This is a genomic window from Tepidiphilus sp. J10 (genome assembly GCF_006980785.1).
GTDB lineage: Bacteria > Pseudomonadota > Gammaproteobacteria > Burkholderiales > Rhodocyclaceae > Tepidiphilus > Tepidiphilus olei.
In genome coordinates, this window is sequence record NZ_SBHP01000005.1 from 54,750 (window position 1) to 107,720 (window position 52,971).

The following is a 52,971-nucleotide window of genomic DNA, read 5'->3' on the forward strand; positions in this document are numbered from 1 at the left end:
CCTTGGGCGGTGGCCACACCCGTCTTGAAGCCCTGCTCGTCTTGGGTCACCACGACGCGGTCGCCCCGGATTTCCAGCGTGCCCTGCTTCATGAGCACGTTGCCCTCGAAAATATGGATTTTTTGCCGGTCGTCGACGTGGATGCGGTCGGCGTCGATTTCGATGGGTTTTTGTTTGTCGGCCTTTTCCGCATACGCGGGCGCGGCGGCCAAGGCGAGCCACAAGGGCAATAGCAGGGCGCCTAGAAAAACCGTCGTGAGCGGCCGCCGCCCTAGGCGTGAGGCGCTTGGGGTGGGAGTCTCATGAACGTGGGTGTGCTTCAGGGCAGCGCGTAACGCTGCCATGCAGCCGCGCAGCAGCTTGATCGAGGTCTCCGGCTGAAGGATAGGGATCATCGTGATGGACTCCGTCGGGGAGCGGGAGACGCCAGCGGCGGCGATGCGGCGTTCTTGGAGGTGGTCGTGGGGGGTGGTGGCCAGAACACGTGGGCGTTGCCGATGAGCGTGATCTTCGCGAGGTGGTCTTCCGCTTCCATCCGGTCGCCGCTGGCGCGACGCGCACCGCGCGTGATCACGACGGGCAGGTCGGAGCGGGCGCGTCCCTCTTCTGGCCACCAGATGAGCATTTGTCCTTGGTAACGGGTTTCCTCTCCGTCGAGCACTCGGGTGACGAGCACGTCGTCATGAGCATGGATCCGTTGCCCACCGTCGAAGACGTCGGCGCGCTGCGCCTGTCCGGTGAAGTAGACGTCCTCGCGCCGGGATGTGACACGGGGGTGTTCGAGCGCGGTGCGATCGTCGCTCAGGTAGTGCGTGGCGCGCTCGGCGATGAGGCGGTGCATGGGCAGTCCGGCCTCCGAATAGACGTCGATGACCAGGCCGCCGGAGACGAGATCGACTTCGCCGGCGGGTTCGACGGGGGCGGGCTGGGTGAGAAGGTTCACCCGCCGCTCGAGCCAGAAAGAGAATCCGGCAAGCAGCGTGACGAAAAGCAACGGCAGGAGCACGGCGGGGCGAGTAGGGGTCATGGGGTGTGAAGGTAGGGTGCCAGCAGTTCGTCCCAGCGTCCTTGGGCGCGCAGCAGGAAGTCGCACAGTTCGCGCACGGCGCCGGCTCCGCCGGGACGGGAAGCGATCCAGTCGGCGCGCGATTTGACGAGCTCGTGCGCATCGGCCGGCGCCGCGCTGAAACCGCAGGAAAGCATGAGCGGCAGGTCGACGACGTCGTCGCCCATGTAGCCGGCATCTTCGAATCCCAGCCCACGCTCGGCGAGTCGCGCGGCCATCTCGCTGCGTTTGTCTTCGATGCCCATGGCGAGCGGCAGGCCCAGTTCGGCACAGCGCCGTGCCAGGGCGGCAGAGGTTCGGCCGGAAATCACGATCGGTTCGATGCCGGCGCGGGCGAGCAGCTTGAGTCCGTGCCCGTCGAGCGTATGGAACGCTTTGAGGGTGTCGCCCTCGGGGCCGTAGTAAAGGCGCCCGTCGGTGAGCACGCCGTCGACGTCGAAGCCCATCAGGCGTACGCGGGCGGCTTTGGCCGTGGCGGTGGTCATCACAGCACCTTGGCGCGCATGAGGTCGTGCATGTGCAGCGCCCCGACGAGCTGGCCGTCCTCGACCACCAGCATCTGGCTGATGCGCGCATCTTCCATGCGGCGCGCGGCTTCGGCGGCGAGCGCCTCGGGGGAGATGGTCTTGGGCGAGGGGTTCATGCGCTGCGCGAGCGTCTCGCTGCGCAGGTCGGCGCCCTGTTCGATGGTGCGGCGCAGGTCACCGTCGGTGAAGATGCCCAGCGGCCGGTCGTCGGCATCGACCACCGCGACCATGCCCATGCCGCCGCGCGACATGGTGAGCAGCGCTTCGGTGAGGGGAACGTTGGGCGGCGCGGTCGGGACGTCGGGGCGCGGGCGCATGACGTCGGCCACGCGCGTGAGCAGCCGGCGCCCGAGCGCGCCGCCGGGGTGCGAGCGGGCGAAATCCTCCGGACCGAAGCCGCGCGCTTCCAATAGCGCGATCGCGAGCGCGTCGCCCATGGCGAGCGCCGCGGTGGTGCTGGCGGTCGGGGCGATGTTGTGCGGGCAGGCTTCTTCGCGCACGCTCACGTCGAGGTGCACGTCGCTCTGGCGCGCGAGCGGCGAGTCCGGCCGACCGGTGAGGGCGATCAGGGCGGCTCCCTGGCGCTTGATGGCGGGCAGGATCATGAGCACCTCGTCGCTCGCGCCGGAGTAGGAGATGGCGATGACGACGTCGTCGGGAGTGATCATGCCGAGATCGCCGTGCGCGGCCTCTGCGGCATGGACGAAGTAGGCGGGAGTGCCGGTCGAGGCGAGGGTGGCGGCGATCTTGCGTCCGACGTGGCCGGATTTTCCCACCCCGGTGACGATGACCCGGCCGCGCGCGCCGAGAATCGTTCGTACCGCGTCGACGAAGGTCGGGTCGAGCCGCTCGGCCAGGGCGTGCAGTGCCTGCGCTTCGATGGTGAGCGTGCGCCGTCCGCTGGCGAGCATGCGGTCGGTGTCGAGGGGAAGAACCGTCTGCGGCTGCATTTACGCTTCGTTTATACTTGAAAAGCCCAGTATAACAAATACGGGCACCTCGAATGACCTCGCTGCGCGGCTGGAAGGTAGCGTTCTGCGGTGCTCGGATGTCCGCATATCCACTCGATATGTGTCGCATCCGGCGCACCGGATGCCTTGCCTCGCAGCCGCCCGCGGCGCTTTTTCGCGGTGTCCAGACGAATCCCGTCTCGGGGGAGCGGAATGCATGAAGTCTTGATCACGATTCTGATACTTTTGGCCGCCTCGCTTTTTGCGGTGGCCTTGTTCAAAGAGATGGGGTTGCCCTCTCTGATGGGCTATCTCTTGGTGGGAGTGGCCATCGGGCCGCATGCCTTGGGTTTGATGCCGCAGGATGGGCCGACGGCCTGGCTCGCCGAATTTGGTGTGGTTTTTTTGATGTTCTCCATCGGCTTGGAGTTCTCGCTCACCCGCCTCAATGCGATGCGCCGCATCGTGCTCGGTTTGGGGGCGCTACAGGTGGTCGTCACGCATATCGTGCTCACCGCCTTGTTTTGGCTCTTGGGTCTGTCGCTCTTGCCGGCCTGGGCCCTGGCCGGTGCGCTCACCATGTCTTCGACGGCCATCCTCTCGAAACTCCTCGTCGAGCGGCGCGAACTGGAAAAACCTCACGGAAGGGAGACCATTGGCGTCCTGTTGTTCCAGGATCTGGCCGTGGTGCCCTTGCTCATCCTGGTGCCGGCGTTCGCTTCCTCGCAGGGCGACCAATGGATGGGGGCGCTGGCTTTGGCAATGTCAAAGACCGTGGCGGCACTCGTCTTGGTCTTGCGCTATGGGCAGCCTCTGATGAGCCGTTGGTTCGACTGGGTAGCGAAACGGCGCTCGCCCGAGCTTTTCATGATCAACGTGCTGTTGGTCACCCTGGGCATGGCCGCTTTGTCCGAGGCGTTTGGCCTGTCGTTGGCGCTGGGGGCTTTCTTGGCGGGCATGCTGATTTCCGAGACTGCCTATCGTTATCAGGTGGAAGAGGACATCAAGCCGTTTCGCGACGTGCTCTTGGGCTTGTTTTTCATCACGGTGGGGATGTTCCTCGACATCGGCGAAGTGACGCGTCACTTCATCTACGTGGCGGGCTTGCTGGTCTTGGTCCTGGCGATCAAATTCACGGTGGTGTTCGTCGGTTCGAGGATGATGGGCTCGAAGGCGCCGGTGGCGATGCGCTCGGCGTTGTGGTTGTGCACCGGCGGGGAGTTCGGTTTCGTGTTGCTGGCGCAGAGCGCGGGATTGGAGATCTTGCCGTCGTTCTGGCTACAGACGGGTGCGGCGGCGCTGGTCTTGTCGATGTTGCTCGCGCCGCTCATCGTCGCGGCGTCGGACCGTCTGGTGTTGCGCTTCGTCGCCTCGGAGTGGATGACCCGTGCGATGGAGCTCACGGCGATCGCAGCGCAGACCATCAAGGTGAAACAACACGTGTTGATCCTGGGCTATGGCCGCACGGGGCAGTATCTGGCGCGCCTGCTGGAGCACGAATCGGTGCCGGCCGTGGCGCTCGATCTCGATCCCGAGCGGGTGACCGAGGCTACGGCCGCGGGTGAAAACGTACTCTATGGCGATGCGAGTCGGCGCGAGACCCTGATCGCGGCCGGCTTGCTGCGCGCCCGCGCAGTGGTGATTTCTTTTGCTGATCTGCAGGCATCCCTGCGCGTGTTGTCGGTACTGCGCGAACTGCGCCCCGACGTGCCGGTCGTGGTGCGCGCGCGCGCCGAGAGCGATATCGACTGGCTGACCGCGGCCGGCGCCACGGCGGTGATCTCCGAGGCGATCGAAGTTAGCCTGATGCTGGCCACGCACACCTTGGCGCTCATCGGTACTCCCCTGAGCCGCGTGGCGCGGCGCATCCGCGAGATTCGCGCCCAGCGGTACGCGCTGCTGCGCGGCTATTTCGCTGGCAGTTCGGACGAGCGGGGATCCGAAGGACTGGAAGGGGAGATTCGCCTGCATTCGGTATTGCTGCCCGAGGAGGCTTGGGCAGTGGGGCGGCATCTCGGTGAGCTGGGTTTGAAGGAGTGTGGCGTCGAGGTCGCGGCAGTCCGTCGGCGCGGCATACGGGCGCAGTCACCGGAACCGGGATTGATCCTGCGCCCCGGCGACGTGGTGATCCTGCGAGGGGAGCAGAAGGCGCTCGAGCGCGGGGAGGCGATCCTGCTGCAGGGGCCGTGAGGCAAAATCCCCGACTTCCCCGGCGGTACGCTCTTGCTTCGCGTACGAGAACCCTGCGCGACGGTTCCGCTGTACGCCGATCGATTCCCGGCTGCTCAATCGGCCACGGTGGTGCGCAAATCCAGCCGGCCGTTGCTGGGGGGAGGTTCGCCGTCGAGGCAGTGCTCGGGGATTTGCCCGGTGCTCGCGGCGCGCACGGTGCCGTCGGTCGGATCGATTCGCCGTGCGCCCAGCGACACCCAGCCTGCGCTGCGCCGATAGGTGCCGACCACGACCTCGCGTTCGCTGACCAGATCTCGTCGGATCCGTTCGGCGTCGCGCGTGAGCAGCCGAAATCCGTCTTCGTCCAGAATGAAATGGTCGCCCACTTCCACGTGACGAACCGGTGCGTTACAGCGCTGGCTCCAGGCCAGCCGGAAGGATTCTCCCAGGGCCTTACCATACGGGTCGGTGGTATAGCGGTCGACCTCGACGAAGTCGGTGATGACGATGTTTTGGCTTCCCGGGCAGATTTGCGCCACCATGCGAAAGAGCTCGTCTTGGAGGATCTCGTGGCACGACGGGCTCAGGAGGGTGGGGGCGCTACAGGCCGAGAGCAATGCTGCGGCCGACAAAGCTGCAGCCGCGGCTGGGATACGGGTGATCATTTCATTTGCCGCGGATGATACGCATGGGTTTGAGCTGATCGCCGTCGACGAGCAGTCGGGCGACGAACTCGTCGATCGGCAGGCTGATCTGGCCGGAACTCACGACCACGCCCGTATTGATGTCTATGATGCGGGCGTTCACGAAGACTTCGTTGCCGGCGATCGAATAAGTGCCGGCGAGCACCCCGGCGACCAGGTATTGGTATTCGAGCAGTTTTGGGTCGCGGGTGAGGACGAATTCTCCCGTGGGATTGACGGCCACCGCTTTGCTCAGGCGGATGTCGTAGACGTTCCAGCGTCGTATCTGCAATTCGTGAACCAAATTCTCGGTGACGAGGCGTCCCAGTGGAGAGGTGTCGTCGAGATCGTCGAGATTGACGAAGGTGCTGGCGAGCACGGCCGGAAGCAGGGCTTTGTGTCGAGTATTACGATCGAGCTGCTCGGCGAGTTGAGCGATGGCTGCGCTGAATCCCGCCGCCCTGCTGGGCTCGGCGAGCGTCAGGCTCCCCGATGCAACGGGCGTGCTCCGGCTTTCGGCATCGGAAGGCTGAGCGCCTATGGTCTGGGTGCAGCCAGCTAGGGCGAACAAGGCGCCACACAACAGGGGGGCACCGTGGACGAGAAGGCGATTGTTCTTCATGGTCGTGCTCCTGGCTTTCCAGGGATATCGGCGAGCGTGACGTAAACTTTAATGATTTACCAGGGGCTACGGAGTCCTTTTGTGGGGCACGGGGTTTCGTGTATCATTGACGACACCCGAGGTGAGAGTGAGCCGTGACGACCCATCCTGACATCGCTGAACCCGTGGTTGAACTGCGTGGCGTCGACGCCGGTTACGGCGAGCGCCTGATCTTGTCGGGCATCGATTTTTCGGTGCGCCGCGGGCAACTCGTGGCCGTCATGGGCGGCAGCGGCTCGGGCAAGACCACCTTGCTGCGCCTCGTCTCCGGTCAGCTGCGCGCGCGCAAGGGAAGCGTGCGCGTCTTCGGCGAATCCCTGGAGAAGATTTCCGAAAAAGAGCTCTACGCTCTGCGTCGGCGCATGGGGATGCTCTTCCAGTTCGGTGCGCTCTTCACCGATCTGTCGGTATTCGACAACGTCGCCTTCCCCTTGCGCGAGCACACCGACTTGCCCGAATCGATGATCCGCGACCTCGTCCTCCTGAAGCTCAACGCCGTGGGTCTGCGGGGAGCCGCCACGCTCATGCCCAGTGAGCTCTCCGGTGGTATGGCGCGGCGCGTGGCGCTCGCCCGTTCGGTGGCGCTCGATCCGGAACTCATCATGTACGACGAGCCCTTCGCCGGGCTCGATCCGATCTCGCTGGGGGTGATCGGTCAGGCGATCCGCAAGCTCAACGATGCGCTCGGTGCTGCGTCCATCCTGGTGACCCACGACGTGGTAGAGTCGCTTTCCATCGTCGATTACGTCTATCTCGTCTCCGAAGGGAAAATCGTGGCCCAAGGTACGCCCGATGAGATTCGCGCTTCTACCGATCCCTTCGTGCACCAGTTCATCCATGCCGAAGCCGACGGGCCCGTTCCGTTCCATTATCCCGCGCCTCCTCTCGCAGAGAGCCTGTTGGAATCGGAGGTGGCACGATGATCCGGTTGCTGCGCGCCCTGGGGCGGCTCACGGTCGATGGAGTTTGGCAGGTCGGGTTCGCAACCCGCTTCCTCTTCGTGATGCTGCGCCACTCGGGGCCGTCGTTTGCGCGTTTTTCGCTCACCATCCGCGAGCTCTATTTCTCCGGCGTGCTCTCGCTCGTCATCATCGTGGTCTCGGGCGCCTTCGTCGGCATGGTACTGGGGCTGCAGGGCTACGATACCTTGCAGCGCTTCGGCTCGGAGTCGGCGCTCGGCAGCATCGTGGCGCTGTCGCTGCTGCGCGAGCTCGGGCCGGTAGTGGCGGCACTGCTGTTTGCCAGCCGCGCCGGTTCGGCGGTCACCGCCGAGATCGGGCTCATGAAGGCCACCGAGCAGCTCACGGCCATGGACATGATGGCCGTCAACCCCATCGCCCGGGTGGTGGCTCCCCGCTTCTGGGGCGGGGTGCTGTCGATGCCGCTGCTTGCAGCCATCTTCAGTACCGTCGGGGTCATCGGCGGCTGGTTCATCGGCGTGGTCGTGATCGGGGTGGACAACGGCACGTTCTGGTCGCAGATGGCCAATTCCGTCGACTTCCGGGAAGACGTGATGAATGGGGTCGTCAAGAGCTTCGTGTTCGGTTGGGCGGTGAGCCTGATCGCGGTCTTCCAAGGTTATGATTGCACGCCGACGGCCGAGGGCGTGTCGCGGGCGATCACGAAGACGGTGGTCTATTCGTCTCTGACGGTGTTGGCGTTGGATTTCATTCTGACTTCTTTCATGTATATCGGAAAATGACGTACGGGTTATTTTCCCGGGAGTGACGATGAATCGTGCGATGCTGGATCTGTGGGTCGGTGCCTTCGTGGCGCTGGGGTTCGCGGCGTTGATGTTTTTGGCGATGCAAGTGGCCGATGTCTCTTCCGAAGGAACGCGAGGCGCCACCATCACCCTCTATGCTCGTTTCGACGATATCGGCGGGCTCAAGGTCAAGGCGCCGGTCAAGAGCGCCGGAGTGGTGGTGGGGCGGGTCACTGCGATCCGTTTCGATCCCAACGTGTACCAGGCGGAGGTGGAAATGCGGGTTTCCGCCGCCTATCCTTTTCCCAAGGATACGATCGCTGCCATCTTGACCTCCGGTCTCCTGGGTGAGCAGTATATCGGGCTGGCAGCCGGCGCCGACGTCGAAATGCTCGAAGACGGAGATCGCATCCAGATGACGCAGTCGGCGCTCGTATTGGAGAAGCTGATCGGTCAATTCCTGTTCAGCCAGGCAGCTGATGGCGGCAGCAAATGAGCATGAAGGGGAGCAAAGTGTACAAGTACAAGAAAACGATCGCGGTGCTGGCTACCGGCATGGTTTTATCGGGTTGCGCGACCAGCCAACCCTCCCACCCCAAGGATCCATTCGAAGGCTTCAACCGGGCGATGTTCCAGATCAACGATGCCCTCGATACGGTCGTCTTGCGCCCGGCGGCGGTGGTCTACGACAACGTCTTGCCTTCCCCGGTGAAAACGGGGGTGAGCAACTTTTTCAGCAATCTGGGAGACTTGAGAAATGCAGCCAACAATTTGCTGCAAGGCAAGGTCGAGGCGGCATTCGGTGATCTCTTCCGTTTCGCGCTGAACTCGACCTGGGGCTTGCTCGGGGTGCTCGACATCGCCTCCGAGGCCGGCATCCCCAAACATAACGAAGATTTCGGCCAGACCCTCGCCGTGTGGGGGGTGGGCGATGGCCCTTACTTGGTGCTGCCGCTCCTGGGTGGGCGCAACATACGCGATACCGCCGCGTTGCCGGTCGATTACTACAGTCATCCGACGACCTACGTCGAGGGCGATGCGGCCAAGTATTCCTTCAAGGCGGCCGAGATCGTGGTCAAGCGGGCCGAGTTGTTGCCGGCCGATCGGGCCATCGAAGGACGGATGATTGACAAGTACGCCTATATGCGAGACGCCTACTTCCAGAGGCGTAACTACTTGATCCACGATGGAAATCCTCCGATCGAGTACGAAGATTTCAATGGCAATGGAATTGATGGCGACTCGGGTCGCTAGAACGTGAGGAAGAACGTGAGGACGAACATGATGCATCGATCGATGGTATGGCGCTGGCTGGGAATCGTGCTTCTGCCGATATTGATCTTCGGTTGGGGGACGGCCGTGCGTGCCGAACCCAAGGCGCCCGACGTGCTGGTCAAGGAGATCGCCGACGAGGTCATCGAACGGCTCAAACAGAAGCCGATCCAGTCCGATGAGGACATGAACGAATGGCTCGTCTACGTCGAAGAGCGGGTGCTCCCCCATTTCAACTTCGAGCGGATGACGATGCTGGCCGTGGGTCCGGCTTGGCGGCAGGCCACGCCAGAGCAGCGCAAACGCCTCACCGAGGAATTCAAGACCCTGTTGGTACGAACTTACGCCTCCGCGTTGCGTGAATACCGCAACGAAAAACTCGAATTTAGACCGTTGCGCATGGCCCCGGGTGACAAGACCGTGCGAGTTTCCTCCTATTTCATCCGCCCTGGCGGGGAGCCGATCTCCGTCGACTACATGATGGAATTGAGAGGAGACTCTTGGAAGGTATTCGACGTGGTGGTGGCCGGCGTGAGCTTGGTGACGAGCTATCGCAGCACTTTCGGCCAGGAGATTCAAGCCAAAGGGATCGATGGGCTGATCCAGATGCTCGCACAGAAGAACGCTCGCGGCGAGACTTTGCCGGCCGACGCGGCGACGCAGGGATGAGCAAAACGATGTCCGATACGGGGCCGATGATGCGTGTTTCGCTCGAAGGGCACATCGATCTGCGCAGCGTCACCGGTTTTCTCGATCGTTGGCCGGAGGGGGTCCAGGCCGGCTCGCACGTCCTCGTCGATGCGGGTGGGGTGAGCGCGTGCGATTCTTCCTTCGTGGCGCTGTTGATCGAATGGCTGCGCCGAGCGCGGCGTGCCGGCGCCACGCTCGAGATCACGCGACTGCCGCAACAGGCCCTGGCGCTCGCCCAGCTCTACGGGGTCGACGCCTTTTTACCCCTGACGCCGGAACCGGCCAAGACATGACCGCTGCCATCGCCTTACAAGGCGCCGTCAAGCGCTTCGGCGACTTCACGGCGCTCGCCGGCGTAGACCTCAGCATCGAGCGTGGCGAATTTTTCGGCCTGCTGGGGCCCAACGGGGCGGGCAAGACCACCCTCATCTCGCTCTTGGCCGGCCTGGCACGGCCGAGCGCGGGCAGTGTGCGCGTCATGGGATTCGATGTCGTGCGCGACTACCGCCAAGCGCGCCGCGCCATCGGCGTGGTGCCGCAAGAGCTCGTCTTCGATCCCTTCTTTACGGTGCGCGAGATCCTGCGCATCCAGTCTGGTTACTTCGGGCTCACCCGCAACGAAGCCTGGATCGAAGAACTGCTGCACGGCCTGGGGTTGGCCGACAAGGCCGAGGCCAACATGCGCACCCTCTCGGGCGGGATGAAGCGCCGGGTGCTGGTGGCGCAGGCCCTGGTGCATCGTCCCCCGGTGATCGTGCTCGACGAGCCCACCGCGGGCGTGGACGTCGAACTGCGCCACGGTCTGTGGCAATTCATCCAGAAGCTCAACGATCAGGGACACACGATCCTCCTCACCACCCATTATCTCGAAGAGGCCGAGTCGCTGTGCCACCGCATCGCCATGCTCAAGGCCGGCCGGATCGTGGCGCTCGACACCACCGAGCGGCTGCTCGCGCGATTCCAGGCTCATGAGCTGGAAGTGCGGCTCGATCGCCCCGAAGTGACCCTCACCCTGGGTGGCGTGGCGGGCGAGGATGGCTGGGTGCGTATCCCCTTCGAGCGTTATGCCGACATCGAGCTCATCCTGCGTCGTCTGCGCGAGGCGGGTGCCGAGGTGCGCGAGCTGCGCGTGGGTGAGCCGGACCTGGAGCGTGTCTTCGTCGAGGTGATGCGAAGTGCCTGAATGCTTCGGTGCGGGCTTCCGCACGCTTTTCTACAAGGAAGTGATGCGGTTCTGGAAAGTGGCGTTCCAGACGGTGGCCGCGCCCATCCTCAATGCGCTGCTCTTTCTGCTCATCTTCTCCAACGTGCTCGACCGGCACGTGACGACCTATGGAGAGGTGCCTTATACCGCCTTCCTCATCCCGGGGTTGGCGATCATGTCGGTGCTGCAAAATGCCTTCGCCAATTCCAGCTCTTCGCTCATCCAGAGCAAGGTGACTGGCAACATCGTCTTCGTGCTGCTGCCCCCTTTGTCGCATCTGGAATTTTTCTGGGGCTACGCGCTCGCTTGCGTGGTGCGGGGGCTCGCCGTGGGCTTGGGGGTGATCCTGGTGGGGCTCGTCTTCGTCGATCTGCCGCTCGCCGCGCCGCTATGGGCGCTCGCGTTTGCCGTGATCGGTTCGCTGCTATTGGGTGCACTAGGGATCGTCGCCGGCATCTGGGCGGATAAGTTCGACCAACTCGCCGCCTTTCAGAACTTTCTCGTCATGCCACTCACCATGCTCTCTGGGGTGTTCTATTCGATCGCGTCGCTTCCCCCTTTCTGGCAGAAAGTGTCGCATCTCAACCCGTTCTTCTTCGTGATCGACGGCTTTCGCTATGGTTTTTTCGGTCAGGCGGACACCAACCCGTGGGTGAGTCTGGGGGTGTCGCTCGCTGCCACGGTCGCGGTGGTGACGCTCACGCTCACCCTGCTCGCCCGCGGCTACAAACTACGTCAGTGAGGTTGTGGAGTCTCTCATGTACGATCCCAAAGCGATCGAAGCGGCCATCGCGGCCCATCTTCCCTGTCTGCACGTCCAGGTCGAGGGTGAGGACGGCGTGCACTTCACCGGCTTGGTAGTGAGTGAAGCCTTTCGCGGCAAGCGCAAAGTGCAGCAGCACCAAATGGTCTATCGGGCCTTGGGGCCGGCGATGGGCACGGAAATCCATGCCCTTGCGCTGACGACCCTCACGCCCGAGGAGTGGGAAAATCTGCGCGCCGAGCTCGAGTCGCGCGGAAGGGGTTGAGGGTGGACAAACTCGCCATCGTCGGCGGTGTGCGGCTCGCCGGTGAGATCCCCGTCTCCGGGGCGAAGAACGCGGCATTGCCCATCTTGTGCGCGGCGCTGCTGACCGAGGAGCCGCTCGAGGTCGAGAACGTGCCGCACCTGCGCGACGTCGATACGCTGCTCGCCCTGCTGGCCCGCATGGGTGTGGCGATCGAGCGCGAGGGTCCGACCGTGCGGCTGCAGGCGAAGCGCATCGTCTCTCCCGAAGCGCCCTACGAACTCGTGAAGACGATGCGCGCCTCCATCCTCGTGCTGGGCCCGCTCGTGGCCCGTTGCCACGAGGCCGTGGTGAGCCTTCCCGGCGGCTGTGCCATCGGCGCGCGCCCGGTCGATCAGCACATCAAGGGGTTGCAGGCGCTGGGCGCCACGGTACGCGTCGAACACGGCTACATTCACGCCACCACGCCGGGGCTGCGCGGGGCGCGGCTCGTGCCGGATCTGGTCACCGTCACCGGCACCGAGAACTTGCTCATGGCCGCTTGCCTTGCCGAAGGGACGACGGTCATCGAAAACGCCGCGCGTGAACCGGAAGTGAGCGATCTCGCCCGCTGCCTGGTGGCCATGGGTGCGGACATCGACGGCATCGGCACCGACACCTTGCGCGTGCGCGGCGTGCCGCGGTTGCATGGCGCCCGTTTCCGCGTCATGCCCGACCGCATCGAGACCGGGACCTATCTATGCGCCGCGGCCATTACGGGCGGGCAAATCCGGCTCGGCCAGGCCGATCCTGGTTCGCTCGAAGCCGTGCTCGCCAAGCTCGCCGAGGCGGGGTGCCGCATCGAGACCGGCCCCGACTGGGTGGCGCTGCAGGCGCCGGCGAGGCTGTGGGCCGTGGACGTGCGCACCGCCCCGTATCCGGGCTTTCCCACCGACATGCAGGCGCAGTTCATGGCGCTCGATACGGTGGCCGAGGGCAGCGGGGTCATTCGCGAGACCATTTTCGAGAATCGCTTCATGCACGCCGTCGAGCTGCAACGGCTCGGAGCCGACATCCGCATCGACGGCAACACCGCCGTGGTCAAAGGCGTGACACGGCTCGAGGGGGCCACCGTCATGGCGACCGACCTGCGGGCGTCCGCCGGGCTGGTCGTGGCCGCGCTCAAGGCCGAGGGCGAGACGATCATCGAGCGCATCTATCATCTCGATCGCGGCTACGAGCGGATCGAGGAAAAGCTGGGGGCCCTGGGCGCCCAGGTGCGCCGCATCCGGTAGAATCGAGGCATGGAACGGATCACGCTCGCGCTCTCCAAAGGGCGCATCTTCACCGAGACGCTGCCGCTGCTCGCGGCCGCCGGCATCGTGCCTCAGGACGATCCCGAAACCTCGCGCCGGCTCATCCTCGAGACCAACCGCCCCGAAGTGCGGCTGCTGATCGTGCGCGCCACCGACGTGCCCACCTACGTCCAGTACGGGGCGGCGGACCTGGGCATCGCCGGACGGGACGTGCTGCTCGAACACGGCGGGCAGGGGCTGTATCAGCCGCTCGACCTGCGCATCGCCCGCTGCCGGCTGTGCGTGGCCGTGCCCGAGGGGTTCGACTATGCCGCGGCGGTGCGGCTCGGCAGCCGCATCCGCGTGGCGACCAAGTACCTCAAGACCGCCAAGGCGCATTTCGCCGCCAAGGGGGTGCACGTCGATCTCATCAAGCTCTACGGCTCGATGGAACTCGCGCCCTTGGTCGGGCTGGCCGACGCCATCGTCGATCTCGTTTCTTCGGGCAACACGCTGCGGGCCAATCGCCTGGTCGAGGTCGAGGAAATCATGCCCATTTCCAGTCGTCTGATCGTCAACCAGGCCGCCTTGAAACTGAAGCACGCCTTGGTACAACCGGTCATCGACACCTTCGCGGAGACGCTCCATGACCAGCCAGATGCCTGATTCGTCCGCCGCGCGCATCCGCCGGCTGGACGTGCGCGATCCCGAATTCTTCGCCCGGCTCGATGCGCTGCTCGCCTTCGAGGCGCAGACGGACGAGGCCGTCTGCCGCGCCGTCGACGAGATCCTGCGCGCGGTGCGCACCACGGGCGATGCTGCGGTACTCGAATATACCCGCCGTTTCGATGGTTTGGCGGCCACGCACATGGCCGAGCTGGAACTACCGAAGTCGGCGCTCGCCGAGGCCTTTGCCGCGCTGCCCGCCGAGCAGAAAGACGCCCTGGTGCGTGCCGCCGAGCGCATCGAAACCTTTCACGAGCGGCAAAAGCTCGAAGGCTGGGTGATCGAGGAAGCGGACGGCACGCGCCTGGGGCAGAAAGTGACGCCGCTCGATCGCGTCGGGCTCTACGTCCCCGGCGGGCGCGCTTCTTATCCGAGCTCGGTGCTGATGAATGCCATCCCGGCCAAAGTGGCCGGCGTGGGCGAGCTCATCATGACCGTGCCCACGCCGCGCGGCGAGAAGAATCCCCTGGTGCTCGCCGCGGCGCACCTCACCGGGGTCGATCGCGTCTTCACCATCGGCGGGGCGCAGGCGGTCGGGGCGCTCGCCTATGGAACGCAGACGATTCCTCAAGTCGACAAGATCGTCGGCCCCGGCAACGCCTACGTGGCCGAGGCCAAGCGGCGCGTCTTCGGCGTGGTGGGCATCGACATGGTGGCGGGGCCTTCCGAAGTCCTGATCCTGTCGGACGGTTCGGGTGATCCCGCCTGGGTGGCGATGGATCTCTTCGCCCAAGCCGAGCACGACGAACTCGCGCAATCGATCCTGGTGAGCACGCAGGCGGATTTTCTGGATGCAGTGGCCGAAGCCATCGAGCGGCTACTGCCGACGATGCCGCGCCGCGAGGTGATCGCCGCCTCGCTCGCCCATCGCGGCGCGCTCATCCGGGTGGATGACCTGGAGCAGGCGGTGGCGATCGCCAACCGCATCGCCCCCGAGCACCTCGAGCTCGCCCTGGAAGATCCCGAACCCTGGGCCGACAAGATCCGTCATGCCGGGGCAATCTTCCTCGGTCACTGGTCGGTAGAGGCGATCGGTGACTACTGCGCCGGACCCAACCACGTGCTGCCGACGATGCGCAGCGCCCGATTCTCGTCGCCGCTGGGCGTCTACGATTTCCAAAAGCGCACGAGCCTCGTCGCCGTATCGCGCGCCGGCGCGCAAAAGCTCGCCCCCATCGCTGCCACGCTCGCCCAAGGCGAAGGGCTCATGGCGCACGCGCGTTCGGCGCAGATGCGCATTTTGCCTTGATGGCGTGAGAACCGATGAGGAAGGATCGATGGAACTATCCGCTGTTTTGACTCCGGCGCCGGAAGGGGGCTATGTGGCATTCAACCCCGAAACCGGCACGACGACGCAGGGCGAAACCATCGAAGAGGCTTTGGCCAACTTGCGTGAGGCGACGGCGCTCTACCTGGAGGAATTTCCCCTGGCCGTTGCCGGGCGGCCATTGCTGACGACGTTCGACGTGTGTCACTTTCAGAAGGCGACAGCACGAAATATCAAAAGTCGACCGCACGGTCTTTTCTGACGTTGGAGTCGCCTCAGAAAACGGAAAATAAAGCACGCTAAGGCGTAGTTCCCTCGGGCTACACCGCGTCCGCACTGCGCGGTTCTTTCTTCCCTTGCAGTGACGCAATCAGCGGGCAGGAAACGTTCCCCTTCCGCGCATGGCAGGCGCACACCAAATCAGACAGCACGGCCTCCATGCGCGCCAGGTCAGCCATCCTCTCGCGCACGTCCTTGAGCTTGTGCTCGGCCAGGCTGCTGGCTTCCTCGCAATGGGTGCCATCCTCCAGTTTCAGGAGCTGGCCGACCTCATCCAGGCTGAAACCCAGGCGCTGGGCGGACTTCACGAACTTCACCCGCGCCACGTCCGCCAGACCATAGCGGCGGATGCTCCCGTAGGGCCGCTCCGGCTGGGGCAGTAGGCCCTTGAGCTGATAGAAGCGGATCGTCTCCACGTTCACCCCGGCGGCCTTGGCGAAGGCCCCGATGGTCAGATTCTCTTGAGCGTTCTCCATGGTGCTTGACTCCGTAGTTGACTACGGAAGTAATGTTACAGCATCAAGCGAAGTCCCGGAAGGAGAACCTTATGTCGGAACTCAAGAACGGCCGCGGCGCACTGGCGACCGGCGGCATCGCGGCCGTCCTCGCCTCGGCCTGTTGCCTCGGCCCCCTCGTCCTGGTCGCGCTCGGCTTCTCGGGCGCGTGGATCGGCAACCTGACCGTGCTGGAGCCGTACCGGCCGATCTTCATCGGCGCGGCACTCGTCGCGCTGTTCTTCGCCTGGCGCAGCATCTTCCGACCGGCCCATGCCTGCAAGCCGGGCGACGTCTGCGCCGTGCCCCAAGTGCGGACGGCCTACAAGGTGATTTTCTGGGTCGTGGCCGCCCTGGTTCTGGTTGCCCTCGCTTTCCCCTACATCCTGCCGCTGTTCTATTGAAAGGAGAATTGCCATGAAGAAACTCGCCACCCTGATCGCCCTGGCCGCCGCCCTGAGCACGCCCGCCTGGGCCGCCACCAAGACCGTTACCCTGTCGGTGCCCGGCATGACCTGCGCCGCGTGCCCGATCACAGTAAAGAAGGCACTCACCAAGGTGGACGGCGTGCAAAAGGCCGAGGTCAGTTACGAGAAGCGGGAAGCCGTCGTCACCTTCGACGACGCGAAGACCAATGCCGACGCCTTGACCAAGGCCACCGCAAACGCGGGCTACCCCTCCAGCGTCAAGCAGTGAGGGCACTGTCATGGCCGAAGCGATCACCCTTCACATCGAAGGCATGACCTGCACGTCGTGCGCCGAGCACGTCCAGCAGGCCCTGAAAAACGTGCCCGGCGTGCGCTCGGCCTCGGTGTCCTATGCGCAGCGGCAGGCCGAAATCGAGGCGGACGCGGGCGTGAACTTGCCCCCTCTGGTAGCCGCAGTGGCCGCGCTCGGCTACCGCGCACGGCTCGCCGACACGCCGAACAAGCCTACCGGCCTGTTGGATAAGGCGCTGGGCTGGCTCGGTGGCGACACGAAGCATGAAGGCGGCGAGCCGGCGCTGCACGTGGCCGTGATCGGCAGCGGCGGCGCGGCGATGGCGGCGGCCTTGAAGGCCGTGGAGCTTGGGGCGCGCGTGACGCTCATCGAGCGCGGAACCATCGGCGGCACCTGCGTCAATGTCGGCTGCGTGCCGTCCAAGATCATGATCCGCGCCGCCCACATCGCCCATCTGCGCCGGGAAAGCCCGTTCGATGGCGGTATTGCGGCAACTGTGCCTACGATTGACCGCAGTAAGCTGCTGGCCCAGCAGCAGGCCCGCGTCGACGAACTGCGCCACGCCAAGTACGAAGGCATCCTGGCGAGCACCCCGGCCATTACCGTGCTGCGCGGCGAGGCCCGGTTCAAGGACGCGCGCACGCTGACCGTGGCGACCGCTGGCGGCGGCACCCACGAAGTGAACTTCGACCGCTGCCTGATTGCGACCGGGGCGAGTCCGGCCATCCCGCCGATCCCCGGCTTGAAGGACACGCCCTACTGGACTTCCACCGAGGCGCTGGCAAGCGACACCATCCCCGAGCGGCTGGCCGTCATCGGCTCGTCGGTGGTGGCGGTGGAGTTGGCGCAGGCCTTCGCGCGCCTGGGCAGCCAGGTCAAGATCCTGGCGCGCAGCACGCTGTTCTTCCGCGAAGACCCGGCCATTGGCGAGGCTGTCACGGCCGCGTTCCGCGCCGAGGGCATCGAGGTGCTGGATCACACCCAGGCAAGCCACGTTGCCTACGCGGACGGGGAATTCGTGCTCACCACGGGGCACGGCGAGCTACGCGCCGACAAGCTACTGATCGCTACCGGGCGCGCGCCGAACACGCGCAGCCTGAACCTTGAAGCGGCAGGCGTCGAAGTCAATGCGCAGGGAGCCATCGTCATCGACCGCGCCATGCGCACGAGCGCACCGCACATCTATGCGGCCGGCGATTGCACCGACCAGCCGCAATTCGTCTATGTGGCGGCGGCGGCCGGCACCCGCGCCGCGATCAACATGACCGGCGGCGACGCGGCGCTGGACCTGACGGCGATGCCGGCGGTGGTGTTCACCGATCCGCAGGTGGCGACCGTGGGCTACAGCGAGGCGGAAGCGCACCACGACGGCATCGAGACCGACAGCCGGCTGCTGACGCTCGACAACGTGCCGAGGGCGCTCGCCAACTTCGACACGCGCGGCTTCATCAAGCTGGTGGCGGAAGCTGGCTCAGGGCGGCTGATCGGCGTACAGGCGGTCGCGCCGGAAGCGGGCGAACTGATCCAGACGGCCGCGCTGGCGATCCGCCACCGGATGACCGTGCAGGAGCTGGCCGACCAGTTGTTCCCCTACCTGACCATGGTCGAGGGACTGAAGCTCGCGGCGCAGACCTTCACCAAGGATGTCAAACAATTGTCCTGCTGCGCAGGATGAAAGGAGATGGAACCATGAAGCTCGCCCCATATATTTTAGAACGTCTCACTTCGGTCAATCGTACCAATGGTACTGCGGATCTCTTGGTCCCGCTACTGCGGGAACTCGCCAAGGGGCGTCCGGTTTCACGAACGACACTTGCCGGGATTCTCGACTGGCCCGCTGAGCGAGTGGCCGCCGTACTCGAACAGGCCACCAGTACCGAATATGACAAAGATGGGAACATCATCGGCTACGGCCTCACCTTGCGCGAGACTTCGTATGTCTTTGAAATTGACGACCGCCGTCTGTATGCCTGGTGCGCGCTGGACACCTTGATATTTCCGGCGCTGATCGGCCGTACAGCTCGCGTCTCATCGCATTGCGCTGCAACCGGAGCACCCGTTTCACTCACGGTTTCACCCAGCGAGATACAGGCTGTCGAACCTGCCGGCATGGCGGTGTCCTTGGTATTGCCGCAGGAAGCAGCCGACGTTCGTCAGTCCTTCTGTTGCCATGTACATTTCTTTGCATCTGTCCCGACGGCGGAAGACTGGGCCTCCAAGCATCAAGGATTGGAAGGATTGGCGATCGTCAGTGTCCACGAGGCTTTCGGCTTGGGCCAGGAGTTTAATCGACATCTGTTGCAGACCATGTCATCTAGGACACCGTGATCGGATATCGACCCAATGTTCTACGGCACCGGCATCGGATTCGCAGCGCGCGGATTGAACTCGGCGAAACGGTATATGCATTGCCGTGAACCGACCAAAAGGAGGTGTTCGATGAACGCCTACACGGTGTCCCGGCTGGCCCTTGATGCCGGGGTGAGCGTGCATATCGTGCGCGACTACCTGCTGCGCGGATTGCTGCGGCCAGTCGCCTGCACCACGGGTGGCTACGGCCTGTTCGATGACGCCGCCTTGCAGCGACTGTGCTTCGTGCGGGCCGCCTTCGAGGCGGGCATCGGCCTCGGCGCATTGGCGCGGCTGTGCCGGGCGCTGGATGCGGCGAACTGCGATGAAACTGCCGCGCAGCTTGCTGTGCTGCGTCAGTTCGTCGAACGCCGGCGCGAAGCGTTGGCCAATCTGGAAGTGCAGTTGGCCGCCATGCCGACCGCGCCGGCACAGCATGCGGAGAGTTTGCCATGAACAGCCCCGAGCGCATGCCGGCCGAGACGCACAAACCGATCACCGGCTACCTGTGGGGCGCGCTGGCCGTGCTCACCTGTCCCTGCCATTTGCCGATTCTCGCCATTGTGCTGGCCGGCACGACGGCCGGCGCGTTCATCGGAGAGTACTGGGGTATCGCAGCCCTCACGCTGACCGGTTTGTTCGTCCTGTCTGTGACACGACTGCTGCGGGCCTTCAAAGATCGATCATGAGCGCTTCCCATTGAGACAAACCACGCTGTCGCTACGTTGCCTCATGCCGGCATCAAATTCGGCTGAGTAGCTTCTCGCCATCTGGACGTAGCTCACCCTTGGGTGAAACATGCCGATACAGGGTCTGCCGCGTGACGCCAAGTTCCTGGCACAGGTCGCCGACCTTGGTCTCTGGCTGACCCATTGCCGCCATCGCCAGCCGCAGCTTGGCGGCGGTCATCTTGAACGGCCGGCCGCCTTTCCGGCCGCGTGCCCGTGCTGAGGCCAGGCCCGCCACGGTGCGCTCGGCGATCAACTCGCGCTCGAACTCGGCCAGCGCGGCGAAGATACCGAAGACCAGCTTGCCGGCGGCGGTCGTGGTGTCAATGGCCGCGCCGTGCCCGGTCAGCACCTTGAGGCCGATGCCGCGTCCGGTCAGGTCATGGACGGTATTGATCAGATGGCGCAGGTCGCGCCCGAGCCGATCCAGTTTCCAAACGACCAACGTGTCGCCTGGCCGTAGTGCCTTCAGACAGCTCGCCAGACCGGGACGATCCTCGCGTTTTCCGGACGCTTGGTCTTCATAGAGATGCGCCGGATCAACACCGGCCGCGACCAGCGCATCGCGCTGCAAGTCCGTCGCCTGGGAGCCATCCGCCTTCGATACTCGCATGTAGCCAATCAGCATCTTGTACCTGTCACATATACGTTCGATTATGTGACAGTGTGAGCCAGAAAGTTCTCGCCGTCAAAAACTGTCACTTAACCCGTCATTTAGTCTAAGACCTGCAAACGGCCATTCAGGCTCGTAATGTGACAAAAACTCCGGCGGGATGCCCTCCTTGGTGAACGTGGTGCGCAAACGTTCCAGGGATTCGGGGTCGCGTCGCCCGTAGGACGCCAGTGTGAACAGCAAGCGGGCCGTCTCCGGGTTGTGTCGCGCTTCAATGATGGCCTCATCGATGGCCTGGGCTGCTCGTTGCCAGTGGTTGATGGGTTCCGGCTTCGGCACCTTCGCCGGCAGGCCGTTGGTGAAACCAGTGTGCGGCTCCGTCTGAAACAGCGCGGCCTGTTCCCCGCGCGGGATCAGCGCCTTTGACTCGATCAGCGTGATGGCGGTGGCCGCCGCCTCCAGCATCTGCCACTGCACCGCCGGGGCCAGAATCTCGTAGGGACGCCACAGACTCTGCCCGGCGCGCAGCGGATGGCCGCAGCGCTCCCAGACATGGCGGATGCTCGCCGAGCAACTGCCGCAGTGCGAGAGCGGCGTGTTCAGCTCATCAAGCAGGGTGCGCAGCAGCCGGAACCACAAGCCGGCGTGGACACGCCGACGCGGCAGCTCCACAAAACCCGTCGTCAGCGCCTGCCAGGTGCGCCGGTCCATGCAGGCGATTGCGTCATCGGCAGGGCGCGGCGCAGCATCGGCGATTTCCCACTGAAGATACCGGCCGGGCATGCCCCAGTAGGACTCCAGCCAGCAGCCATGCTGCGGGCAGCTCAGCATCAAGGGGAGCTGCCAGACGAGTAGCACAGCTTGATTCGTTGGATCGTTCAGACACTGCGGACACGCCCGGCGAATCGTCTGGCTCGGTAGCCAGGCACGCCAGCGAGTGATGGACCGCACCTTGCGGGTGCGCTTGGGCAGGAGCACCGCGCATTGGAATGTATAGGTTTCCAAGGCTGCTGGTACCGAATCGTCGAGACTGTCGAGCAGCCACGGCACCCAGCCTGCAAGACTCATGCTGCGCAACCGCTCCAGCTCGACGCCACTGCGCTGGCAGAGCGCCGTCAGCAACGACAAGGATGGTGCGGTATCCAGGTCATCAAGTTGGCTGTGACCAAGATCGTGGGCCAGCAGCTCGTGCACGTCCATCTGGTAGCAGGCGGCGACCCGGTTGAGCCATGAGGACAGGGCTTCGCCTTCCTTGGGTGCCGGATGCAGCGGCCAGCGCGGCGCGGACTTCACATCAGTTCCCGCTCGAACTGTCGCCGCCGCTCACTGGGGCCGATGTAGTCGGCCATGCTGAGCGTGCGGTGGTTGATCGCTTCCTCGCCACTCTCCACGGCGGCGACGGCCGCCGCCACCAGCAGATGTGCAAGCTCGCCGATGGTGCCTTCGCTCCGGGTGAGCAGGTAGCGGGCCATGTCCAGCGTGGCAATCGGGGATGGCCGCCGTAGCGGGAGTGACGCCGCGAAGCTGGCCAGCAGCGAGCAGCAGTCCTCATTGGCCTCCCACGGCGGCAGCAGCATCGGCTCGAAGCGGTTTTCCAACTGATCGTCCGAACGGATGGCCAGGTACGCCTCGCGCGTGCCGACCCCGACCAGGGGGATACGCAGCTCGTTGCCGAGGAAGCGCAGCAGGTTGAGGAACTCGCGCCGGTTAACGCTGTTGCCAGCCAGTACATTGTGCAGTTCGTCGATCACCAGCATGCGCACGCCGACCTTGCGCAGCAGGGCCAGCGCCAGTTGCTCCATTTCCGGCAGCCGTGGGCGCGGGCGCAGCGGCGCGCCCATCGCAGCCAGCAGCGCGACATAGAAGCGGATCACCGATGGCTCTGACGGCATCTGCACGACCAGCACCGGGATATGTTCTTGGTCAGCGTCGGTGCCGACCGGGTGCGCCCGCCGGAATTTCTCGACGATCATCGACTTGCCGTTGTTGGTGGGGCCGACCAGCAGCAGGTTTGGCATGCGTTGCTTGTTCGGCCACGCATACAGAGTTTCCAGCCGGTTCAGCGCCTCGACCGCGCGCGGGTAGCCGATCCAGCGGTCGGCGCGAATGCGCTGGATGCGCTCGTCTGCCGGCAGCCTGGCCAAACCCTGTGCCGCTGGCAGCAGGTGGGACAGGTCAATGACGGGATATTCGTCCACGGCTACCACTCCTCGATCTGATCGAACGGTTTGGCCGGCGGCAGGTTGTCTGCCTGCGGGTCAGCCATGTCCACATCCGGCGGTATGGGCTTGGCCGGTGGCTCCGACGTCTTGAGGTGCTGGCGGCGATCAGCGTCGCGCCGCGCCTTGCGCGTGGCCTTCTGGGCGGTGGTCACGATCTCGCGCATCTGCCCGATCATGCGGAACAGCGCCGACTCGTCCACCTGCTCGCGCCCGAGCTGACGCAATTTGGCCAGCGCCTGGCGTTGTTCCCAGAGGGTGACGGCCGGATGGGACAAGGTGCGGTAGTGGATCTCCAGATAGTGCTGACCTTCCGGTTCCAGTACCCAGATGCGGCTGATGTCGCGCGGATCGCGCCGGATCAGGAAGGCGGGCAAGCGCTCGCGCCGGGCAATCCACGGCTTGAGGGCGTCGGCGTAGTAGTGGATGTGGTCGATGACAAAGCCGGTGCGGGTCAGGGTGCGGCGGATCACCGGCAGGAAATCGACCAAAAACGCGGTGGGGCGGGTAACGACGGCCGGGACGCCAACGCGCTCCACGGCCTCGGCCCAGCGCGCGGCCGGCGGCTGGAGCAGGCCGTTGTGCACGGAGCCGTGATAGGTGCCTACCGCCAACGCGAGCCAGCGCTCCAGCTCGCGCAGCGTCAGGGTGGCCATCTTCTCGGAATCGTACTCGCCGCGCTGGCCGGGATTGGAGAAGGTCGTCCCCGGTAATTCGTCGTGGATCATCTGCATCGCCGTGCCGATGATCCGTTCCACGATGCCGCCGTAGTGCGGCTGGCCTGGTGGGCGATAGTCCAGCCGGATGCCATGCTGTTCGCAGCCACGGCGCAGCGCTTCGCTTTTGAACTCGGCCGCGTTGTCCAGATAGAGCAGCCTGGGCTTGCCGCTCATCGGCCAGTCCATTTCCACATTCAGCCCTTCCAGCCAGGGCCGCTTGTCGCAGGCGGCATGCGCGAGGCATAGGCCGACCGAGACGGCGGACGGCGCTTCCAGCGTGACCACCATGCCGAGTACGCAGCGCGTGAACACGTCGATGGCGAGGGTCAAATATGGGCGGCCAATCGGTTGCCGGTCGCGCTCGTCGACCACGATCAGGTCGATGACGGTGTGGTCGATCTGCACCTGTTCCAGCGGCATGGTGACTTCGGGCGGAATGCCACCCGCGCCTTGCAAGGGACGGGCAGCGTCCTGCCCGCCCCGGCTGCGGGCTATTTTCGCCGGGTGTAGTCCGGCAATCCGCTGGGCCACGGTGTTGCGCGCCGGCACCGGCAGCTTCTGGGTTTTGCACGCCTGCGCGACTTCGCGGTGGAACGCCGCCAGGCTGCGTTTCTGCTTGGTCAGGAAGCGCTTTTGCAGCAGCTCGCGGATGATGCGCTCGACCGGTTCCGGCAAGCGCCCCTTGCCTTTGCCGCCGCCGGATCGGCCGGGCGTCAGGTCTGTTACCAGGCCAGTACCCTGCCGGGCGCGACGGATCAGGACATATACCTGTCGCCGGGACAGGCCCAGCGCTTGGGCTGCCTCATCGGCGGCTTCATGCCCGACCACCTCAAGCGCTGCCAGTGGCCCGATGATTTCCGTCCGGTGCCGGGCTTGCGCCCATGCCTCGTCGGGCAGGGTGGCCACGCCTTGCGCGGCAATCGGTGGAGTGTCTGATGTCATGCCCAAACCTCGCTTTGGTGCACACGAGTATTGAGCATAGTCGAGATTGGTGCAGACGACTCCTGATATTGGGCTGTCAGGAGCCGTATGCACACCAGGCGTTACATCCAGTCAGATGGTGCGGTCGTCTTCTGAAAACGACAACGTGCCCGAACATGCCTAAATTGCCGGTCGTATCCGGGGCCGAAGTCGTGCGCGCTTTGGAGCGGCTCGGGTTCGTGATCGTGCGTCAGCGAGGCAGTCATCTCGTGATGCGTCGCGGCTCGGCAGGATGCGTCGTGCCGAATCACCGTGAGCTGAAAGTTGGCACTTTGGTCGGCGTGCTCAAGCAGGCTGGCGTTTCCATCGAGGCGTTTCTCGAGGCGCTTCATGCCTGATGCTTGACATGTAGATATGGTCTTTACTCCTAACCCCCCAGGATCTCGGCGAGCGCCTCCAGTAGCCGGGCGCACTGCTCGCGGGTGCCTACGGTGATGCGCAGGAAATCGGCGATGCGCGGTTGATCGAAGCGGCGCACCAGCACCTTGCGTTCGCGCAAGGACTGCGCGAGCTCCGCGCCGCTCCGTTCCCGGTGGCGGGCGAAGACGAAGTTCGCCTGCGAGGGGAGCACTTCGAAGCCCAGCGCTTCGAGCCCGCGCGCGAGCGAGGCGCGTGTGGCGATCACGTCCAGCCGCATGGCCTCGAAGTGCGCTTCGTCCTGCAGCGCCGCGATCGCCCCGACCTGGGCGAGCCGGTCGAGGGGGTAGGAATTGAAGCTGTCCTTGACGCGGCGCAAGGCCTCGATGAGCGGCGCCTGGCCGATGGCGTAGCCCACGCGCAATCCGGCCAGCGCCCGGCTCTTGGAGAAAGTCTGCACCACCAGGAGGTTGGGGTAGTGCTTGACGAGCGGGATGGCGCTCTGCGCCCCGAAATCGACGTAGGCCTCGTCGACCAGGACCACGCACTGCGGGTTGCCGGCCACGATGCGTTCGACTTCGGTGAGTTCCAGGGCGATGCCGGTGGGGGCGTTCGGATTGGCGAAGACGATGCCGCCGGCGGCGCGCCCCTGCTGGGGCAGGAAGGCATCTGTGGGCAGACGGAAGTCGTCGGTCAGTGGCACCGTCTCGTGGGGCAGGCCATAGAGCGTGCAATAGACGGGATAGAAACTGTAGGTGACGTCGGGAAACCAGACCGGCCCCGAATGACCCAGGAGCGCCTGGAAGGCGAAGGCGAGCACTTCGTCGGAGCCATTGCCGACGAAGACGTTGTCCAGCTCCACGCCGTGGCGTTGCGCAAGTTCGTGGCGCAGCGCCGTCGCTTCGGGGTCGGGATAGAGACGCAGCCGCTCGTCGAGCTCGGACTGGATGGCGGCGAGTACCCGAGGCGAAGGGCCGTGCGGATGCTCGTTGGTGTTCAGTTTGACGAGATCGGGGATTCGGGGCTGCTCGCCCGGAACGTAGGGGGTGAGCCGCTTGACGGTGGGGCTCCAGTAACGATCGTCCATGCGCCGTTTTCTCGGAATCGGGGTTGCTACGCTTGACACGGCCAATGGTATCATGCGCGGGTCGCCACGTTCCGTTTCTCCGGCTTTTCCATGACCGAATCCTCAGTGGGCCGCACCGCCGTCGTCGAACGCAACACCCTCGAGACCCGCGTGCGTGTGGCGCTCGATCTCGACGGCAACGGCCGCGCCGAACTCTCCAGCGGCGTGCCTTTTCTTGACCACATGCTGGAGCAAGTGGCCCGCCATGGCCTCATCGACCTCGAGATCCGCGCCGAGGGCGACACGCATATCGACGACCACCACACGGTCGAGGACGTCGGCATCACCTTCGGCCAGGCGTTTGCCAAGGCTTTGGGCGACAAGCGCGGCGTGTCCCGCTACGGGCACGCCTACGTGCCGCTCGACGAGGCGCTGTCGCGCGCGGTGGTCGACCTCTCCGGCCGCCCGGGGCTCGTTTTCTGCTGCGAATTCACCCGTGCGCGCATCGGCGCCTTCGACGTCGATCTGGTGCGCGAATTCTTCCAGGGGTTCGTCAATCACGCCGCGGTGACGCTGCATCTCGACACCTTGCGCGGCGTCAATGCCCACCATCAGTGCGAGACGCTCTTCAAGGCCTTCGGCCGGGCGCTGCGCATGGCCTGCGACCGCGATCCACGCCTGGAGGGACGGATGCCCTCGACCAAAGGGGTGCTGTGAGCCAGCCATGAACATCGCGGTGATCGATTACGGCATGGGGAACCTGCGCTCGGTGCAGAAGGCGCTGCAGGCCGTCGCTCCTGGCGTCGAGGTGGCCTTGGCGCGCACGCCGCGCGAGGTGCGCGAGGCCGACCGCATCGTCTTTCCCGGCCAGGGAGCGATGCCCGATTGCATGGGGGCGCTGCAGCGTCAGGAGATGCACGAGGCGGTGGCCTGGGCGGCGCGCGAGCGGCCGTTTCTCGGCATTTGCGTCGGCCTGCAGATGCTCTTCGAGCGATCCGAAGAAGGGGGTGCCGCCGGGCTCGGCCTTTTTGCCGGCGAGGTGGTGCGTTTCCCGCGCGACGGCGCGTTCGCTCCCGGGCAAGCGCATCTCAAGGTGCCCCACATGGGCTGGAACCGGGTCGAGAACGCGCGCGAGCACCCCGTCTTGCCGGCCCAGGGCAGCGGCGAGCGCTATTATTTCGTGCACAGTTACTACGTCGCACCGCGTGACGAGTCGCTCGTGCTCGCCCGCACCGATTACGGCGTCGTGTTTACGTCGGCGGTGGCGCGCGACAACCTCGTGGCCGTGCAATTCCACCCCGAGAAGAGCGGGCGGGCAGGGCTGGCGCTACTCGAGCGCTTCGTGCGCTGGGCTCCATGAGCGCGGCGCAGAGGAGGGGGTGCGGTTCGCCGCACCGGGTGACAACGACGGCGGCCGAGACCGCCCAACGGGACCTGTGACATCATGCTGTTGATTCCCGCCATCGATCTGAAAAACGGCCAATGCGTCCGCTTGCGCCAGGGGCGCATGGAAGAGGCCACGGTATTCTCCGAAGATCCGGCCGCCATGGCGCGCCATTGGCTCGACCAGGGGGCGCGGCGGCTGCACCTCGTCGACCTCGACGGGGCCTTCGCCGGCAAGCCGAAGAACCTCGCGGCGATCGAGGCCATCCTGGAAGAAATCGACGGCGAGGTGCCGGTGCAGCTCGGCGGCGGCATCCGCGATCTCGATACGATCGATCGTTACGTGGAACTGGGCATCGAATACGTCATCATCGGCACGGCGGCGGTCAAACACCCCGGGTTCCTGCAGGACGCCTGCGTCGCCTTCCCCGGCCACGTCATGGTGGGGCTGGACGCCAAGGACGGCAAGGTGGCGATCGACGGTTGGTCGCGTTCGAGCGGCCACGACGTCGTCGAGCTCGCGCGCAAGTTCGAGGACTACGGCGTGGAGGCTATCGTCTATACCGACATCGGCCGCGACGGGATGCTCTCCGGGGTGAACGTCGAGGCGACGGCGCGGCTCGCGCGCGCGCTGCGTGCCACGCCGGTGATCGCCAGCGGCGGCATCGCCTCGCTCACCGACATCGAGGCGCTGTGCGCCATCGAGGAAGACGGCGTGATCGGAGCGATCACCGGGCGCGCCATCTACGAAGGCACGCTGGACTTCAAAGCGGCGCAGGCGCTCGCCGACGAACTCGCGGCGCGGCGCAGCGCGCAGAGGACGGCCTGATGCTTGCCAAGCGCGTCATCCCTTGTCTGGACGTCCATGCCGGTCGCGTGGTCAAGGGGGTCAATTTCGTGTCGTTGCGCGATGCGGGCGACCCGGTGGAGATCGCCCGGCGTTACGATGCCGAGGGGGCCGACGAGCTCACTTTTCTCGACATCACGGCCTCCAGCGAAGAGCGGGCCATTTTGCTCGACGTCGTCGCGCGGGTGGCCGAGTGCGTATTCATTCCTTTGACGGTGGGCGGGGGGGTGCGCCGCCTCGAGGACGTGCGCGCGCTGCTGCTCGCCGGGGCCGACAAGGTGAGCATCAACACGGCGGCTGTGCAGCGACCCGAGCTCATCGCCGAGGCGGCCGATCGTGTCGGCTCGCAGGCCATCGTCGTGGCCATCGACGCCAAGCGCGTCGCCCCCGAGCGCTGGTCGGTCTTCACCCATGGGGGGCGCGTCGACACGGGGCTCGACGCCATCGAATGGGCGCAAAAGGTCTGCGCGCTCGGTGCGGGTGAGATCCTGCTCACCAGCATGGATCGCGACGGCACCAAGCAGGGGTTCGACCTCGAGCTCACCCGCGCGGTATCCGACGCCGTGCCGGTGCCGGTGATCGCGAGCGGCGGAGTGGGCACGCTGCAGCATCTGGTCGAAGGCGTCACGCAGGGGCACGCCGATGCCGTGCTCGCCGCTTCCATCTTCCATTTCGGCGAATACAGCATCCGCCAGGCCAAGGAGGCGATGCAGGCGGCCGGCGTGGAGGTGCGGCTGTGAGCGAAGACCTGTTCGATGCCGTGCGCTGGGACGAAGCCGGCCTCGTACCGGCGATCGCGCAGGACGCGAGCACGGGCGAGGTGCTCATGCTCGCCTGGATGAACCGCGAAGCCCTGGCCGAGACGCTCGCGCGCGGTCAGGCCGTCTACTGGTCGCGCTCGCGCGGCCGGCTATGGGCCAAAGGCGAGACTTCCGGGCACGTGCAAAAATTGGTCGAGCTGCGGCTCGACTGCGATGGCGACGCGCTGCTGCTGCGCGTCGAACAAAAGGGCGGCATTGCCTGTCACACCGGACGGCGGAGTTGCTTTTACCGCGTCTGGCGTGACGGAGCTTGGAAAGTCGTCGAAGCGGTGGTGAAGGATCCGAAGGAGATATACTCATGATCGACTTGGAAGTGCTACGCCGCGTCAGCCAGACGCTCGCCGAACGCAAGGCGGCCGATCCCGACCAGTCCTATGTCTCCAGCCTGTACCAAAAGGGCACGGAGGCCATCCTCAAGAAAGTGGCCGAAGAGTCCGCCGAAGTGATCATGGCGGCCAAAGACGGCGATCGGCTGCATCTGGTGTGGGAAGTCACCGACCTGTGGTTCCATACCATGGTGCTGCTCGCGCACTTCGGCCTGTCGGTCGAGGACATAGCCGCCGAATTCCGCCGTCGGGAGGGCGTCTCGGGTATCGACGAGAAACGCGCGCGCCTGGCCACGGCGGCGGAGGCCGAATCGGTGGTGATTGCCAAAGGAGGGAAAGCATGACGACGCAAGCCGATCCGAACTGCGTGTTCTGCAAGATCGTCGCGGGCGAGATCCCGGCGAAGAAAGTCTATGAAGACGACGAGGTGCTGGCGTTCCACGACATCCGTCCGGTAGCGCCGGTCCATCTGCTGGTGATCCCCAAGCACCACATTCCTTCGACCAAAGAGCTCACCGACGACGACGCCGGCTGGATGGGGCGCCTGATGGTGGCCGCCACCAAGGTGGCGCTCGCGGCCGGTTGTGCCGACGGTTGGCGCACCATCATCAACACCGGGCGCATCGGCCGCCAGGAAGTGATGCACCTGCACGTGCATCTGCTCGGCGGGGGAAACGAGCCTCTGCCCATCATGCTCAAGCGCTGAACCGGGAAGCGCATTCAGGAGGAAAATGATCATGGGTTCATTCAGTATCTGGCACTGGCTCATCGTGCTCTTGGTCGTGGTGCTCATCTTCGGTACGAAGAAGCTGCGCAACATCGGGCAGGATCTCGGCGGCGCCGTACGTGGATTCAAGGAAGGGATGAAGAGCGCGGAGGAAGAAGAGAACGCCGCTGCTACCTCACCCAAGGCCGTGAGCGACCAGACGACGATCGAAGGCACGGTGCGGGAAAAGAGCGACGCGTCGCAGCCCCGGGCGTGAGCCCACCATCGGACGCTTCGAACCGACCTGATTCGCGCTGGCATGCCGATGTGTTTTGGAGCGCAGATGCTCCTGGATGTCGCGCATCCCCAAGCACTGCGCCGCTGCATGGCTGCATTGCACGGTTCCCGGCGACGCGCCGGTCTAGGAGATAGGGCTCCCGCTCCGGGCGCCTTGCCCTGAAGGCGTGTGCGCCGGTTATTCATCATCCGACTGAGAGGTAGGGGTGTTCGACATCGGTTTCTCCGAGATGATTCTGCTCGCCGTGGTGGCGCTCATCGTCCTGGGCCCTGAGCGTCTCCCCAAAGCTGCGCGCACGGCGGGAGAACTCATCGGACGGTTGCAACGTTACGTCTCCGGCGTCAAGGCGGACATCGAGCGCGAGTTGCAGCTCGAGGAGCTGAAAAAACTCCAGTCTCAGATCGAAGCCCAGGCGCGTGAGCTGCAAGAGACGATGCGGCGGCAGGCCGAGGACGTCCAGGCGCCCCTGCGCCAGAGTCTCGAGGAGGCGCGTCAGGCGCTTGCCGTCGAGGATGGTGCCTCGTTTTCCCGTTCTGCACCGGGGCAGCGTCCGTCTGCCGAAGCGAATGAGCCGGTTGCGGGGCAGGATGCGACCACTTCGTCCGCCGAGGTGTCTGCCTCTTCGGTGTCGACGGCCGACATGGGCGCTTTGCCCGAGGAGGAGAAGCGCGAGCCTCTGGTTTCCTTCCCCGGGGCGGGCTCGGTGTCGTCGAGCACGGAGCCCGTTCCTTCGGCATCTACGCCACAGGACATCGGGAAGGCATCGTCATGAGCGAATCGACGCCCACGGAAGACAGCTTCCTGTCGCATTTGATCGAGCTGCGTAGCCGTTTGATTCGCGCGGCCCTCGCGGTGTTGCTCGTCTTTCTTTGTCTCGTGCCCTGGGCGAGTTTCTGGTATGACCTTCTCGCCCAGCCCATGCTGGATGCTTTGCCGGCGGGTTCGACCATGATCGCCACCGGCGTCGTCACGCCGTTTTTCGTGCCGATCAAGGTGACCATTCTTCTCGCCTTTTTCGTCGCCTTGCCTTATGTGCTCTACCAGGCATGGGCTTTCGTCGCCCCAGGGCTGTATGCGCACGAGAAGCGTCTCATAGCCCCCTTGGTGATCGCTTCCACCGTGCTCTTTCTGCTCGGCGTGGCGTTCTGCTACTTCTTCGTCTTTCGTGGCGTGTTTCGCTTCATCGCCGAGTTCGCGCCGGCGAGCGTCCAGGTGGCGCCGGACATCGAGCAGTATCTCGGCTTCGTGATGACGATGTTCGTCGCTTTCGGCGTGACGTTCGAAGTTCCTGTCGCGGTGATCCTGCTCGCCAAGGCGGGCGTGGTCGACGCCACCAAGCTCCGGCAGGCACGTCCTTATGTGATCGTCGGCGCGTTCGTCATCGCGGCGATCGTCACTCCGCCCGACGTCATCTCCCAGTTCATGCTGGCGGTGCCGATGATCTTGCTCTATGAGCTCGGTATCTTGTTCGTGCGCTGGGGCAAGCCGCGCAAGCGCGCGACAGAAGAAAGCTTGCCCTTGCCCCGTGAAGAGACCTCGCCGCAACGGACGCAGGACTGATCACGACCCCTGGCGTGGCCGTTCTCCCGTGACGAGGCGCACTTCGATCGTCCGTCGTTCGCGTTCGATCCGCAGCGTGATTTCCTTGCCAGGGGGGGTCGCCGCGACCATGTCGAGCACCTCGCGTACCGTGCGAGTCGGTTTGCCATCGATGGCAAGGATGACGTCACCGGGTTTGAGGCTGGCCGCGGCGGCCGGGGAATCGGGCAAGACCGCGGCCACTAGCGCGCCTTCGCGGGTGATGATCCCCATCGCGTCGGCCAGGGTGTTCTCGAGCGGTTGCAGCTGCACCCCGACCCAGCCGCGGCGCACGTAACCGCGGGTGCTCAGTTCTGCGACCACTGGCTGAACGATCTGCACGGGAATGGCGAACCCGATTCCCAATGACCCGCCGGTGCGCGAAAAAATGGCGGTGTTGATGCCCAGTAGGCGCCCTTGCGTGTCCACGAGCGCGCCCCCCGAGTTGCCGGGATTGATCGCCGCATCGGTTTGGATGAAATTCTCGAACGTGGACAAGCCAAGGTCGTTGCGCCCCAGTGCCGAAATGATGCCCATCGTCACCGTTTGCCCCACGCCAAAGGGGTGTCCTACCGCGAGCACCACGTCGCCCACGTCGAAACTATCTGGCGGAGCGAAAGGAAGGGCAGGGAAGGGGCCGGAATCCTCGAGCCGCAGGATGGCGAGGTCGCTCTCCTGGTCGCGTCCGGCGACGCGTGCCGGAACACTGCGCCCGTCACCGAAGCGCGCCAGGAAACGCTCGTGTCCTTGTACGACGTGGGCGTTGGTTACGAGCACTCCGTCGTCGGTGACGATGACTGCCGAGCCCATGGCTTCGGGCAAGCGCATCGAGTCTTCGTCGGGTAGCGGAACCTCGGGGTGGCCTTCGGGCAGCTGCAAGGGTCGCGGTGTTTCGCCGTTTTCCGCCTGATTCGGCTCCATGGGCTGAAGTGAAACGACGGCGGAGGCGCCCCGGGCGGCAGCGAAGCGGTAATCTTTGGCCGCCGGCGCCGGGATGGAGGGGGCGTCGCGCTCGACGATGAGCGGGGCACCGGTGTCGAACCACCAGTGCGGCTTGAGGTGCGCCACGACGAAGCCGGCCAGTGCGACGACGGTGACGGTTTGCGCGAAAATCTGCCATAGTTTCTTCATCGGTTCCTCGAGGAGCGGCGAGCATGCGATTGACGGATTTGGTAGAGGCCCTGGACGCTCTCTTGCAACCCGCATCGTTTCGCGATTATTGCCCAAACGGGCTGCAAGTGGAAGGACGGGCCGAAGTGGGGCGCGTGCTCTGCGGCGTGACGGCCAACCTCGAACTCATCGAATACGCGATCGCGGGCGGCTACGACGCGATCCTGGTGCATCATGGCTTCTTCTGGCGTGGCGAGGACCCTACGCTTACCGCCTGGCGTCGTCGGCGCCTGCGGCCGCTGCTCGTGCATGAGGTGAGCCTCATCGCCTACCATTTGCCGCTCGATGCCCATCCCGAAGTCGGCAATAATGCCGTTTGGGCACGGGCGATGGGCTGGCGGGCCGAGGGGCGCTGCGGCGGGGAAGATCTCGTCTGGCTCGGTCGGCCCGAGGGGGAGACGACGCTCGCCGCGCTCGCCGAGCGCCTGAACGCCGTGCTCGATCGCACACCGCTGGTGCTGGGGGAGCCGCAACGGCGCATCGAGCGGCTCGCCTGGTGTAGCGGCGCGGCGCAGGGTGAATTCGCCGCGGCGATCGGCGAGGGGGTGGACGTCTATGTCACTGGCGAGATCTCCGAGCCCTGCGTGCATCTGGCGCGCGATGCGGGGGTGGCCTTCATCGCCGCGGGGCACCATGCCACCGAGCGTTTCGGCGTGCAGGCGCTGGGGCGCTGGCTAGCGCAGGAGCACGGGCTCGAGGTCGACTATCACGACGTTCCCAGCCCGGTGTGAGGTCGAACTGGCGCACGTTATGCGTTAATATGTTCTTTTTCGTCCGTCCCATCCTTTGAACGATCATGGAATCATCCTCCACTGCCTCTTCACGACGGCGCATTCACCGCAGAACCATCGACATCGAAGGTTATCTGCGCGACGATGGCCTGCTCGAACTCGAAGCCACGCTCACGGACGTGAAAACGCTCGACTATCCCCTTGCCTCGGGTCTGCGCAAGGCGGGTGAACCGATCCATCAGATGCACGTTCGCATCACGGTGGATGACGAATTCACGATCGTCGACGCCCAGGCCGAGAGTCCTTGGGTACCTTATCCTGGCACCTGCGAAGCCATCGCTCCTGCGTATCGTCGCTTGATCGGGCTCAACCTGCTGCGAGGGTTTCGCCGCGACGTCGGGGCGCTGTTTGCCGGTATCAAAGGTTGCACCCACCTCACGGAGCTCCTCTATGCCTTGCCCACCGCGGCGATCCAGACCTGGGCCACTTTCAAGAAGCGCGAAGATGAAGGGGATAGAAAACCCTTTCAACTTGATGGGTGCCACGCCCTCGATACGACCTCTTCCCCTGCCGTTGCCGCTTACTACCCTCGATGGTATCGACCGAGGAGGCAGGCGCAGCCTTGCTGCGAAGAAAACGGGTGAAAGGAGGTCGGGGGATTGCCGTTATAATTACATCCACCAGGCTATGGTTTTTTGCTGAGAAGGCGCTGGCGGTAGGACGGCTGCGGTTTCTTTCGGCCGTACCATCGACCGTTGCGTCATGAACGACCAAGCATTGCCCCCTGGGGCGTCGCATAAACAAGCGAAGGGTGACCATGAAAATCCATGAATATCAAGCCAAGGAAGTCCTGAGAAAATTCGGCATCCGTACGCCCAAGGGCGGGCCGGCGTTTTCGGTAGAAGAAGCAATGAAGGTGGCCGAGTCGCTCGGCGGCCCCGTGTGGGTGGTGAAAGCCCAGATCCACGCCGGCGGGCGCGGCAAGGGCGGCGGCGTCAAACTCGCGCGTTCGCTCGATGAAGTGCGTCAACACGCCTCGGCCATCCTCGGCATGCGGTTGGTCACGCACCAGACCGGACCCGAAGGCCAGATCGTCAAGCGCCTGCTCATCGAAGAAGGCGCCGACATCAAACACGAATACTACGTCTCGGTCCTCACCGACCGGGCCACGCAGAAAGTCGCCGTGCTCGCCTCCAGCGAGGGCGGCATGGAAATCGAGGAAGTCGCGGCGAAGACCCCGGAAAAAATCCTCAAGGCCTTCATCGATCCCATCGTCGGTTTCCCCGATGAAGAGGCCGAGCGGCTCGCGCGCGGCATCGGCATCCCCGATGCGTCCGTGCCGGCGGCCGTCGATACCTTGAAGAAGCTCTACACCTGCTACATGGAGACGGATGCATCGCTTGCCGAGATCAATCCGCTCATCCTCGAGGGCGACGGCGGCATTAAGGCGCTGGATGCGAAGTTCAATTTCGACGACAACGCGCTCTTCCGTCACCCCGAGATCGTGGCCTACCGCGACCTCGACGAAGAAGACCCCGACGAGGTGGAAGCCTCCAAGTATGGGCTCTCCTACATCGCGCTCGATGGCAACATCGGCTGTCTGGTCAATGGCGCGGGACTGGCCATGGCCACGATGGACACGATCAAGCTCTTCGGCGGCGAACCGGCCAACTTCCTCGACGTGGGCGGCGGCGCCACGACCGAAAAAGTTACCGCGGCCTTCAAGATCATGCTGCGCAATCCCAAGGTGAAAGGGATTCTGGTCAATATCTTCGGCGGCATCATGCGCTGCGACACCATCGCCAACGGCGTGGTGGCCGCCGCGCGCGAAGTGCAGTTGAACGTGCCGCTCGTGGTGCGCATGAAGGGCACGAACGAGGACATCGGCAAGAAGATCCTCGCCGAATCCGGCCTGCCCATCATCTCCGCCGAAACGATGGCCGACGCGGCGCAAAAGATCGTCGCCGCCGTCTCTGCCGCTCATTGACCGAACCCGCCGTCAAGGAATCCACCCATGTCGATCCTGATCAACAAAGATACGAAAGTTATCACCCAGGGTATCACCGGCAAGACCGCCCAGTTCCATACCGAGAAGTGCCTCGAGTACGCCAATGGCCGCAACTGTTTCGTGGCGGGCGTCAACCCCAAGAAGGCCGGCGAGAAGATTTTCGACATTCCCATCTTCGCCTCGGTGAAAGAGGCGAAAGAGGCCACCGGCGCCACCGTGTCGGTCATCTACGTGCCGCCGGCCGGCGCGGCCGATGCCATCTGGGAAGCGGTCGAGGCTGACCTCGATCTCGTCATCTGCATCACCGAGGGCATCCCGGTGCGCGACATGCTCATCGTGCGCAACAAGATGAAGCACAAGGTCGCCGCCGGTGGCAAGGAGACCCTGCTGCTGGGGCCCAACTGTCCCGGCATCATCACGCCGGACGAACTCAAGATCGGCATCATGCCCGGTCACATCCACAAGAAAGGGCGCGTCGGTGTGGTGTCGCGCTCCGGTACGCTCACCTATGAAGCGGTGGCGCAGCTCACCGAGTTGGGGCTGGGGCAGTCGAGTGCGGTAGGCATCGGCGGCGACCCGATCAACGGGCTCAAGCACCTCGACGTGATGAAGATGTTCAACGACGACCCCGACACCGATGCGGTCATCATGATCGGCGAGATCGGCGGTACCGACGAGGTCGACGCGGCCATGTGGTGCAAGGAGCACTTCAAAAAGCCCGTCGTGGGCTTCATCGCCGGGGTCACGGCGCCTCCGGGCAAACGCATGGGACACGCTGGTGCCATCATCTCTACCGGTGCCGAGACGGCCGAAGCCAAGCTCGAGATCATGGAAGCGTGCGGCTTCAAAGTCACGCGCAACCCGTCCGAGATGGGTAAGTTACTGAAGAGCCTGCTCTGATCCCATTCCTTACGCCGAGGAGGCGATCGTGGCCTTGTATCTCAAGGAAGAAGAAGTCGCCGGGCTGCTCGACATGCCTTCGGTGCTCGCCGCCGTCGAGGCGGTGATGGCGGCGCATGCCCGTGGCGAGGTGGTGGATTACCCGCGCCAGCGGGTGCGTCTTCCCACCTCGATCACGCACATGCTGCAAGGCGCCGTGCCCGACAAGCGGCTCACCGGATTCAAAGTCTATACCTCCTCGGGGGGACGGGCGCGCTTCTGGGTGCACGTCTTCGATAGCGATACGGGCGAGCCCGTCGCCGTGCTGGAAGCCGATACGCTGGGCATGATGCGTACCGGCGCCGCCGGCGGCGTGGCGGCGAAGTACCTCGCCCGGCCCGACGCAAAAATCGCCGCCATCGTCGGCGCCGGCTGGCAGGCCCAGGGACAGGCCCTGGCGCTCGCCGAAACGCTGCCGATCGAAACCTTTCGCGTCGCTGCACGTACCCCCGAGCACGTGCGTGCCTTCTGCGAGACCATGGCTCGACGCACGGGGCGGCAGTTCGTGCCGGCCGAGTCGGTCGAGGCAGCGGTGCGGGGCGCCGACGTCGTCGTCACCGTCACCACCTCGCCGAAACCGGTGCTCGATGCAGACTGGCTCAGCGAAGGCGTTCACCTCAACGCAGCCGGTTCGAACAGCCTCGCGCGCCAGGAGCTGCCGGAGAAGGCCGTGCTGCGCGCCGACCTCATCTGCGTCGATAGCCGCGAGGTGGCCTTGCGCGAAGCGGGGGATCTCTTACCGGCGCTGGAAAAAGGCCGCACCCGCCCGGGCCTGTGGGCGGAACTGGGTGAGGTGATCGCCGGCATGCGCCCCGGGCGCGCGCACGAGCGTCAAATCACGCTCTTCGAATCGCAGGGCATGGCGATACAGGATCTGGCCGTGGCCGCGCTCGTGCTCGAGCGTGCGCGTGAGCGCGGGCTCGGTCACCCTCTTCCGTACTGAGGCGGCATACCATGAATCGGTTTGCTGCCAACCGGGACGTGCTCTCCGGTACGGGTCATCTACGGGTGATCCATCACGGCAGCGAACTCGTGCGCGTCGATCTTCCCAACCGGGAGTTCTTCATCGGCCGTAAAGCCGACAACGATATCCGCATAGATAGCCTGGCGGTGAGCGGACGGCATGCTCGCATACGACCTCTGGGAGATGCGATTCTCGTCGAAGACCTCGGAAGTCGCAATGGCACCTGGGTCGACGGCCAAAGGATCCAGCAATACCGCCTCAAACCGGGAGAGGTTTTCCGTATCGCCCATTACCGCTTCCTCTACGGGGCTTCGCCGCTCGAACGAACCCTGCCTTGGCCGTTCGTGCCCCAGAGTGCGCCCTTGCGTCGGGGGCTCGTTCCTCAGCTCCGCCTAGAGTCGAGCGAAGGACAGAACAACCGAACGCTTCCCTTGGTTCGGGAAATCACTCGTCTAGGGAAACCCGGCCATACCGTGATCGCGCTCATCGATCAAGGCTGGCGGGTACTCCTACGCCATGAGAGCGGTCAGCCCCCCAGGGTCAACGGCAGCATTCCCACGACCTCCCTCGTGCCTTTGCGCGATCGGGATCGGGTCATCATCGATTCTCTCGAATTCGTTTTTCTCTACGGACCTCCTCCTGCTCGATGAAGCCGTCTTCCCCTTTCCTGATTGCCCCCAGTCTCTTGTCGGCGGACTTCGCTCGCCTGGGTGAAGAGGTGCGCGACGTGATCGCCGCCGGGGCCGATTGGATCCACTTCGACGTGATGGACAATCATTACGTCCCCAATCTCACGATGGGGCCGATGGTGTGCCGCGCGATCAAACCCTACGCCTCGGTGCCGATCGACGTCCACCTCATGGTGAAACCGGTCGACGCGCTCGTGCCGCAGTTCGCCGAAGCCGGGGCGGATCTCATCTCGTTTCATCCCGAGGCATCCGAGCACGTCGATCGCACGCTCGAGCTCATTCGCTCCTGTGGCTGCCGCGCGGGGCTCGTGTTCAATCCGGCCACCCCGCTCGTCTGGCTCGAACATGTGCTCGACCGGCTCGATTTCGTCCTTCTCATGAGCGTCAACCCCGGTTTCGGCGGGCAGCGTTTCATTGTGCATACCTTGAAAAAAATCGTCGCTGCGCGTAAGATGCTAGATCGTTATGCCGAGGAGAGCGGTCGTCGTCTGCTCTTGGAAGTCGACGGCGGCGTGAACCTCGACAACATCGCCGAAGTGGCAGCGGCGGGAGCAGATGTCTTCGTCGCCGGTTCGGCGGTGTTCGGTGCTGCTCGGGCCGACGACCCGCATCGTTACGATTCTATCATCGCCGGGATGAGGAGTCGGTTGCAAACCGTGGAAAGGAAAAAAGGATGAGTGCCAAGCCGATCGCGGCGGAAGCCTTGCTGTTCGACCTGGATGGAACCCTGGTCGATACCTTGCCCGACCTCGCCGAGGCCGCGGCGCGCACCTCGAGCGACCTCGGTCTGCCGATGTCCTCGCTGCCGGAGATTCGCCGTTGGGTTGGTGATGGCATCGCCGAGCTGGTCCGCCGTTTCATGGCGGCCAACGGACGCACCGACCCGGCAGAGGTGGCCGCGGCCCTGGAACGTTTCAAGGCGCACTATGCCGAGGTCAACGGGATGGCGAGCCGCCCCTACGAGGGGGTACCGGAGACGCTCGCCGAGCTCTCCTGCCGCGGCCTGGTGATGGGCTGCGTGACCAACAAGGACTGGAAATTCACCCTGCCGCTGCTCGAAGCGCTCGACCTCGCGCCGTTTTTCGACGTCGTCGTCGCCGGCGATACCCTGCCGGTGAAGAAGCCCGACCCGGCCATGGTGCTGCATGCTTGCGAACACCTCAACCGTCCGAGCGAGCGGGCCCTGCTCGTCGGCGATTCGGCCATCGACGCCCAGGCAGGGCAGGGGGCGGGGGTGGCGGTGGCGCTCGTCACCTATGGCTACGGCGACCCGGAATCTTTACGCCGTCTGCCGGCTTCAGTCTTTCTCGATCGCTTCCCCGAGCTGCTAAACTACTTGGCTTGAGTCCTTCCAGGGCGAAGCCATGCAGGAATCCGAATTCGACGCCCTCGCGGCGCAGGGCTACAACCGCATCCCGGTCACGCTCACCACTTTTTGCGACCTCGACACGCCGCTCTCCCTGTATCTCAAGCTCGCCGACGGGCCGTGGAGCTACCTGCTCGAATCGGTGCAAGGCGGCGAGCGTTTCGGGCGCTACTCCATGATCGGGCTCTCCAGCCCCGTGCGCCTCGAAGTCTATGGCCGCAGCGCCTTGCTGCTGCACGGCAACCGGCTCGTGGAGCGGCGCGATTACGGCGATCCGCTCACCTTCATCGGTGAGTATCTCGACCGCATCAAGGTGCCGCCGCGCGCCGGGCTGCCGCGTTTCCTCGGCGGGCTCGTGGGTTACTTCGGCTACGACACGGTGCGCTACATCGAACCGCGGCTCGCCGGCATCGAGAAGCCCGACCCGATCGGTACGCCCGACATCCTGCTGCTCGTCTCCGAAGAGCTCGCCATCGTCGACAACCTCACCGGCAAGCTCACGCTGGTGGTCTATGCCGAGCCCGAGGTGCCGGGCGCCTATCGCCGCGCCAAGAAACGCCTGCAGGAACTGCTCGAGCGGCTGCGCACGCCGGTGCGTATCCCCGTTTCGCGTCCGTTCCCACCCGGCGAGCCGGTATCGGCCTTCGGCGAGGAAGCCTTCAAGGCCGCGGTGGAGCGCGTCAAGCGCTACATCGTCGACGGCGACGTCATGCAGGTGGTGTTGTCGCAGCGCATGAGCAAGCCGTTCCATGCCGATCCGCTCACGCTCTACCGCGCCATCCGCTCGCTCAACCCTTCGCCCTATCTCTTCTATTTCGATTTCGAGGAGTTCCACGTCGTGGGGGCTTCGCCCGAGATCCTCGTGCGGCTCGAAGACGAGGGAACGGCGCGCAAAGTGATCGTGCGACCCATCGCCGGGACGCGCCCGCGCGGCGCCACTTCTGCCGAAGATCAGGCGCTCGAGCGCGAGCTCCTCGCCGATGAGAAAGAGCGCGCCGAACACGTGCAATTGCTCGATCTGGGACGCAACGACGTGGGGCGCGTGGCGAGAATCGGTTCGGTGAAAGTGACCGAATCCTTCGCCATCGAGCGCTATTCCCACGTGATGCACATCGTCTCGCAGGTCGAGGGGGAACTCGGAGAGCAGGAGACGCCCTTGTCGGTGCTGCGCGCTACCTTTCCCGCCGGGACGGTGAGCGGCGCACCCAAGGTGCGGGCCATGGAGATCATCGACGAGCTCGAGCCGGTGAAGCGCGGCATCTATGCCGGAGCGGTGGGCTACATCGGGTTTCACGGCGAGATGGATCTGGCGATCGCCATTCGTACCGCCGTCATCAAGGACGAGACCATCCACGTGCAGGCGGGCGCGGGCATCGTCGCCGATTCCAATCCCGAGGCCGAATGGCAGGAGACGCGCAACAAGGCGCGCGCGATGCTCAAGGCCGCCGAGATGGCCGAGGCCGGCCTCGACGAACCACTGGCGTAATGAAAAACGGCCCCGTGGGGCCGTTCTGTGCTACCGCAAATCCGATTCGACTCAAAGCTTGATGCTCGCCATGTATTGGTCGTAGCTCATCTCCGAGAGACGGAACCAGGAATATTGGTCGCGCAGGAATTTCTCATAGTGCGCGTAAATGTTCTTCCAATCGGGGTTGGTGTCGTTGAGCTCGGCGAAGAGTTCGTTGCGAGCCTTGAAGGAGGCATCCATCATGTCCTTGGGGAAGCGGTTGATCTTCGCCCCTTCGGCCACGAGCTTGCGGATCGTGTCCGGGTTGCGCGCGTCGTACTTGGCGAGCATGCGGGTGTGCGCATCGCTCGCGGCGATGCGGATCAGTTCCTGATAGCGTTTGGGCAGGCCGTCGTAGGCTTTCTTGTTGACGTAGAGCGACAGCTGGGCGCCGCCTTCCCACCAGGCGGGGTAATACCCGTAGGGTGCCACCTTGTGGAAACCAAGTTTGTAGTCGTCATAAACGGTGGTCCACTCCACCGCGTCGATCGTGCCCTTTTCCAGCGCCTGGTAGAGCTCGCCGCCGGGGATCGCCTGCGGTACGGCACCGAGCTTGGTGAGCACTCGGCCGGCAAGGTTGCTGATGCGAATCTTCAGCCCTTTCAGGTCGTCGACCGACTTGATCTCCTTACGGTACCATCCACCCCACTGCGCGCCGGTGTTGCCCAGAGGGAAGTTGACGATGTCGTAGCGTGCGAAGAGCTCGCGCATCAGCTGCAGGCCGCCGGCGTCGTACATCCAGGCATTGATCATGCGGGCGTTGAGGCCGAAGGGGATGGCGCAGTCGAAGGCGAGCGCGTCGTTCTTGCCGACGAAGTAGTACGAGGCCGAGTGTGCCATCTCGACCGTGCCCTGTTGGACCGCGTCGAACACGCCGAAAGGCGGCACCAATTCACCGCCGGCGAAGACATCGATCTGAAATTTTCCTTCGGAAAGCTCGTTGATGGACTTGCTCAACTCTTCGGCTGCACCGAAAATGGTATCGAGCGACTTGGGAAAGCTCGAGGCCAGGCGCCAGCGGATGTTCTGTTGCGCCATCACGATGGCCGGAGCGGTGCCGCTGGCGAGGATACCCGCGATTCCCGCGCCCTGGAGGAATTTGCGTCGTTGCATGGTTGGTCTCCCTTTCTGTCGAACAAGCGGCACACCGAGATGGCGGCCTTCCATGGTCAATTGAAACACCTCGAAAACCCGTCGAGGGGAATGACGGTGACGGACGCTCGAGAGCGGGCGCAAGACTCATTTGTCGTGTAGTCTGGCAAGCCCGCGAGACGACGAATGGGACGAGCGTCCGTGCGCGTGTTTTCGCAGCGTTTCATGGGTACCTCGAACAACCATCCCGAACGGTTGCAGGGCAAGGCCTCCAGAGCCCAGGATGCGAGACTGAGACTCATCACCTGGGTAGGCGAGCATCCGGGCACAGGAGAAGGCCGTCATACAGCCGTGCAGTCGGTTCATCAAGGTACTCTATAGTAGCGCAAAGCCGCTGAACTCCATCATTCCCCGGCCACTTGCATTGCTTCGACCAGGGTGGAACCGATCCGGTAGCGGTGGCAAGGGCGGGCGTCGTTGGCCACGCCACGGATGGCGCCGAACATCTCGAGCAGGTTGCCGGCGATCGTGATTTCACTCACCGGGTGGGTAATCTCGCCGTTTTCCACCCAGAAACCGGCCGCTCCGCGGGAATAATCGCCGGTGACGGGATTGACGCCGTGCCCCATGAGTTCGGTGACGAGCAGACCCCTGCCCATCTCGCGCAGTAGCGCCTCGCGGCTGTCGTGCGTGGGCGGCACGAGCAGGTTGTGCGCACCGCCGGCGTTGCCGGTGCTCGGCAGTCCCAGTTTGCGTCCGGAGTAGGTGGAGAGGAACCACCCCTGCAGGACGCCTTCGGCCACCACCGTGCGCCGCGCCGTGGCTACGCCCTCGTCGTCGAAAGGGGCCGAGCCTGGAGCCTTCAGGACGAAGGGGTCTTCGAGGATGGTGACGAGTGGCGAAAAAATCCGCTCACCGAGTTTGTCGAGCAGAAAGGAGGCCTTGCGGTAGAGGGCGCCGCCGCTCGCGGCCTGGACGAAGTGGGACAGCAGGCTGCCCGAGACGGTGTGGTCCAATACGACGGGGTAAGTCCCGGTGGGGATGCGTCGCGCCCCGAGGCGAGCGATCGCGCGCCGTCCGGCGCTGCGTCCGATCAGCTCGGCCGGTTCCAGATCGAGCGGGTCTCGCCGCCAGTCCCACCAGTAGTCGCGCTCCATTCCTGCTTCGTCCTGTGCGATGACGCTGCACGAGAGGGAATGGGCAGTGGTCGGGTAACCCGCGAGGAAACCGAGGGAATTGGCGAGTACGAATTGGTGGGCTTGGGTCGAGACCGTCGCCCCTTCGGAATTGGTGATGCGCTCGTCCACGGCAAGCGCGGAGGACTCGCAGGCGCGGGCGAGCTCGATCGCCGACTCGGCCTCCAGCACCCAGGGATGGAAGAGCGATAGATCGGGAAGGGTGTGCGGGTCGGCCAGGCGATTCTCGTCGGGCAAGCCCGCCGCTTCGTCCTCGGCGGTGAGCCGGGCGATGGCCACGGCGGCGGCGACGGTGCGATCGATCGCCTCCCGGTTCATGTCGCTGGAATTCGCGTGCCCCCGGCGTCGGCCGACGTAGACCGTGACGCTCAAGCCTTTGTCTCGATGGTATTCGAGCGTCTCGAGCGCGCCGCGGCGTACCGTGACCGACAAACCTCGACCTTCGGAGACGCTGACTTCGGCTGCGTCGGCTCCGAGCATGCGTGCGTGCTCGAGCGTCGCCTCCGCGATGCGCGCCAGTTCATCGCGACTATGGGTAAATTCTACCGCTGGCATTCAGGACTCTCCTAGGGGACTGGCTTATAATTCTATCCTTCCCGACCATGATCCAGAGTGCTTGCTTCCAATGCCGCTTCCTCCCCCCAAAGATCGCCCCGAGATCCCACCGTCGAAGACGCGGCGCAAGAAAGCGATGATCGCCCTGCAAGATCTGGGTGAGCGGCTCACGGTGCTGTCGCGTGAGCGGCTGTCGCGACTCGATCTCCCCGAATCTCTGCTCGCGGCCATTCTGGAAGCCAAGCGACTGGAGGGCAAACACGAGGCGCGAAGGCGGCAGATGCAATACGTCGGGCGGCTCATGCGTGTGGTCGATGCGGCAGCGATCGCCGCTCGCCTCGAATCCCTCGAGGGGGATTCGCCTCAGGCGAAGGCGCGTCGGGCGCAGCTGGAACGCTTGCGTGAGCGTTTCCTCGAAGATGAGCGGGTATTGGGCGAGATCCTCTCCTGGGCGCCGGAAGCCGACGTGCAGCATCTGCGCGTGTTGCGGCGCAAGGTACTGGAAGAGCGGCAGAAGGAAACGTTCGTCAGCGAGGCGTATCGCGCGATCTATCGTGAGTTGAAGTCCTTGGTCGAGGCCCATGAGGCAGATCTGCCGTGGGGTGCGGGAGAACGCGAGGAGAGAGAGGCATGAAGGCAGAGGCGGTGATCGGGCTCGTGTCGGTGAGCGATCGGGCGAGCCAGGGCGTCTATGAGGATCGTGGCCTGCCGGCGCTGGAGACATGGCTTTCCCGGGCGCTCGTTTCGCCCTGGCGGGCGGAGAGGCGCCTGATTCCCGATGAGCGTCCCGTGATCGAGCGCACCTTGATCGAGCTCGCCGACGAGCTCGGCTGCTGCCTCGTCTTCACCACCGGTGGGACGGGGCCGGCCCCGCGCGACGTCACACCCGAAGCCACGCTCGCCGTTGCCGAGAAGGAACTCCCCGGCTTCGGCGAAGAGATGCGACGCATCGGCCTGCGCTTCGTCCCCACGGCCATCCTGTCGCGTCAGGTGGCGGTGATCCGTGGCCGCACCCTGATCGTGAACCTTCCGGGGCAGCCGAAGTCCATCCAAGAAACCCTGGAGGGGTTGCGCGACGCCGAGGGTAAGGTGCTCCATGTCGGCATCTTCGCAGCGATTCCCTATGCGATCGATCTCATCGGTGGGCCCTATCTGGAAACGGATCCCTCGGTCGTCGCGGCGTTTCGCCCCAAGAGCGCCGTCAAATCCACCCAGGGATGAGCCAGCGAGGAAAGCGTATGAATACCGTCAAAGCCCATACCCGTCTGCACATCGATGACGTTAGAATCAAGGAGATCAAAGAGCTCGTGCCGCCGGCGCACGTGCTGCGCGAGTTTCCCGCTACGCCGGCCTCGGCCGAGACCACTTTTTTGGCTCGCCAGGCGATCCACCGCATCCTCTATGGCGCCGACGATCGCTTGCTCGTAGTCGTCGGTCCCTGTTCGATCCACGATCCGGAGGCGGCGCTGGAATACGCCCGTCGACTCAAGGAACAGGCGGACCGCTTGCGCGGCGATCTGTTGGTAGTGATGCGCGTCTACTTCGAGAAGCCGCGCACGACGGTCGGCTGGAAAGGGCTCATCAACGATCCTTACCTCGATGATTCTTTCCGCATCAACGACGGCATTCGCCTGGCTCGTCGGTTGTTGTGGGAGATCACCGAGATGGGGCTGCCGGCCGGTACCGAGTTCCTCGACATGATCACGCCGCAGTACATCGCCGACCTCATCGCCTGGGGCGCGATCGGGGCGCGTACCACCGAGAGCCAGGTGCACCGCGAGCTCGCCTCGGGGCTCTCCTGCCCGGTGGGTTTCAAGAACGGCACCGACGGCAACGTGCGTATCGCCATCGACGCGATCAAAGCGGCCCAGGCGCCCCACCATTTCCTCTCGGTGACCAAGGCCGGGCATTCGGCCATCGTCAGCACCACCGGTAACGAAGACTGTCACGTCATCCTGCGCGGCGGCAAGGAGCCCAATTACGACGCCAACAGCATCGAGGCGGCTTGCCGCGATCTGGCGGCGGCCGGAATTCCCGCCAAGGTGATGATCGACTGCTCGCACGGCAACAGCCGCAAGCAGTTTCAGCGCCAGCTCGAAGTGGTCGAATCGGTGGCCGAGCAGCTCGCCTGTGGCGAGGAGCGTATCATCGGCGTGATGATCGAGTCCCATCTCAAGGAAGGGCGCCAGGATCTGATGCCGGGCAAACCGCTCGAATACGGCAAGAGCATCACCGATGCTTGCATCGGGTGGGAAGACACAGTCGCGGCGCTCGATCGCCTCAGTGAGGCGGTGCGTGCGCGGCGGGTGGTGCTGGCGCAGCACGCCTGAGCGCTTAGAGCACCCCCATCACCCGCTGCCGCCGCTCCATCAGGCGCCAGACGAAGGGGGTGAAGATGAGCTGCATCGCCAGCTCCATCTTGCCCCCGGGGATCACCAAGGTATTCGCGCGGCTCATGAAGGAGTCGGCGATCATGTTGAGCAGGTAGGGAAAGTCGATGCCGCGCGGGTTGGCGAAGCGGATCACCACCAGGCTCTCGTCGGCGGTGGGCACGTCGCGGGCGATGAAGGGGTTGGAGGTATCGACCACCGGGATGCGCTGGAAATTGACGTGCGTGCGGCTGAACTGCGGGCAGACGTAGCGTACGTAGTCGGGCATGCGGCGCAAGATGGTGTCGGTGACGGCCTCCGTGGAATAGCCGCGCTCGCTGCGGTCGCGCCACAGTTTCTGGATCCACTCGAGGTTGATGATGGGTACCACGCCGATCAAGAGATCCACGAAGCGCGCTATGTCGTGGGTCTCGGTGACGAGCCCGCCGTGCAACCCTTCGTAGAAGAGGAGGTCGGTGTTCTCCGGCAGCGGTTCCCATGGGGTGAACGTGCCGGGTTCCCCCCCGTATTTGGCGGCCTCCTCGACGTCGTGCAGGTAGTGGCGTGTGCGGCCAGTGCCGCTCTCCGAGTAGGAGCGAAAGAGATTCTCCAGCTCGTCGAGCAGGTTCGCCTCGGGGCCGAAATGGCTGAAGTGGTGGTTGCCGCGGGCGGCCTCTTCGGCGATGCGCCGGCGCATCTCGGCACGGTCGAAGGCGTGGAAAGCGTCGCCCTCGACCACGGCGGCATTGACCCCTTCGCGCTCGAAGATGCGCACGAAGGTGCGGGTGATGGTGCTCGTACCTGCGCCGGAAGAGCCGGTGACCGCGATGATGGGATGTTTGATCGACATGGCAGTCCCTGCGTATCGACCCTGCAGTATAACGCCGTTTCAGCGCCGCAGATGCGCCCATCAATGCGGGTTTTGGGGTGAGGCAGCGCGATTCAACGGCCGGAGCAGTGACCGCCGCTCGGAGCTTGGCCGCTGCCGAGCGCGATCGGTGGTGGCTCGGGACGATAGCGGTGGGCGGTCAAGGCGTCAAGGAGTATCAGGCCAGTGAGCGCCAGCCAAAAAAGGGCCGTGAGGCGGCGAAACCAGAGTGTCGTGTCCATTTGCTTCTCTCTCAGGTGGCCGTCGCTTCGATTCGACGGCGCAGGCGCACGCCCAGGATCGAGCCGAGGAAGGCCATGGCGAACCATATCCACCCATGGAGGCTGGCCGAGCTCACCCCGCCCAGGAAGGCTCCGACGTTGCAGCCAAAGGCCATTCGGGAAGAATAGCCCAGTATCAGGCCCGCGGTGGCTGCGACCAGTAGGCGTCGTGCCGAAGGCAGGTTGGTGGTCACGGGGGCGCGCCAGCGCGAGACGGCATAGGCGCCGTAGAGCAGTCCGAAGTTGGTGACCGAGGTGACGTCGAACACGATGGGTTCGACCAAGCGCGTTGCGTGCGGGGCCACGCTCCAGAAGGGATCGGCGGCAGGGTTCCATCCCAGGGCGGCAAACGCCTTGGCACCCCATAGCCCTACGCCATAGACGATGCCCCAGGGCTGACCGGCCACGATCAGGTGCAGTGCTGCGAGCAAGGCGAGCAGGATGGCGCCGATCACCCAGCGCCGCGGCCAGGGACCAGCGCTGCGGGCATGCGGCAGGGTGAGCAATGCCACCAGAGCGCAGCCGGCTAGCGTGAGGGCGAGCGCCGTCGGCCAGCCGTAGCGCAGCAGGTCGACGGGCGGCAGACCCCCGAGGGCGACCCAGGCCGGCTGATGCGAGGCGCCAAGGAAACTGCCGAGCATGAAAGTGGGCAACACCACCACCGAGAGCGGCGACCCGGCGCCCGCCTTGTAGAGCGTGCCGGAGCCGCAGCCGTCGGTGAGCTGCATCGCCGCGCCGAAGAGGAACGCGCCGAGCAGCAGGCTGAGCGTGAGGGGAGCCACCGCGCCGACGAGTTCGCCGGGGTGCGCGGCCAGCAGCGGCAGCATCAGACCGGAGGCGAGTGCAAGCAAGAGCAGCTGGGCCCACAGCCCGTGCGGATTGCGCCGCTCGATGTAGTCGCGCCAGCCGGTGGTGAAGCCGAAGCGGCAGCCCTGCAGCACGGCGCCGAATCCGAGCCCGAGCAGCGTCAGTAGCCCCTGGCGCAAGCCGGCGAGCAAGGTGATGGCGAACACCAACGCGAGTGCGCCGGTGACGAGGACGACACGGCGAACCAACATGGTGGACCTCACTGGGCGACCCAGCGCTTGGCCTCGCGCACCAGCGCCTGCAAGCGGGAGGGTTCGTGGTCCATCGGCAGGTCGCGCCGGCTCCAGGCGACCACCGACTCAGGGTAGAGCAGCACGTCTTCGCGGCCTAGAAGCTCCGAGAGCACGAACCAGTCGGTGGCGGCCCAATGACCGGTGTTGCAGAAGGCAACCGCGGGTTCCGAGCCGATCAGGTTTTCCCGGGCGACGATGGCGCGAAGCTCCTCCAGGGGCTTGAGCCGTTTGCCGTCGGCGGCAAAGAAGCGTGTATGCGGCAGCGATACCGCGCCGGGCAGCGTGCCGTAGCGTGCCGCGCCGGCGTGGCGGGTCTCGCCTTGGAAGAACGGTTCGGGGCGGGCATCGATGAGCCGGGTGGGCGAACCGGTTTGGAGGCGTTCGGCCAAGGCATCGGTACTGAGAATGCGCCGGGAATCGAAACGGACGGTGAAGTTGCTGGGCTCGGGGCGAGGTTCGGCGGTGACGAGATCGTGACCGTCTTCGGCCCACCCGAGGGTGCCTCCGTCGAGCACCGACAAGCGCGTGAGCCCACCCACCTTGAGCGTCCAGTAGACGCGCGCGGCGGCGCCGAAGTCGGTGGCGTCCTTGCCGGCATGGGCGACGATCACATGGACGTTTTGGTCGATGCCGGCGCGGCGAAGCGCTTCGGTCAGCGTCTGTTCGGAGGGCAGGGCACCGGGGTTGTCGGCCGGGCCGCGAAAGACACCGTAAGGAATATTGACCGCACCGGGAAGGTGACCCGTGGCGTATTCCGCGGCGGGGCGGATGTCGAGCACGCGCACGCCGGGATCGCGCAGCAGCGGCACGAGCTCATCCGGCGTGAGCAAAGGTCGCACCGGCTGGGTTTGCGCGGCGGCGAAGGCGGCAAAACCCAGCAGGAACGTCACCAGGAGTGAGCGGCAGGAGCAGACAAGGGAACGCATCGCCATCACCTCAACGTGTCATCTCGAAGTCGAGGTGGGCGATGATAGAAGAGGAGGACGCGTTCGCCAAGCCGGCTGGAGAGGTTTGTTTATGAATTTCGGTCATAAATCCACCGCGACGAGGTGGCGAGCCGACCCGCTGCCTCGTTTCTTCTCGACGTTTTTTCGCGGCGCCCGGGCGCCCAGAGGGCAGGATTTTTTGCCGTGTTCAGCTCCGTCCCATGGCGTAGAACTCGTCGTTGGGTCGCAGGGCGCTCATGTTGGCGATGCGGTTGCTCATGCCGTAGAAAGCGGCGATGGCGCCGATGTCCCAAATGTCGTCGAGTGTGAAACCATGAGTGCGCAAGGCGGCGAAGTCTTCGTCGGTGACTTCGGCCGAGCGCAGCGCCACTTTCATGGCGTAGTCGAGCATGGCGCGCTGGCGCGGGGTGACTTCGGCGCGGCGGTAATTGACGGCGAGCTGGTCCGACAGGCGCGGGTTCTTGCTGCGGATGCGCACGATGGCTCCGTGGGCGATCACGCAGTAGAGGCAGTCGTTGGCCGCCGAGGTGGCGACCACGATCATCTCGCGCTCAGCCTTGGTAAGGCCGGTGTTCTTCTCCATGAGCGCGTCGTGATAGGCGAAAAAGGCGCGGAATTCCTCGGGCCGGTGGGCGAGGGCGAGGAAGACGTTGGGTATGAATCCGGTCTTTTCTTGCGCCGCGAGGATGCGGGCGCGGATGTCTTCGGGCAGCTCGTCGAGCCGAGCGACGGGAAAGCGGCTGATGCGGTCTTCATTCATGGATGTCTCCTCCTAAGAAGAAAAAGCCCGCACACGGCGGGCTCGGGAATCAGCGTACTTGCTGGGCGAGTTCACCCGAGCGATAGCGCTCGGCCATTTTCTCGAGCGGGATCGGTTTGATCTTGCTCGCCATGCCGGCGCAGCCAAACGCTTCGTAGCGCGATTTGCACAGGGCCTTGGCGGCGGCGCGCGCCGGTTTGAGATATTCGCGCGGATCGAACTTGTCGGGCGATTCGGCGAAGAAGCGGCGGATCGCGCCGGTCATCGCCAGACGGATGTCGGTGTCGATGTTGATCTTGCGCACGCCGTAGCGGATGGCGGTTTGGATCTCCTCGACGGGCACGCCATAGGTCTCTTTCATGTCGCCGCCGTAGCGCCGGATTTCTTCGAGCAGCTCCTGCGGCACGCTGGAGGAGCCGTGCATGACGAGGTGGGTGTTGGGCAGCCGGGCGTGGATTTCCTTGACGCGCTCGATGGCCAGGATGTCGCCGGTGGGCTTGCGCGAGAACTTGTAGGCGCCGTGGCTGGTGCCGATGGCGATCGCCAGGGCGTCGCACTGCGTGGCGCGCACGAAGTCGGCGGCCTGCTCGGGGTCGGTGAGCAGCATCGAGTGCTCGAGCGTGCCGGCCGCGCCGATGCCGTCTTCTTCGCCCGCCTTGCCGGTCTCGAGCGAGCCCAGACAACCGAGCTCGGCTTCGACCGTCACGCCGATGTAGTGGGCGAAGCGTACCACTTCCTGGGTGACGGCCACGTTGTATTCGTAGGAGGAAGGGGTTTTCCCGTCTTCCAATAGCGATCCGTCCATCATCACGCTGGTGAAGCCGGAGCGGATGGCGGTCATGCACACGGCCGGGGTCTGGCCGTGATCCTGGTGCATCACGACCGGCAGATGGGGGTAGGATTCGACCGCGGCGAGCAGCAGGTGGCGCAGGAAGGGTTCGCCGGCATACTTGCGCGCGCCGGCCGAGGCTTGCATGATCACGGGGCTGTCGGTCTCGGCCGCGGCTTCCATGATCGCCTGCACTTGTTCGAGGTTGTTCACGTTGAAGGCGGGAATACCGTAGCCGTGTTCGGCGGCATGATCGAGCAGCTGGCGCATCGAGACGAGAGGCATGGGACGTTTCTCCTTGAAGCGGATCGTTCGGGCGGATTCTACACCGGCGGCGCGGCGGCTCGCAGGGTCTGGCCGACGCGCACGATCTTGAGGGTGTTGGTACCGCCGGGCACGCCGATGGGTTCGCCGATGGTGAGCGCGATGAGATCGTCGTAGGCGACGATGCCGCGCTCGAGCAGGATCTTCTCCGCTTCCCACAGCATTTCGTCGCGGTCCTGGTGGACTTGCGACACGAGGATGGGCGTGACCTGACGATAGAGCGTCATGTGGTTGCGCGTGTGCTCGTCGGGGGTGAGCGCGAAGATGGGGACACCGCAGTTGATCCGGCTCATCCACAGGGCGGTGGCGCCGGTCTGGGTCATGGCGGCGATCGCCTTGACGCGCAAGTGCCAGCCGGTCCAGATCGCCGACATGGCGATCGCCTCGTCGATGCGGGTGAAGACCCGATCGAGCAGCTCGCGATCGAGCGAGCTCTCCTGGGAGCGTTCGGCTTCGAGGCAGACGCGGTGCATGGCTTCCACCGTCTCGACCGGATAGCGGCCGCTGGCGGTCTCGGCCGAGAGCATGACCGCGTCGGTGCCGTCGAGCACGGCGTTGGCCACGTCCGAGACCTCGGCGCGCGTGGGCACCGGGCTTTCGATCATCGATTCCATCATCTGCGTAGCGGTGATGGTGAGCCGTTTGTGCTCGCGCGCGAGCCGCAGCATCTTTTTCTGTAGCGCCGGTACCGCCGCATCGCCCACTTCGACGGCGAGATCGCCGCGTGCGACCATGATGCCGTCGCTCGCCTCCAGGATTTCCTCGAGATTTTGCACCGCTTCGATGCGTTCGATCTTGGCGATGATGAGCGCGTGTCCGCCGGCGGCGCGCATGAGCTGGCGGGCCATGTAGATGTCGGCGGCGTTCTTGGGGAAGGATACGGCGAGAAAATCGACGTCGAGTTCGGCGGCAAGCCGGATGTCTTCCATGTCCTTGGCGGTGAGCGCCGGGGCCGAGAGGCCGCCGCCCTGCCGGTTGATGCCCTTGTGATCGGAGAGCACGCCGCCCACGAGCACCGTGGTATGGATGCGATCGCCGGCGACGTAATCGACCTGCAGCCGGATCTTGCCGTCGTCGAGCAGCAGTACGTCACCGGGGCGGACGTCGCGCGGCAGATCGGGGTAGTCGAGCCCGACGCGGGTCTCGTCGCCTACGGGGCAGTGGACGTCGAGGACAAATGGCTGGCCGCGCTCGAGCGTGATTTTCCCGTGGGCGAATTTACCGATGCGGATCTTCGGTCCTTGCAGGTCACCGAGTAGCCCCACGGGCCTTTCCCGCCCGAGGGCGAGTTCGCGCACCAGCCGGGCGCGGGCACGATGCTCGTCGGGGCTGCCGTGCGAGAAATTGAGCCGGGCGACGTCGAGCCCGGCATCGATCATGCGACCGAGTACCTCAAGGCTGGAGCTCGCCGGCCCGAGCGTGGCGACGATCTTGGTGTGGCGTGGAGGCATGGGGGCTCCAATGACGGCGTAAGGCGTTTGCGCTCGTCCATTGTAGCAAGAAGGGTGATCGTGGAGCGGGCAGGGAGAAACACTTTTTTACCGCGTCGCGAGATCGACGGAGTTAAGCTTTGATGGAGATAGGAACG

65 protein-coding genes (1 of these 65 cut by a window edge) are annotated in these 52,971 nt (G+C 64.8%); 43 read left to right on the forward strand and 22 right to left on the reverse strand.

Going from position 1 to position 52,971, the window contains the following annotated elements; genetic code table 11:
• The 4 genes in view from lptA to EPD81_RS07795 are tightly spaced (each overlapping or abutting the next) and all read right to left on the reverse strand, a layout consistent with a single transcriptional unit that may run on beyond the window.
• A protein-coding gene (lptA, locus tag EPD81_RS07780; protein WP_221928861.1) for a lipopolysaccharide transport periplasmic protein LptA crosses the window boundary here: on the reverse strand, positions 1-395 show its 5' portion. 274 nt of this gene lie to the left of the window's left edge; 395 of the gene's 669 nt are visible here — the first part of the coding sequence; the start codon lies at positions 393-395; its stop codon lies off the left edge, out of view.
• Positions 392-1,027, reverse strand: a complete 636-nt coding sequence (gene lptC / locus EPD81_RS07785; RefSeq protein ID WP_142804886.1) for an LPS export ABC transporter periplasmic protein LptC — start codon at positions 1,025-1,027, stop codon at positions 392-394. The genes lptA and lptC overlap by 4 nt, the downstream gene beginning before the upstream one ends.
• Positions 1,024-1,551, reverse strand: coding sequence for an HAD family hydrolase (locus EPD81_RS07790; protein ID WP_142804887.1), 528 nt, complete (start codon positions 1,549-1,551; stop codon positions 1,024-1,026). Before EPD81_RS07790 ends, lptC begins: the two co-directional genes overlap by 4 nt.
• Positions 1,551-2,543, reverse strand: coding sequence for an SIS domain-containing protein (locus EPD81_RS07795; protein WP_142804888.1), 993 nt, complete (start codon positions 2,541-2,543; stop codon positions 1,551-1,553). Before EPD81_RS07795 ends, EPD81_RS07790 begins: the two co-directional genes overlap by 1 nt.
• A gap of 213 nt (positions 2,544-2,756) precedes the next feature.
• Between EPD81_RS07795 and EPD81_RS07800 the strand changes: the two genes are divergently transcribed.
• Positions 2,757-4,733 (forward strand): monovalent cation:proton antiporter family protein, encoded by a 1,977-nt coding sequence (locus EPD81_RS07800; protein WP_142804889.1) that lies wholly within the window; start codon positions 2,757-2,759, stop codon positions 4,731-4,733.
• Between the two features lie 95 nt (positions 4,734-4,828).
• On the opposite strand, the gene EPD81_RS07805 is transcribed toward EPD81_RS07800, so the two are convergent.
• Positions 4,829-5,380, reverse strand: coding sequence for a FlgO family outer membrane protein (locus EPD81_RS07805; protein ID WP_142804890.1), 552 nt, complete (start codon positions 5,378-5,380; stop codon positions 4,829-4,831).
• 1 nt (position 5,381) lies between these two features.
• Positions 5,382-6,020, reverse strand: coding sequence for a FlgO family outer membrane protein (locus EPD81_RS07810; protein WP_142804891.1), 639 nt, complete (start codon positions 6,018-6,020; stop codon positions 5,382-5,384).
• Between the two features lie 134 nt (positions 6,021-6,154).
• On the opposite strand from EPD81_RS07810, the gene EPD81_RS07815 reads away from it, so the two are divergent.
• The 13 genes from EPD81_RS07815 to EPD81_RS07875 are packed head-to-tail and all read left to right on the forward strand — an operon-like array spanning position 6,155 to position 15,466.
• A complete protein-coding gene (locus EPD81_RS07815) occupies positions 6,155-6,982 on the forward strand; it encodes an ABC transporter ATP-binding protein (protein WP_142804892.1) in 828 nt (275 codons plus the stop codon).
• Positions 6,979-7,761, forward strand: coding sequence for a lipid asymmetry maintenance ABC transporter permease subunit MlaE (mlaE, locus tag EPD81_RS07820; RefSeq protein ID WP_142804893.1), 783 nt, complete (start codon positions 6,979-6,981; stop codon positions 7,759-7,761). Before EPD81_RS07815 ends, mlaE begins: the two co-directional genes overlap by 4 nt.
• Positions 7,762-7,789: 28 nt before the next feature.
• Positions 7,790-8,260 carry an outer membrane lipid asymmetry maintenance protein MlaD gene (mlaD, locus tag EPD81_RS07825; RefSeq protein ID WP_142804894.1) on the forward strand — a complete coding sequence of 157 codons (471 nt, stop codon included), beginning with the start codon at positions 7,790-7,792 and terminating at the stop codon, positions 8,258-8,260.
• Positions 8,257-9,018 (forward strand): VacJ family lipoprotein, encoded by a 762-nt coding sequence (locus tag EPD81_RS07830; protein ID WP_142804895.1) that lies wholly within the window; start codon positions 8,257-8,259, stop codon positions 9,016-9,018. The genes mlaD and EPD81_RS07830 overlap by 4 nt, the downstream gene beginning before the upstream one ends.
• Before the next feature lie 27 nt (positions 9,019-9,045).
• On the forward strand, positions 9,046-9,705 hold the full coding sequence (locus tag EPD81_RS07835) for a phospholipid-binding protein MlaC (RefSeq protein WP_221928862.1): 660 nt from the start codon (positions 9,046-9,048) through the stop codon (positions 9,703-9,705).
• The gene (locus EPD81_RS07840; RefSeq protein WP_206673186.1) at positions 9,702-10,019 is read left to right on the forward strand and encodes a lipid asymmetry maintenance protein MlaB; all 318 of its coding nucleotides are present in this window, start codon (positions 9,702-9,704) and stop codon (positions 10,017-10,019) included. Before EPD81_RS07835 ends, EPD81_RS07840 begins: the two co-directional genes overlap by 4 nt.
• On the forward strand, positions 10,016-10,909 hold the full coding sequence (locus EPD81_RS07845; protein WP_142804896.1) for an ABC transporter ATP-binding protein: 894 nt from the start codon (positions 10,016-10,018) through the stop codon (positions 10,907-10,909). The genes EPD81_RS07840 and EPD81_RS07845 overlap by 4 nt, the downstream gene beginning before the upstream one ends.
• Positions 10,902-11,672: an ABC transporter permease gene (locus tag EPD81_RS07850; RefSeq protein WP_142804897.1), complete on the forward strand. Its 771-nt coding sequence runs from the start codon at positions 10,902-10,904 to the stop codon at positions 11,670-11,672. Before EPD81_RS07845 ends, EPD81_RS07850 begins: the two co-directional genes overlap by 8 nt.
• Before the next feature lie 16 nt (positions 11,673-11,688).
• A complete protein-coding gene (locus EPD81_RS07855) occupies positions 11,689-11,958 on the forward strand; it encodes a BolA family protein (protein WP_142804898.1) in 270 nt (89 codons plus the stop codon).
• A 2-nt stretch (positions 11,959-11,960) separates the two neighbouring features.
• The gene (gene murA / locus EPD81_RS07860) at positions 11,961-13,211 is read left to right on the forward strand and encodes a UDP-N-acetylglucosamine 1-carboxyvinyltransferase (protein ID WP_142804899.1); all 1,251 of its coding nucleotides are present in this window, start codon (positions 11,961-11,963) and stop codon (positions 13,209-13,211) included.
• Between the two features lie 9 nt (positions 13,212-13,220).
• Positions 13,221-13,877 carry an ATP phosphoribosyltransferase gene (gene hisG / locus EPD81_RS07865; RefSeq protein WP_142804900.1) on the forward strand — a complete coding sequence of 219 codons (657 nt, stop codon included), beginning with the start codon at positions 13,221-13,223 and terminating at the stop codon, positions 13,875-13,877.
• Positions 13,858-15,186, forward strand: coding sequence for a histidinol dehydrogenase (hisD, locus tag EPD81_RS07870; RefSeq protein ID WP_221929273.1), 1,329 nt, complete (start codon positions 13,858-13,860; stop codon positions 15,184-15,186). The genes hisG and hisD overlap by 20 nt, the downstream gene beginning before the upstream one ends.
• 28 nt (positions 15,187-15,214) lie before the next feature.
• On the forward strand, positions 15,215-15,466 hold the full coding sequence (locus EPD81_RS07875) for a type II toxin-antitoxin system HicB family antitoxin (RefSeq protein WP_142804901.1): 252 nt from the start codon (positions 15,215-15,217) through the stop codon (positions 15,464-15,466).
• Positions 15,467-15,524: 58 nt separating this feature from the next.
• Here the strand turns inward: EPD81_RS07875 and merR are convergent, their stop codons facing one another.
• Positions 15,525-15,959 (reverse strand): Hg(II)-responsive transcriptional regulator, encoded by a 435-nt coding sequence (gene merR, locus EPD81_RS07880; RefSeq protein ID WP_142804902.1) that lies wholly within the window; start codon positions 15,957-15,959, stop codon positions 15,525-15,527.
• Between the two features lie 71 nt (positions 15,960-16,030).
• Here merR and merT point away from each other — a divergent pair, with 71 nt between their 5' ends.
• The 6 genes from merT (at position 16,031) to merE (ending at position 19,735) form a co-directional block, all read left to right on the forward strand.
• On the forward strand, positions 16,031-16,381 hold the full coding sequence (gene merT, locus EPD81_RS07885; RefSeq protein WP_142804903.1) for a mercuric ion transporter MerT: 351 nt from the start codon (positions 16,031-16,033) through the stop codon (positions 16,379-16,381).
• Between the two features lie 13 nt (positions 16,382-16,394).
• Positions 16,395-16,673: a mercury resistance system periplasmic binding protein MerP gene (merP, locus tag EPD81_RS07890; RefSeq protein WP_022579741.1), complete on the forward strand. Its 279-nt coding sequence runs from the start codon at positions 16,395-16,397 to the stop codon at positions 16,671-16,673.
• A 10-nt stretch (positions 16,674-16,683) separates the two neighbouring features.
• Positions 16,684-18,372 carry a mercury(II) reductase gene (gene merA, locus EPD81_RS07895; protein WP_142804904.1) on the forward strand — a complete coding sequence of 563 codons (1,689 nt, stop codon included), beginning with the start codon at positions 16,684-16,686 and terminating at the stop codon, positions 18,370-18,372.
• Positions 18,373-18,386: 14 nt separating this feature from the next.
• Positions 18,387-19,025 (forward strand): organomercurial lyase MerB, encoded by a 639-nt coding sequence (merB, locus tag EPD81_RS07900; protein ID WP_000761850.1) that lies wholly within the window; start codon positions 18,387-18,389, stop codon positions 19,023-19,025.
• 111 nt (positions 19,026-19,136) lie between these two features.
• Positions 19,137-19,502 carry a mercury resistance co-regulator MerD gene (merD, locus tag EPD81_RS07905; RefSeq protein ID WP_000995361.1) on the forward strand — a complete coding sequence of 122 codons (366 nt, stop codon included), beginning with the start codon at positions 19,137-19,139 and terminating at the stop codon, positions 19,500-19,502.
• Positions 19,499-19,735, forward strand: a complete 237-nt coding sequence (gene merE / locus EPD81_RS07910) for a broad-spectrum mercury transporter MerE (RefSeq protein WP_011405613.1) — start codon at positions 19,499-19,501, stop codon at positions 19,733-19,735. Before merD ends, merE begins: the two co-directional genes overlap by 4 nt.
• Positions 19,736-19,787: 52 nt before the next feature.
• On the opposite strand, the gene EPD81_RS07915 is transcribed toward merE, so the two are convergent.
• Genes EPD81_RS07915 through EPD81_RS07930 form a run of 4 tightly spaced genes read right to left on the reverse strand, consistent with a single transcriptional unit; the run spans position 19,788 to position 24,267 of the window.
• On the reverse strand, positions 19,788-20,402 hold the full coding sequence (locus EPD81_RS07915; protein ID WP_011405614.1) for a recombinase family protein: 615 nt from the start codon (positions 20,400-20,402) through the stop codon (positions 19,788-19,790).
• Positions 20,403-20,462: 60 nt separating this feature from the next.
• Positions 20,463-21,680 carry a TniQ family protein gene (locus EPD81_RS07920; RefSeq protein WP_014754502.1) on the reverse strand — a complete coding sequence of 406 codons (1,218 nt, stop codon included), beginning with the start codon at positions 21,678-21,680 and terminating at the stop codon, positions 20,463-20,465.
• Positions 21,677-22,585, reverse strand: coding sequence for a TniB family NTP-binding protein (locus tag EPD81_RS07925; protein WP_003465065.1), 909 nt, complete (start codon positions 22,583-22,585; stop codon positions 21,677-21,679). The genes EPD81_RS07920 and EPD81_RS07925 overlap by 4 nt, the downstream gene beginning before the upstream one ends.
• 2 nt (positions 22,586-22,587) lie before the next feature.
• Entirely contained in the window at positions 22,588-24,267 is a 1,680-nt protein-coding gene (locus EPD81_RS07930; RefSeq protein ID WP_003465068.1) for a DDE-type integrase/transposase/recombinase, read from the reverse strand.
• 155 nt (positions 24,268-24,422) lie between these two features.
• On the opposite strand from EPD81_RS07930, the gene EPD81_RS07940 reads away from it, so the two are divergent.
• Entirely contained in the window at positions 24,423-24,644 is a 222-nt protein-coding gene (locus tag EPD81_RS07940) for a type II toxin-antitoxin system HicA family toxin (RefSeq protein ID WP_055422556.1), read from the forward strand.
• A gap of 29 nt (positions 24,645-24,673) precedes the next feature.
• Here EPD81_RS07940 and hisC read toward each other — a convergent pair whose 3' ends face one another.
• The gene (gene hisC, locus EPD81_RS07945; RefSeq protein ID WP_055422557.1) at positions 24,674-25,750 is read right to left on the reverse strand and encodes a histidinol-phosphate transaminase; all 1,077 of its coding nucleotides are present in this window, start codon (positions 25,748-25,750) and stop codon (positions 24,674-24,676) included.
• Positions 25,751-25,840: 90 nt separating this feature from the next.
• Between hisC and hisB the strand changes: the two genes are divergently transcribed.
• The 10 genes from hisB (at position 25,841) to tatC (ending at position 31,670) form a co-directional block, all read left to right on the forward strand.
• Positions 25,841-26,446, forward strand: coding sequence for an imidazoleglycerol-phosphate dehydratase HisB (gene hisB / locus EPD81_RS07950; RefSeq protein WP_141054352.1), 606 nt, complete (start codon positions 25,841-25,843; stop codon positions 26,444-26,446).
• Positions 26,447-26,453: 7 nt separating this feature from the next.
• On the forward strand, positions 26,454-27,089 hold the full coding sequence (hisH, locus tag EPD81_RS07955; protein ID WP_221929274.1) for an imidazole glycerol phosphate synthase subunit HisH: 636 nt from the start codon (positions 26,454-26,456) through the stop codon (positions 27,087-27,089).
• Positions 27,090-27,173: 84 nt separating this feature from the next.
• Positions 27,174-27,941: a 1-(5-phosphoribosyl)-5-[(5-phosphoribosylamino)methylideneamino]imidazole-4-carboxamide isomerase gene (hisA, locus tag EPD81_RS07960; protein ID WP_142804907.1), complete on the forward strand. Its 768-nt coding sequence runs from the start codon at positions 27,174-27,176 to the stop codon at positions 27,939-27,941.
• The gene (gene hisF, locus EPD81_RS07965; protein ID WP_142804908.1) at positions 27,941-28,699 is read left to right on the forward strand and encodes an imidazole glycerol phosphate synthase subunit HisF; all 759 of its coding nucleotides are present in this window, start codon (positions 27,941-27,943) and stop codon (positions 28,697-28,699) included. The genes hisA and hisF overlap by 1 nt, the downstream gene beginning before the upstream one ends.
• An 8-nt stretch (positions 28,700-28,707) precedes the next feature.
• The gene (hisI, locus tag EPD81_RS07970; protein ID WP_370456501.1) at positions 28,708-29,082 is read left to right on the forward strand and encodes a phosphoribosyl-AMP cyclohydrolase; all 375 of its coding nucleotides are present in this window, start codon (positions 28,708-28,710) and stop codon (positions 29,080-29,082) included.
• Entirely contained in the window at positions 29,079-29,450 is a 372-nt protein-coding gene (locus EPD81_RS07975) for a phosphoribosyl-ATP diphosphatase (RefSeq protein ID WP_142804910.1), read from the forward strand. Before hisI ends, EPD81_RS07975 begins: the two co-directional genes overlap by 4 nt.
• Positions 29,447-29,812 carry a histidine triad nucleotide-binding protein gene (locus EPD81_RS07980; protein ID WP_142804911.1) on the forward strand — a complete coding sequence of 122 codons (366 nt, stop codon included), beginning with the start codon at positions 29,447-29,449 and terminating at the stop codon, positions 29,810-29,812. The genes EPD81_RS07975 and EPD81_RS07980 overlap by 4 nt, the downstream gene beginning before the upstream one ends.
• Positions 29,813-29,843: 31 nt before the next feature.
• Complete coding sequence (gene tatA / locus EPD81_RS07985) at positions 29,844-30,089, forward strand: Sec-independent protein translocase subunit TatA (protein WP_142804912.1); 246 nt, start codon at positions 29,844-29,846, stop codon at positions 30,087-30,089.
• 226 nt (positions 30,090-30,315) lie between these two features.
• Positions 30,316-30,882 carry a Sec-independent protein translocase protein TatB gene (gene tatB / locus EPD81_RS07990; RefSeq protein ID WP_142804913.1) on the forward strand — a complete coding sequence of 189 codons (567 nt, stop codon included), beginning with the start codon at positions 30,316-30,318 and terminating at the stop codon, positions 30,880-30,882.
• Positions 30,879-31,670, forward strand: coding sequence for a twin-arginine translocase subunit TatC (gene tatC, locus EPD81_RS07995; RefSeq protein WP_142804914.1), 792 nt, complete (start codon positions 30,879-30,881; stop codon positions 31,668-31,670). The genes tatB and tatC overlap by 4 nt, the downstream gene beginning before the upstream one ends.
• On the opposite strand, the gene EPD81_RS08000 is transcribed toward tatC, so the two are convergent.
• Positions 31,671-32,819, reverse strand: coding sequence for a S1C family serine protease (locus EPD81_RS08000; protein WP_142804915.1), 1,149 nt, complete (start codon positions 32,817-32,819; stop codon positions 31,671-31,673).
• A gap of 23 nt (positions 32,820-32,842) precedes the next feature.
• Between EPD81_RS08000 and EPD81_RS08005 the strand changes: the two genes are divergently transcribed.
• The 9 genes from EPD81_RS08005 to trpE all read left to right on the forward strand — a co-directional run bounded on the left by EPD81_RS08005 (position 32,843) and on the right by trpE (position 41,041).
• The gene (locus EPD81_RS08005) at positions 32,843-33,589 is read left to right on the forward strand and encodes a Nif3-like dinuclear metal center hexameric protein (RefSeq protein WP_142804916.1); all 747 of its coding nucleotides are present in this window, start codon (positions 32,843-32,845) and stop codon (positions 33,587-33,589) included.
• Between the two features lie 65 nt (positions 33,590-33,654).
• Positions 33,655-34,233 carry a DUF2889 domain-containing protein gene (locus EPD81_RS08010; RefSeq protein WP_142804917.1) on the forward strand — a complete coding sequence of 193 codons (579 nt, stop codon included), beginning with the start codon at positions 33,655-33,657 and terminating at the stop codon, positions 34,231-34,233.
• Positions 34,234-34,406: 173 nt separating this feature from the next.
• On the forward strand, positions 34,407-35,576 hold the full coding sequence (sucC, locus tag EPD81_RS08015) for an ADP-forming succinate--CoA ligase subunit beta (RefSeq protein WP_142804918.1): 1,170 nt from the start codon (positions 34,407-34,409) through the stop codon (positions 35,574-35,576).
• A 27-nt stretch (positions 35,577-35,603) separates the two neighbouring features.
• Positions 35,604-36,497: a succinate--CoA ligase subunit alpha gene (sucD, locus tag EPD81_RS08020; RefSeq protein ID WP_142804919.1), complete on the forward strand. Its 894-nt coding sequence runs from the start codon at positions 35,604-35,606 to the stop codon at positions 36,495-36,497.
• A gap of 28 nt (positions 36,498-36,525) precedes the next feature.
• Complete coding sequence (locus EPD81_RS08025; RefSeq protein WP_142804920.1) at positions 36,526-37,479, forward strand: ornithine cyclodeaminase family protein; 954 nt, start codon at positions 36,526-36,528, stop codon at positions 37,477-37,479.
• A gap of 11 nt (positions 37,480-37,490) precedes the next feature.
• The gene (locus EPD81_RS08030; RefSeq protein WP_142804921.1) at positions 37,491-38,150 is read left to right on the forward strand and encodes an FHA domain-containing protein; all 660 of its coding nucleotides are present in this window, start codon (positions 37,491-37,493) and stop codon (positions 38,148-38,150) included.
• Positions 38,147-38,866 (forward strand): ribulose-phosphate 3-epimerase, encoded by a 720-nt coding sequence (rpe, locus tag EPD81_RS08035; RefSeq protein WP_142804922.1) that lies wholly within the window; start codon positions 38,147-38,149, stop codon positions 38,864-38,866. The genes EPD81_RS08030 and rpe overlap by 4 nt, the downstream gene beginning before the upstream one ends.
• Positions 38,863-39,534 carry a phosphoglycolate phosphatase gene (gene gph / locus EPD81_RS08040; RefSeq protein WP_142804923.1) on the forward strand — a complete coding sequence of 224 codons (672 nt, stop codon included), beginning with the start codon at positions 38,863-38,865 and terminating at the stop codon, positions 39,532-39,534. The genes rpe and gph overlap by 4 nt, the downstream gene beginning before the upstream one ends.
• A 19-nt stretch (positions 39,535-39,553) precedes the next feature.
• Positions 39,554-41,041, forward strand: a complete 1,488-nt coding sequence (gene trpE, locus EPD81_RS08045; protein WP_142804924.1) for an anthranilate synthase component I — start codon at positions 39,554-39,556, stop codon at positions 41,039-41,041.
• Between the two features lie 51 nt (positions 41,042-41,092).
• On the opposite strand, the gene EPD81_RS08050 is transcribed toward trpE, so the two are convergent.
• Both EPD81_RS08050 and pmbA read right to left on the reverse strand, forming a co-directional pair.
• Positions 41,093-42,175: a TRAP transporter substrate-binding protein gene (locus tag EPD81_RS08050; RefSeq protein ID WP_142804925.1), complete on the reverse strand. Its 1,083-nt coding sequence runs from the start codon at positions 42,173-42,175 to the stop codon at positions 41,093-41,095.
• A 383-nt stretch (positions 42,176-42,558) separates the two neighbouring features.
• Complete coding sequence (pmbA, locus tag EPD81_RS08055) at positions 42,559-43,905, reverse strand: metalloprotease PmbA (protein ID WP_142804926.1); 1,347 nt, start codon at positions 43,903-43,905, stop codon at positions 42,559-42,561.
• 70 nt (positions 43,906-43,975) lie between these two features.
• Here pmbA and yjgA point away from each other — a divergent pair, with 70 nt between their 5' ends.
• Genes yjgA through aroG form a run of 3 tightly spaced genes read left to right on the forward strand, consistent with a single transcriptional unit; the run spans position 43,976 to position 46,235 of the window.
• Positions 43,976-44,539: a ribosome biogenesis factor YjgA gene (gene yjgA / locus EPD81_RS08060; protein ID WP_142804927.1), complete on the forward strand. Its 564-nt coding sequence runs from the start codon at positions 43,976-43,978 to the stop codon at positions 44,537-44,539.
• Positions 44,536-45,126 carry a molybdopterin adenylyltransferase gene (mog, locus tag EPD81_RS08065; protein ID WP_142804928.1) on the forward strand — a complete coding sequence of 197 codons (591 nt, stop codon included), beginning with the start codon at positions 44,536-44,538 and terminating at the stop codon, positions 45,124-45,126. Before yjgA ends, mog begins: the two co-directional genes overlap by 4 nt.
• 17 nt (positions 45,127-45,143) lie before the next feature.
• Positions 45,144-46,235, forward strand: coding sequence for a 3-deoxy-7-phosphoheptulonate synthase AroG (gene aroG / locus EPD81_RS08070; RefSeq protein ID WP_142804929.1), 1,092 nt, complete (start codon positions 45,144-45,146; stop codon positions 46,233-46,235).
• Between the two features lie 4 nt (positions 46,236-46,239).
• On the opposite strand, the gene EPD81_RS08075 is transcribed toward aroG, so the two are convergent.
• From EPD81_RS08075 to pyk, 7 genes are all read right to left on the reverse strand, one after another.
• Complete coding sequence (locus EPD81_RS08075; protein ID WP_142804930.1) at positions 46,240-47,124, reverse strand: phosphoribulokinase; 885 nt, start codon at positions 47,122-47,124, stop codon at positions 46,240-46,242.
• Positions 47,125-47,216: 92 nt separating this feature from the next.
• Positions 47,217-47,384 (reverse strand): hypothetical protein, encoded by a 168-nt coding sequence (locus EPD81_RS10685; protein WP_185955399.1) that lies wholly within the window; start codon positions 47,382-47,384, stop codon positions 47,217-47,219.
• 11 nt (positions 47,385-47,395) lie between these two features.
• A complete protein-coding gene (locus EPD81_RS08080) occupies positions 47,396-48,481 on the reverse strand; it encodes a YeeE/YedE family protein (protein WP_142804931.1) in 1,086 nt (361 codons plus the stop codon).
• A gap of 8 nt (positions 48,482-48,489) precedes the next feature.
• The gene (locus tag EPD81_RS08085; RefSeq protein ID WP_185955400.1) at positions 48,490-49,449 is read right to left on the reverse strand and encodes a sulfurtransferase; all 960 of its coding nucleotides are present in this window, start codon (positions 49,447-49,449) and stop codon (positions 48,490-48,492) included.
• A 208-nt stretch (positions 49,450-49,657) separates the two neighbouring features.
• Entirely contained in the window at positions 49,658-50,230 is a 573-nt protein-coding gene (locus tag EPD81_RS08090; protein WP_142804933.1) for a peroxidase-related enzyme, read from the reverse strand.
• Between the two features lie 49 nt (positions 50,231-50,279).
• On the reverse strand, positions 50,280-51,344 hold the full coding sequence (gene fba / locus EPD81_RS08095; protein ID WP_142804934.1) for a class II fructose-bisphosphate aldolase: 1,065 nt from the start codon (positions 51,342-51,344) through the stop codon (positions 50,280-50,282).
• Between the two features lie 38 nt (positions 51,345-51,382).
• Positions 51,383-52,834 carry a pyruvate kinase gene (pyk, locus tag EPD81_RS08100; protein WP_142804935.1) on the reverse strand — a complete coding sequence of 484 codons (1,452 nt, stop codon included), beginning with the start codon at positions 52,832-52,834 and terminating at the stop codon, positions 51,383-51,385.
• Between the last annotated feature and the right edge of the window lie 137 nt (positions 52,835-52,971).

Bases quoted from the DNA above. Each gene is read 5' to 3' on its own strand.
- sucD (WP_142804919.1), top strand. From the start codon at position 35,604: ATGTCGATCCTGATCAACAAAGATACGAAAGTTATCACCCAGGGTATC.
- merA (WP_142804904.1), top strand. From the start codon at position 16,684: ATGGCCGAAGCGATCACCCTTCACATCGAAGGCATGACCTGCACGTCG.
- EPD81_RS08005 (WP_142804916.1), top strand. From the start codon at position 32,843: ATGCGATTGACGGATTTGGTAGAGGCCCTGGACGCTCTCTTGCAACCC.
- EPD81_RS07855 (WP_142804898.1), top strand. From the start codon at position 11,689: ATGTACGATCCCAAAGCGATCGAAGCGGCCATCGCGGCCCATCTTCCC.
- merB (WP_000761850.1), top strand. From the start codon at position 18,387: ATGAAGCTCGCCCCATATATTTTAGAACGTCTCACTTCGGTCAATCGT.
- EPD81_RS08085 (WP_185955400.1), bottom strand. From the start codon at position 49,449: ATGCGTTCCCTTGTCTGCTCCTGCCGCTCACTCCTGGTGACGTTCCTG.
- hisG (WP_142804900.1), top strand. From the start codon at position 13,221: ATGGAACGGATCACGCTCGCGCTCTCCAAAGGGCGCATCTTCACCGAG.
- EPD81_RS07805 (WP_142804890.1), bottom strand. From the start codon at position 5,380: ATGATCACCCGTATCCCAGCCGCGGCTGCAGCTTTGTCGGCCGCAGCA.
- EPD81_RS07795 (WP_142804888.1), bottom strand. From the start codon at position 2,543: ATGCAGCCGCAGACGGTTCTTCCCCTCGACACCGACCGCATGCTCGCC.
- gph (WP_142804923.1), top strand. From the start codon at position 38,863: ATGAGTGCCAAGCCGATCGCGGCGGAAGCCTTGCTGTTCGACCTGGAT.
- EPD81_RS07980 (WP_142804911.1), top strand. From the start codon at position 29,447: ATGACGACGCAAGCCGATCCGAACTGCGTGTTCTGCAAGATCGTCGCG.
- yjgA (WP_142804927.1), top strand. From the start codon at position 43,976: ATGCCGCTTCCTCCCCCCAAAGATCGCCCCGAGATCCCACCGTCGAAG.
- merD (WP_000995361.1), top strand. From the start codon at position 19,137: ATGAACGCCTACACGGTGTCCCGGCTGGCCCTTGATGCCGGGGTGAGC.
- fba (WP_142804934.1), bottom strand. From the start codon at position 51,344: ATGCCTCTCGTCTCGATGCGCCAGCTGCTCGATCATGCCGCCGAACAC.
- merP (WP_022579741.1), top strand. From the start codon at position 16,395: ATGAAGAAACTCGCCACCCTGATCGCCCTGGCCGCCGCCCTGAGCACG.
- sucC (WP_142804918.1), top strand. From the start codon at position 34,407: ATGAAAATCCATGAATATCAAGCCAAGGAAGTCCTGAGAAAATTCGGC.
- merR (WP_142804902.1), bottom strand. From the start codon at position 15,959: ATGGAGAACGCTCAAGAGAATCTGACCATCGGGGCCTTCGCCAAGGCC.
- hisA (WP_142804907.1), top strand. From the start codon at position 27,174: ATGCTGTTGATTCCCGCCATCGATCTGAAAAACGGCCAATGCGTCCGC.
- EPD81_RS07790 (WP_142804887.1), bottom strand. From the start codon at position 1,551: ATGACCACCGCCACGGCCAAAGCCGCCCGCGTACGCCTGATGGGCTTC.
- EPD81_RS08010 (WP_142804917.1), top strand. From the start codon at position 33,655: ATGGAATCATCCTCCACTGCCTCTTCACGACGGCGCATTCACCGCAGA.
- EPD81_RS08080 (WP_142804931.1), bottom strand. From the start codon at position 48,481: ATGTTGGTTCGCCGTGTCGTCCTCGTCACCGGCGCACTCGCGTTGGTG.
- rpe (WP_142804922.1), top strand. From the start codon at position 38,147: ATGAAGCCGTCTTCCCCTTTCCTGATTGCCCCCAGTCTCTTGTCGGCG.
- EPD81_RS07975 (WP_142804910.1), top strand. From the start codon at position 29,079: ATGATCGACTTGGAAGTGCTACGCCGCGTCAGCCAGACGCTCGCCGAA.
- EPD81_RS10685 (WP_185955399.1), bottom strand. From the start codon at position 47,384: ATGGACACGACACTCTGGTTTCGCCGCCTCACGGCCCTTTTTTGGCTG.
- EPD81_RS07915 (WP_011405614.1), bottom strand. From the start codon at position 20,402: ATGCTGATTGGCTACATGCGAGTATCGAAGGCGGATGGCTCCCAGGCG.
- EPD81_RS07930 (WP_003465068.1), bottom strand. From the start codon at position 24,267: ATGACATCAGACACTCCACCGATTGCCGCGCAAGGCGTGGCCACCCTG.
- hisD (WP_221929273.1), top strand. From the start codon at position 13,858: ATGACCAGCCAGATGCCTGATTCGTCCGCCGCGCGCATCCGCCGGCTG.
- EPD81_RS08050 (WP_142804925.1), bottom strand. From the start codon at position 42,175: ATGCAACGACGCAAATTCCTCCAGGGCGCGGGAATCGCGGGTATCCTC.
- EPD81_RS08000 (WP_142804915.1), bottom strand. From the start codon at position 32,819: ATGAAGAAACTATGGCAGATTTTCGCGCAAACCGTCACCGTCGTCGCA.
- tatA (WP_142804912.1), top strand. From the start codon at position 29,844: ATGGGTTCATTCAGTATCTGGCACTGGCTCATCGTGCTCTTGGTCGTG.
- pmbA (WP_142804926.1), bottom strand. From the start codon at position 43,905: ATGCCAGCGGTAGAATTTACCCATAGTCGCGATGAACTGGCGCGCATC.
- pyk (WP_142804935.1), bottom strand. From the start codon at position 52,834: ATGCCTCCACGCCACACCAAGATCGTCGCCACGCTCGGGCCGGCGAGC.
- hisH (WP_221929274.1), top strand. From the start codon at position 26,454: ATGAACATCGCGGTGATCGATTACGGCATGGGGAACCTGCGCTCGGTG.
- trpE (WP_142804924.1), top strand. From the start codon at position 39,554: ATGCAGGAATCCGAATTCGACGCCCTCGCGGCGCAGGGCTACAACCGC.
- hisF (WP_142804908.1), top strand. From the start codon at position 27,941: ATGCTTGCCAAGCGCGTCATCCCTTGTCTGGACGTCCATGCCGGTCGC.
- merT (WP_142804903.1), top strand. From the start codon at position 16,031: ATGTCGGAACTCAAGAACGGCCGCGGCGCACTGGCGACCGGCGGCATC.
- mlaE (WP_142804893.1), top strand. From the start codon at position 6,979: ATGATCCGGTTGCTGCGCGCCCTGGGGCGGCTCACGGTCGATGGAGTT.
- EPD81_RS07845 (WP_142804896.1), top strand. From the start codon at position 10,016: ATGACCGCTGCCATCGCCTTACAAGGCGCCGTCAAGCGCTTCGGCGAC.
- mlaD (WP_142804894.1), top strand. From the start codon at position 7,790: ATGAATCGTGCGATGCTGGATCTGTGGGTCGGTGCCTTCGTGGCGCTG.
- aroG (WP_142804929.1), top strand. From the start codon at position 45,144: ATGAATACCGTCAAAGCCCATACCCGTCTGCACATCGATGACGTTAGA.
- EPD81_RS07810 (WP_142804891.1), bottom strand. From the start codon at position 6,020: ATGAAGAACAATCGCCTTCTCGTCCACGGTGCCCCCCTGTTGTGTGGC.
- EPD81_RS07840 (WP_206673186.1), top strand. From the start codon at position 9,702: ATGAGCAAAACGATGTCCGATACGGGGCCGATGATGCGTGTTTCGCTC.
- merE (WP_011405613.1), top strand. From the start codon at position 19,499: ATGAACAGCCCCGAGCGCATGCCGGCCGAGACGCACAAACCGATCACC.
- lptC (WP_142804886.1), bottom strand. From the start codon at position 1,027: ATGACCCCTACTCGCCCCGCCGTGCTCCTGCCGTTGCTTTTCGTCACG.
- hisC (WP_055422557.1), bottom strand. From the start codon at position 25,750: ATGGACGATCGTTACTGGAGCCCCACCGTCAAGCGGCTCACCCCCTAC.
- EPD81_RS07835 (WP_221928862.1), top strand. From the start codon at position 9,046: ATGATGCATCGATCGATGGTATGGCGCTGGCTGGGAATCGTGCTTCTG.
- EPD81_RS07875 (WP_142804901.1), top strand. From the start codon at position 15,215: ATGGAACTATCCGCTGTTTTGACTCCGGCGCCGGAAGGGGGCTATGTG.
- hisB (WP_141054352.1), top strand. From the start codon at position 25,841: ATGACCGAATCCTCAGTGGGCCGCACCGCCGTCGTCGAACGCAACACC.
- EPD81_RS07830 (WP_142804895.1), top strand. From the start codon at position 8,257: ATGAGCATGAAGGGGAGCAAAGTGTACAAGTACAAGAAAACGATCGCG.
- tatC (WP_142804914.1), top strand. From the start codon at position 30,879: ATGAGCGAATCGACGCCCACGGAAGACAGCTTCCTGTCGCATTTGATC.
- EPD81_RS08075 (WP_142804930.1), bottom strand. From the start codon at position 47,124: ATGTCGATCAAACATCCCATCATCGCGGTCACCGGCTCTTCCGGCGCA.
- EPD81_RS08030 (WP_142804921.1), top strand. From the start codon at position 37,491: ATGAATCGGTTTGCTGCCAACCGGGACGTGCTCTCCGGTACGGGTCAT.
- EPD81_RS08090 (WP_142804933.1), bottom strand. From the start codon at position 50,230: ATGAATGAAGACCGCATCAGCCGCTTTCCCGTCGCTCGGCTCGACGAG.
- mog (WP_142804928.1), top strand. From the start codon at position 44,536: ATGAAGGCAGAGGCGGTGATCGGGCTCGTGTCGGTGAGCGATCGGGCG.
- EPD81_RS07800 (WP_142804889.1), top strand. From the start codon at position 2,757: ATGCATGAAGTCTTGATCACGATTCTGATACTTTTGGCCGCCTCGCTT.
- EPD81_RS07940 (WP_055422556.1), top strand. From the start codon at position 24,423: ATGCCTAAATTGCCGGTCGTATCCGGGGCCGAAGTCGTGCGCGCTTTG.